The sequence below is a fragment of the Paenibacillus sp. GM2FR genome (assembly GCF_002803325.1).
GTDB classification, from domain to species: domain Bacteria; phylum Bacillota; class Bacilli; order Paenibacillales; family Paenibacillaceae; genus Paenibacillus_AQ; species Paenibacillus_AQ lautus.
Genome location: NZ_MKZM01000013.1, coordinates 1 through 54,824, shown reverse-complemented (window position 1 = coordinate 54,824; position 54,824 = coordinate 1). Strand labels below are relative to the sequence as shown.

The window sequence follows — 54,824 nt, the reverse complement described above, 5'->3', positions numbered from 1 at the left end:
ATAAAATTTTGGATACGAGTGTCATTATTGACGGGAGAATTGCAGATATTTGCAAAACCGGATTTATCGAAGGAACGATTGTCATTCCTGAGTTTGTTCTGGAGGAGCTTCAGCATATTGCGGATTCTTCCGACCTTCTTAAGCGAAATCGCGGCCGGCGCGGCCTTGATATTTTGAACAAAATCCAGAAAGAGCTGGACGTCAAGGTACTCATTTATGAAGGCGACTTTGAGGAAATATCCGAAGTCGACAGCAAGCTGGTGAAGTTGGCCAAAGTGCTTCAAGGCAAAGTAGTTACGAATGATTTTAACTTAAATAAGGTTTGTGAGCTGCAGGGTGTGTCGGTGTTGAACATTAATGATCTCGCCAACGCGGTGAAACCGGTGGTCCTGCCAGGGGAAGAAATTTTGGTGCAGATTATCAAGGACGGCAAGGAGCATGGTCAAGGCGTCGCTTATTTGGATGACGGCACGATGATCGTCGTGGAGGGCGGTCGCGAGTACATCGGCACGATGATGGAGGTGCTCGTTACCAGCGTACTGCAAACCTCGGCGGGCCGGATGATCTTCGCGAAACCAAAACTGTTGGAAAAAGCCCAGTAAAGGGGTATGATGGGGATATACATATCCGTTACTCGTCCGTTTGTGACGTGTTGGGTGAGACAGGAGTTTGGTGCTTGATGAGTAACTTTGGCGCTGTCATTGTAGCGGCGGGAAAAGGAACGAGGATGGGCACCCGGGAGAGCAAGCAGTACCTGGCTCTGAACGGAAAGCCCATTATCGTTCATACGCTTGAAGCATTCAGCCGGATACCATGGCTGCAGGAAATTGTGCTTGTGACGGGGATGGAGGATGTCCCTCGCTGCGAATCCTGGATTCAGGAATACGGTTTGGTCAAGGTGTCCGCTGTAATCCCGGGGGGAAGCGAGAGGCAGCAGTCCGTATACCAAGGCATCAAGCAAATTTCTTCAGAGTGGGTAATGATACATGACGGCGTAAGGCCGTTTGTAACGCAAGAGGAAATTGAAGCCTGCCGCGATGCGGCAATCCGTGAGGGCGCCTCGGTACTTGGGGTTCCCGTGAAGGATACGATTAAACAGGTGAACGGTGAGGGGTTGATTACAGGAACCCCGGACCGTCAAAGTCTGTGGGCCGTCCAGACCCCACAGGCTTTTCGTCTTTCCGATCTGCTGTCTGCACATGAGGCTGCAGCGAAGGATGGGTTTACAGGCACTGACGATGCCATGCTGATGGAGCGAGCAGGACATCCGGTAACCGTGGTGGAGGGGAAATACAGCAATATTAAGATCACCACACCGGAGGATCTGGAATATGCAGCTTTTTTACAGAATCGTAAGGGAGAGGACATGGGATGATTCGAGTAGGACAGGGGTTTGACGTACATCAGCTCGTAGAAGGAAGGCCGTGCATTATCGGAGGCGTTACGATTCCTTATGACAAGGGGCTTCTCGGGCACTCCGACGCTGACGTGCTGCTGCACGCCGTAACGGACGCGATCCTGGGGGCGCTTGGGCTTGGCGACATTGGTCGTCACTTTCCCGATAACGATCCTGCCTTTAAAGACGCCGACAGCCTGAAGCTTTTGGAACAGGTATGGGTCATGGCGAAGGAACGCGGGTATACACTTGGAAATATCGATTCTACGATAATTGCACAGAAGCCGAAGATGGCACCCTATATTCCGCAAATGGCGGAAGTGATCGCCAAAGCGCTGGATGCCGAGGTGGAGCAGGTTAACGTGAAGGCGACCACAACCGAGCAGCTCGGGTTTACCGGTAGGGGCGAAGGAATCGCCGCGCAATCGGTTGTCTGCCTCGTAAAAGGTATGCTATCATCTTGAAGTATGTGTTCAATAAGGGAGTTTTTTGAGCTGGGAATTTTGAAAGAATAGGGAAGCGGAGGGGTTACAATGACCGGAGAAGTCCGCGTGCGCTATGCACCGAGTCCAACGGGACATTTACATATCGGCAATGCCAGAACGGCATTATTCAATTATTTATTCGCCCGCAAGAACAACGGGAAATTCATTATCCGCATCGAGGATACGGATGTAAAACGCAACGTAGAAGGCGGAGAGCAAAGCCAGCTGAAATACTTGAAATGGCTGGGCATGGACTGGGATGAGAGCGTGGATGTCGGAGGCGAGTACGGACCCTATCGCCAGACCGAGCGTCTTGATATTTATAAAGAATATTGGCAGGATCTCTTGGATCGAGGGCTTGCTTACCGCTGCTACTGCACGGAGGAAGAGCTGGAGCAGGAGAGGGAAGAGCAGATGGCTCGCGGCGAAACGCCGCGCTATTCCGGAAAGCACCGGGATTTGACGGAAGAGCAGCGGCAAGCGCTTGAGGCTGAAGGCCGTGTGGCGAGCATCCGCTTCCGCGTTCCGGAAGATCGTATCTACACGTTCGATGACATGGTGAAGGGCACGATTTCGTTTAACAGCAAAGAGACGGGCGACTTCGTCATCGTCAAAAAAGACGGCATTCCTACCTACAATTTCGCGGTAGCATTAGACGATCATCTGATGAAGATCAGCCATGTGCTCCGTGGGGAGGACCATATCTCCAATACGCCGCGTCAGTTGATGATCTATGAAGCTTTTGGCTGGGAGCCGCCTCAGTTTGGACATATGACCTTGATCGTGGGCGAGGATCACAAGAAGCTGAGCAAGCGTAATGAATCGATCATCCAGTTCATTGAGCAGTATGACCAGCTTGGCTATTTGCCTGAAGCGCTGTTCAACTTCATCTCGCTGCTTGGCTGGTCTCCCGAAGGGGAAGAGGAAGTCTTCTCCCAAGAGCAGCTGATCTCGATCTTTGATGAGCATCGTCTATCCAAGAGCCCAGCGGTATTCGATACGAACAAGCTGGCTCATCTCAACAACACGTACATCAAGAATGCGGATCCGGATCGGATTGCGGATCTAGCCATTCCGCACTTGCAGAAAGCCAGCCGCTTGCCGTCCGAGCTTACGGCCGAGCAAGAGGAATGGGCGCGCGCGCTCGTCGCGCTCTATCAGGAGCAGATGACCGCTGTTTCGGATATCGTGGATCTGTCGGAAGTGTTCTTCCGTACGCATCTGGAGCTGGACGCTGAAGGGATTGAAGTGATGGGCGGCGAGCAGGTGCCAGCCGTATTGTCGGCATTCCTTGCGAAGATCGAGCAGAGTGATGAGTTTAACGCTCCGAAGATTGCGGCGCTGATCAAGGAAGTCCAGAAAGAGACCGGATTTAAGGGCAAACAGCTCTTTATGCCGATCCGCGTAGCCTTGACGGGACAAACCCATGGCCGCGACCTGAACCAGACGATCTGGCTGCTGGGCAGGGATCGCGTGCTTGACCGTTTGCGCTCTCAGATCAAAGGCGCATAATTCGGGCGGCTTCCCCGATAAACGTTCCTTGTCAGCCCGTATATGATCAGTTATAATTACACCAAACTATAAGTGAAATATTCTTTGATCTAGGTTAGGTAGCAACAACTCATACGGAGAAGCAGCGGAGAGGACGGAATTGTGCTGTAGAAGCGAAGCGTTCGCCTTTGTCTTCCGATTTCCACCTATGTGATATCGTTAAAGAAATCGGAAGGCAACAGCGATCGGAAGCACAATCCGTCAGCGCAGCGTTCTATAGAGCGTTGTTTCCCTCACCTAGATCTACAAATATAAAACGTATTAAAAGCTACGATCAGGAGAAGTACGCGTAAAACAGGCACGTTCCAGAGAGGACAATCGGCAGAAGACAAGGACCACTTGAATTTGCCGGCTGAGAGTTGTCCCGTCGCCTGCAGCGGAAATGCACCTGTGAGCTGCATGGTTGAAGCGAACACAATCGTTAGATCATGCCGGTCGTCTGCCGTTAATGACATGAAGAGAATCGGTAGAATCCGTCCCTGACGAAGGGAGGAAGCTTGTGCCGGTTCTAAGCAGAGTGGAACCGCGGTCTAGCGCCTCTGCAGCGATAAGCTGCAGGGGCGTTTTTTATTTACAGGAATAACGATGGATAGCAAGTTGCATGCGCGATTGGAAGAGGGGAAAGAGGGAGCGTTCATGTTTAAACAAATGAAATCGGATATTCGGACAGTGTTCGAGAATGACCCGGCTGCCCGGGGACTTTTTGAAGTGGTATTCACCTACTCGGGGCTTCACGCACTGTGGGCGCACCGGGTAGCTCATGCATTATTTAAGCGGCGATGGTATACGCTGGCCCGGTTGATATCCCAGTTCAGCCGGTTTATGACAGGGATCGAGATTCATCCGGGAGCCCGTATCGGGCATCGGCTGTTCATTGACCATGGGATGGGGGTTGTCATTGGAGAGACCTGTGAGATTGGGGATGACGTGGTGATCTACCAGGGGGTTACCCTCGGTGGAACCGGTAAGGAAAAAGGCAAGCGGCACCCAACCATCGGTAACAACGTGGTCATCGGATCGGGGGCGAAAGTGCTAGGTTCCTTTACGATTGGGGATAACTGTAACATTGGTTCCAATGCAGTCGTATTAAGGCCTGTTCCCCAAAACAGCACCGTTGTCGGCAATCCGGGGAAAATTGTGAAACAGAACGGGGAGCGGGTGCGCGACCGGCTGGATCACACGAATCTGCCCGATCCGATTGTGGATATGCTCCGTTCGATGCAGAAGGAGATCGATCAGCTCCGGGCGGAGCTTCATGAGAGCAAACGAAACCAGCCTCAAGGCATGGTACCCGAGGCTGCTGTGTCTTCGGTCAAAGAAGAGTAAGCGCGTAAGCCGTGAAGGAATAATAAGCGATGGAATGAAAGGATTGAGATGATACCCTATGGCACTGCAAATCTATAACACGCTAACCCGTATGAAAGAAACATTTGTTGCTCAGGAACCTGGGAAAGTAAAGATCTACGTGTGCGGTCCTACCGTGTACGATTATATCCATATCGGGAATGCTCGGCCGATGATCTTTTTCGACGTGGTTCGAGCTTACTTTGAGAATCAGGGTAATGATGTGAATTACGTGGTGAACTTTACGGATGTGGATGACAAAATGATCCGGAAAGCCGAGCAAACCGGGACTACCGTTCCGGAGGTTGCGGATAAGTTTATTAACGCCTATTACGAGGATCTGGACGGTCTCGGCATACCAAGAGCGACATTAAATCCGCGGGTAACGGACAATATGGAGAGCATTATCGAATTCATCCAGGAACTCATTGACCGCGACTTTGCTTATGAGAACGGGGGAGATGTATTCTACCGGACCCGCAAATTTGACGATTACGGCAAGCTGTCCCAGCAAAATCTCGATGAGCTGCAATTCGGTATCCGGATTGAGGTGGATAAGCGGAAAGAAAACCCGGAGGACTTCGTTCTATGGAAAGCCGCGAAGCCCGGAGAGATCTATTGGAGCAGTCCTTGGGGCGACGGCCGCCCGGGCTGGCATATTGAGTGCTCTGCCATGGCCCGTCGTTATCTCGGGGATACGCTGGATATCCATGGCGGCGGCCAGGATCTGCAGTTCCCGCACCATGAATGCGAGGTTGCGCAGTCCGAGGCGTTGACGGGCAAACCGCTGGCGAACTATTGGATGCACAATGGATATATCCGCATCAATAACGAGAAAATGTCGAAATCGTTAGGAAACGGTGTATTGGTTAAGGAACTTCGTGAACAATATACGAAAGAAGCGATCCGCTATTTCATGTTGTCCACCCACTACCGCAACCCGCTCAATTATAGCGATGATGTGATGGAGCAGGCGCAGAACAGCGTGGACCGCCTCGCGAATGCGGCGGCTAATGTCGAGCATCGATTGAGTACTGCGATCGGCTCGAAGGACGATAACGTAAGCCAGGAAGTTGCGGATAAAATATCGGCCGTGCTTGTCGAATTTCACCAAAAAATGCAGGATGATTTCAACACGCCGGACGCCATCACCGCCATGTTCCAATGGGCCAGCGAGGCGAATCAGCTGCTGAAGGAGGCTTCGATTCCTGCGGCGGACCTGTATGAAGTGCTGCGCGCTTTCAACGATATGAACGGCGTGCTGCGCATCGTAAATACAGGCACGGATGAATTGCTGGATGAGGAGATTGAAGCTCTGATTGCCGAACGTATCGAAGCCCGGAAGAATAAAAACTGGGCCCGAGCGGATGAAATCCGCGACAAGCTGGCGGACGAAGGCATCGTGCTTGAGGATACGGCGCAAGGTATGCGCTGGCGGCGTAAATGAGCGGGCCTGAGCATCATGATCCCGCAGTAGGCTGGTTCGATTTTCCGCCGTCAAAGCCCGCCCGGTTAATCCCGCCGATCGTGCTTGCCTATATCGGGGATGCCATTTATGAGGTGGCGGTGCGGCAGTTTTTGATATCAAGAGCGAATCTCCGCCCTCATCACTTGCACCGGACGGCAACAGGATTTGTGTCGGCGAAGGCACAGAGTCGGATATTGGCTTTTTTGGATCCGGAGCTGACGGAAGAAGAGCGTGATGTTGTTCGTCAGGGACGCAATGCTAAATCAGGCAGCATCCCCAAAAATGCAGACGTTCTCGAATATCGGCATGCAACGGCATTTGAGACGCTTGTTGGGTATTTATATTATACGGGGGAGCAGGACCGTCTCCGTGAGCTCATCGGGAAGAGCATCGAGTTTATTGAGGGGTCTGTTAAATAGACCGTAGGACAATATGGCATCAACATTGAAACGATACAGCCGGTGTTTCTTCAGGGGACGCCGGCTGATATGCAGGAGGAGACCTACATGTTGCAAGAAGAGGAAGTAGTGGCTGGTAAGCACTCCGTAACGGAAGCGCTCAAATCAGGACGTACGATCAACAAAATATGGATTGCCGAAAATGCGCAAAAGCATCTGACCCTGCCGATCATCGCGGAAGCGAAGAAATTGGGCATTGTCATTCAGCATGTGGACAAACGCAAGCTGGATCAGATGGTTCCGGGGGTTCAGCATCAAGGCGTGGTTGCCCAAGCGGCACCCTATGCTTATGTGGAAGTGGAAGATTTGCTGAAGGTCGCGGAGGAAAAGGGCGAACCGCCTTTCCTACTGCTTCTTGATGAGATCGAGGATCCGCACAATCTGGGTTCGATTCTCCGAACGGCAGACTGCACGGGTGCTCATGGCGTCATACTGCCTAAGCGCAGATCGGCACAAGTTACGGCAACGGTGTCCAAAACATCAGCCGGCGCAGTAGAGTATGTGCCCGTAGCCAGAGTGACCAATCTGGGCCAAACCATCGATCAGCTGAAGGAAATGGGCGTGTGGGTTGTCGGCACCGTCGTTGACGCGGTACAGGAATTGTATGACACCGAGGTTTTTGACGGACCGGTCGCTATCGTTATCGGTAATGAGAATAAAGGGATGGGGCGTCTGATCCGTGAGAAATGCGATGTGCTTGTGAAACTGCCGATGGCCGGAAAAATCAACTCGCTTAATGCTTCGGTTGCCGCAGGTGTCGTCATGTACGAAGTGCTTCGCCGTCGCCGCATTCAAGGTTAGCAATGATGGCCGATTGGCGGGATGTGCTGCTGGTCGACGGTTATAATATGATCGGCGGCTGGCCATTTCTTGCGAAGCTCGCCAATAGCAGCATGCATGAAGCGCGAGACATGCTGCTTGAGAAATTAGCGGATTACCAGGCGTATTCAGGCCTCAGAGTCGTGGTGATTTTTGACGCATACCGGGTTCCTGGATTGGGGAAATCCTACACGCAAGGCAAGGTTCAGGTGTTTTTTACGAAGGAGAAGGAAACGGCCGATGAGTGCATTGAACGGTTAGTCGGAGAGTTCAGCCACCGCCGGCGAAAAATTTATGTGGCGACCAGCGATTTAATTGAGCAGCACGTGATTTTTGCTCGGGGAGCACTCCGGCTGTCCGCCCGGGAATTGCTGAACGAAGTGGAGCAGAGCGAGCGCGAAGTGAAGCAGAAAATAACGAAAGAGCAGACCAAGAGCAGGAATACACTTGACGGGAAGCTGCCGCCGGATGTGAGACAGATGTTCGAGCGCTGGCGAAGGGAATAGTGCTGTTTTACACAATAGGGACGAAAGGTCGGCTCATTTGGAGAATGAAACGGTATATGAATCTACGAAAAAGTTTACATTAAATGTTATTATCAGTCTATTTTAGGTAGAACGTGGTTGACGGTCTAGTAGACATCATATATACTTGTCATATATTTCAAGCGAGTGACGGGCTACCGTGCGTTCCGGGCCGGAGGGATTCTATTGAGTGTGGACCTCAAGGAAGTCATGTTGTCAGGGTATGATGTGATAAGCGATGAAGACATTGTCGAGGCGGTCCGCGAGGGTGATAGCGGGGCGCTGGAGTATTTGATCAATAAATACCGGAATTTTGTACGTGCTAAAGCCCGCTCTTATTTTCTGATTGGTGCTGACCGGGAAGATATTGTCCAGGAAGGCATGATCGGGCTGTACAAGGCAATTCGTGATTTTAAAGGGGATAAGCTGTCCTCGTTCAAGGCCTTTGCCGAGCTCTGCATTACCAGACAGATTATTACGGCAATTAAGACCGCTACGAGACAGAAGCATATTCCGCTCAATTCGTATGTCTCATTGGACAAGCCGATTTATGATGAGGATTCGGACCGTACGCTGCTGGATGTCATTTGCGGTACTGCGGTAAGCGATCCAGAGGAACTGATCATTAATCAAGAGGAATTTGTCGGCCTGGAAGACAAGATGTCAGAAATCTTAAGCGATCTGGAACGAAAAGTCCTGATGCTCTATTTGGACGGTCGATCCTATCAAGAGATTGCGGTAGATTTAAGGCGTCATGTAAAATCGATTGACAATGCACTCCAACGGGTAAAGCGAAAGCTTGAACGTTATCTGGAAGTCAGGGATAATTAATAGCAAGCGTCGGATAAGAAGCAGAAGGCTCAATCAGAGCCTTTTTTTAATTGCCTGATCGTTTTTAAATCAGGATGGCCGGCGAAGGATCCGCATATCCTTTGTCGTTATTATCATTTGTTGGCAGATAGGATAGGACGATACTCAAAGATGTCCATTTTCGCAAAACGCAAAATGTGTAATATTTGGTGTTTCATCTGTTGGAAGATTGAACATACTGGATATAGACTAAATGCTATGCAGGATGGACAAAGACTGTGAAACGCCACAGTTTTTTACAGCGAGTTGTTTACAATATTCCGGGGACTCATTCCCTGGTTTAGCTGGCAATGGCATTTATTGCAGCCCGCAATCAGAGAGAAAAAGGCTTGAAATGGCGCTATCCTTGTGATAAAGTGTTTTAGGTAGGCCTAAATTCGCGTGTTTTATGAATGGATCGTTGTTACAGCTTTTGGAACAACGGTTTTATTCATCTCGCAGAAATAACCGGGTTTCGATGAGAACAAGGTTGTTTCTACTAGGATCAATATCGATTCTTCTGACAAAGAAGGACGTCTTCGGGAGGTGCACATCATGCGGGTAATTATCACTTTGGCTTGTACAAGCTGCAAACAAAGAAACTACACAACCACCAAAAACAAGCGAAATCACCCCGACCGCATGGAGATGAAGAAATTTTGCAAGTTCTGTAACGAGCAAACTCCTCATCGCGAAACCAGATAGTTTTCTTTTGGAGGTGTAGTCGGCGTGAAACGTGGTTTCAAGTCTCTGTTTTCCTTTTTCTCTGAAAGCTGGGCGGAACTTAAAAAAGTTCGCTGGCCTAATCGTAAAGAACTGACGAACTATACTTTAATTGTTCTCGGCACCATTGTGTTTGTCACGATTTATTTTTGGGTTGTAGACATCGGTATTTCCGCTGTGATCGAAGCGATAATTTAGAAGGGTCCCAGGTGGCTTGATATGGAAAAAAGATGGTACGTAGTTCATACCTACTCTGGGTATGAGAATAAAGTCAAAGCCAATTTGGAAAAACGTGTCGAGTCCATGGGCATGGAGGACAAAATATTCCGCGTTCTTGTTCCGATGGAAGAAGAAATCGTAAACAAAGACGGCAAGAAAAAAACCGTCATGCGTAAAGTTTACCCGGGATATGTCTTGGTCGAAATGATTCAGACCGATGATTCTTGGTATGTTGTCCGCAATACACCAGGAGTGACCGGTTTTGTTGGTTCGACAGGGTCCGGTTCTAAACCGACGCCTTTGCTTCCAGAAGAAGTAGAACAGATTCTGAAGCATATGGGCATGGAAGAGCCGAAACCGAAGATCGAATTCGACATCAAGGAATCCGTTCGTATCAAGGTTGGTCCTTTTGCGAATTTTGTGGGCTCCGTGGAAGAGATTTTGGCTGAAAAGAGCAAGTTGAAAGTTCACGTCAACATGTTTGGACGGGAAACCCCGCTGGAGTTGGATTATACTCAAGTGGAGAAGATCTAATTCTTCAGGTTTCTTGTGGGAGGGCGTATCAAAGCGTCCGCTACCACTATTGATGCAAGGAGGTGTCAACCATGGCTAAGAAAGTTATCAAGATTGTGAAACTGCAAATTCCTGCAGGTAAAGCGAATCCGGCTCCTCCAGTAGGTCCTGCATTGGGTCAAGCGGGTGTCAACATCATGGCATTCTGTAAAGAGTTCAACGCACGTACTGCTGATCAAGCTGGTCTGATCATTCCGGTTGAAATTTCGGTGTTTGAAGATCGTTCCTTTACATTCATCACTAAAACTCCACCGGCTGCTGTTCTGCTTCGTGTGGCTGCTAAGATCGAAAAAGGATCCGGCGAGCCTAACAAGAAGAAAGTTGCTACCGTTAAGCGTGACGCTGTTCGTCAAATCGCTGAAACAAAAATGCCTGACCTGAACGCTGCATCTGTTGAAGCTGCAATGAAGATGGTAGAAGGTACTGCCCGTAGTATGGGTATCACAATCGAAGACTAATTGTCTTTCGATTGAAACCGGACTAGGTTCGGATTATGTGGGAGGAATTTCCGCTAACACCACAAAGGAGGAAAACAAACATGGCTAAACACGGTAAGAAATACGTTGAAGCTGCGAAGCTGATTGACAGCGAAGCAACTTATGAGCCTTTGGAAGCTGTAGAGCTTGTGAAGAAGGCTGCAACTGCCAAATTTGACGAAACTGTTGAAGCGGCTGTACGTTTGGGTGTAGACCCACGTAAACAAGACCAGGCTGTTCGTGGTGTTGTTGTCTTGCCTCACGGCACAGGTAAAACACAACGCGTTCTGGTATTTGCAAAAGGTGAAAAAGCGAAAGAGGCAGAAGCTGCTGGCGCTGATTTTGTTGGCGATCAAGACATGATCAACAAAATTCAACAAGGCTGGTTCGAGTTCGATGTCTGCGTAGCTACACCTGATATGATGAGTGAAGTCGGTAAACTTGGCCGTCTGCTCGGTGGTAAAGGCCTGATGCCTAACCCTAAAGCTGGTACGGTTACATTCGATGTTGCTAAGGCTGTTCAAGAAATCAAAGCCGGTAAAATCGAGTACCGTCTGGACAAAGCAGGTCAAATTCACGCGCCAATCGGCAAAGTGTCTTTCGATGCAGCTCAACTGAATGAGAACCTTAAAGCTCTCATCGATGCATTGAATCGTGCGAAACCAGCTGCTGCTAAAGGTGTATACCTGAAAGGTATCGCGGTTTCCTCGACAATGGGACCAAGCGCTCGCGTGAACACAACCGTTTACAGATAATATTACCATTGACTTTGGTCAATGAGGTTTGATATTATGTAACAGTTGTGAGTCTTCGAGACTGACCCTTAAAGTTGAATATGCTTACCGTAGACAGTAGGTGCCCTAAGCAGGCTTAATTTCCTACCGAGGTGTTATGATAGAACGTCAACAATTTGTCCGGTTACACCGGCCAAATGATGATTCATCAGGCCTTCGTGATTCTACGGAGGCTTTTTTAGTGCCCGTAGGAAGAGTGGAGAGCTTGGTGCTCTTACGCTACTAATACAACCAGGAGGTGTAATCATTGGCAAACGCAAAAGTGATTCAAGCGAAACAAGAAGCGGTTGATGTCGTTGCTGCTAAGCTGCGCGAAAGCGTATCGACAGTAGTTGCTGACTATCGCGGACTGAACGTTGCGCAAGTAACTGAACTTCGTAAACAGCTTCGTGAAGCTGGCGTCGAGTTCCAAGTACTGAAAAACACGCTGCTTCGCCGTGCAACTGCGGCAGCAGAGCTGACTGATCTGGACGAAGTCTTGACTGGTCCAACAGCTGTTGCATTTGGTACCAATGACGCTGTCGCTCCAGCAAAAATCCTCAACGATTTTGCTAAGAAAAACGACGCGTTGAAATTGAAAGGCGGCGTAGTAGAAGGCCGTGTAATCGGAGAGAGCGAAATTAAAGCTCTGGCAGAACTTCCGTCCCGCGAAGGTCTCCTCTCCATGCTCCTCAGCGTGCTTCAAGCTCCAGTGCGCAACTTCGCGCTTGCAGTTAAGGCTGTTGCTGAGAAGGAAGAACAAGGCGCATAAGCTTTGTCTTGCTAAAGCTGTGTAACAACAACTATAAAATCTTAATAATAAATGGAGGTTCAACCCAATGAGCAAAGAGCAAATCTTGGAAGCAATTAAAGGTATGTCCGTTCTGGAACTGAACGATCTCGTAAAAGCAATCGAAGAAGAATTTGGTGTAACTGCTGCAGCTCCAGTAGCTGTTGTAGGTGGCGCTGGTGCAGCTGAAGCTGCTGAGCAATCCGAATTTGACGTAATCCTGACTAGCGCAGGCGCGTCCAAAATCAACGTAATCAAAGTGGTTCGCGAAATCACAGGTCTTGGCTTGAAAGAAGCAAAAGAACTGGTTGACAACGCTCCAAAACCATTGAAAGAAAAAGTAGCTAAAGAAGAAGCAGAAGCTGTTAAAGCTAAATTGGAAGAAGCAGGCGCATCCGTAGAAGTTAAGTAATTAGCTTCTTGAGATTCACGCAGCAAGAAACAAACCCCTTGAATATTTGTTCAAGGGGTTTGTTATTGTGGCGGGGAGATCACGGGGTACTGATTCACCGCAAGAAAGGTTATACTGGGGATAAGAGCGCCTAAGAGCGAAATAGCTCAGGCGGGCAGACTTTGATTCAAGACGGAGGAAATGATGCCGAATCAACATTATTACTCGAATCAGCCGGAAATGGCTCATGACCGTAAGGAGTTAAAGACGGAGCTTCGGGGGCAGACTTTCAACTTTATCAGTGACGCGGGCGTATTCTCTAAGAGCGGCGTGGATTATGGCAGCAAGGTATTAATAGAGGCTATGAACTTTAACCAGCATGCCGAAGTGTTGGATGTAGGCTGCGGATATGGTCCGATCGGTTTGTCGGCGGCAAGAATGGCTGCGCAAGGCCATGTGACGATGATCGACATCAATAGCCGTGCTGTCGAATTAGCCAAGGAGAATGCAAAACGTAACGGTATATCCAATGTGACCATCTTGGAGAGCGATTTGTTTGCTGCGGTGCAGGGTCAGCAATTTGACGTGGTTCTAACCAATCCGCCGATTCGTGCCGGGAAAGAGACGGTACATGCCATATTCGAAGAATCGTGGAAGCATTTGCGCGAGGATGGGCAGCTGTGGGTTGTGATTCAGAAGAAGCAAGGCGCGCCTTCAGCGAAAGCGAAACTGGAGAGTTTATTTCATCAGGTAGAGGAAGTAACGAAGGATAAAGGATACCGGATATTTAAAGCGACTAAATCTTCTTAAAATAGTTCGACTAGGCTGTTGACTTGGGTATGCTGGTATGGTATTATTATAAAATGTCAGTATTAGGATGGTCTCTTTGTCTTTAGTTGACTGAAATGTCAAGACTTAATGTGTGGAAAGATGCATAAAGTCGATCATATTGACGTATAATATGTACATTTTGGGCAAATCTACAGGATATGAGATGATTATCATAACCATGGATAAGCTGCTCTTTTTTCGAAAAGGTATTCGATAAGGGCTTTTCTCTATTTATGGGAGTGTACTCTGTATGTTCCATTATAGTGTTACAAACAGAGGTTCGCAATGAAATTTTTAAAGTGAGTAGACATGAGGGGTGAGTTTAAGTTGGCAGGACATCTTGTTCAATATGGTCGACGCACTCGGCGAAGTTATGCTCGTATTAACGAGGTACTCGAAGTTCCGAACCTGATTGAAATCCAACAAAAATCTTATGAATGGTTTTTGGAGGAAGGGCTCCGCGAAATGTTCCAGGACATCTCGCCGATCCAGGATTTCACAGGTAATTTGGTACTAGAGTTCATTGACTACAGCCTTGGAGAACCGAAATACACCGTCGATGACGCGAAAGAACGCGACGTTACTTATGCGGCGCCGCTCCGCGTGAAAGTCCGGCTCATTAACAAGGAGACCGGAGAGGTCAAGGAGCAGGAAGTGTTCATGGGAGACTTCCCGTTAATGACGGAAACCGGAACATTCATTATCAATGGTGCCGAACGGGTTATTGTCAGCCAGTTGGTTCGCTCTCCCAGCGTCTATTTCAGCACAAAAGTGGATAAAAACGGTAAGACGACGTACACTGCAACAGTTATCCCTAACCGCGGCGCTTGGCTGGAACTGGAGATGGACGCGAAGGACATTATCTATGTCCGGATCGACCGCACCCGTAAAATCCCTGTAACGGTACTTTTACGTGCACTTGGTTTTGGTACAGATGCCGAGATTCTGGATCTTCTGGGCAATGATGAATATATTCAAAACACGCTGGATAAAGACAACACCGACTCTACGGAAAAAGCGCTCATCGAAATCTATGAACGCCTTCGTCCGGGCGAGCCGCCAACACTGGAGAATGCGAAGAGCCTTCTCGTTGCCCGTTTCTTCGATCCGAAGCGTTATGATTTGGCTAACGTTGGTCGCTACAAGATCAACAAGAAGCTTCATATTAAGAACCGTCTCTTTAATCAACGTTTGGCAGAGAGTTTGATAGACACCGATACGGGTGAGATCATTGCGGAAGCTGGTCAAACCGTAGATCGCCGTCTTTTGGACGAGATCATGCCTTACCTTGAGAAGAGCGTAGGCTTTAAGAATTATCATGTTACCGGCGGCGTAATGGACAGCGAGGATATCCCGCTGCAAACGATCGATGTATTCTCTCCAATCGAGGATGCAAAAGTCGTGAAGGTCATCGCGAACGCAAACATTGATAAATCCGTGAAGCATATTACGCAGGCAGATATCATTTCTTCCATCAGCTACTTCATCAACTTGCTGCATGGAATCGGCAACACGGATGATATCGACCACCTGGGTAACCGTCGTCTGCGCTCCGTAGGCGAATTGCTTCAAAATCAGTTCCGTATCGGTTTGTCCCGGATGGAACGTGTCGTTCGTGAAAGAATGTCGATTCAGGATGCTAATGTGATTACGCCGCAGGCTCTCATCAACATACGTCCGGTTATCGCATCGATTAAAGAGTTCTTCGGCAGCTCCCAGCTGTCCCAGTTCATGGATCAGACGAACCCGCTTGCGGAACTGACGCATAAACGTCGTCTGTCTGCTCTCGGACCCGGCGGTTTGACGCGTGAGCGTGCGGGCTTTGAAGTGCGGGACGTTCACCACAGTCACTATGGCCGTATGTGTCCGATCGAGACGCCGGAGGGACCGAACATCGGTCTGATCAACTCCTTGTCGACGTTTGCGCGCATCAACGAATATGGCTTCATTGAAGCTCCGTATCGTTGGGTGGATCCGAAGACCGGTAAAGTAACGGACCAAATCGATTACCTGACTGCAGATGAAGAGGATAACTATATCGTTGCCCAGGCGAACGCCGAACTCAACGAAGACGGAACCTTCGCTGACGAAATGGTTATCGTCCGTTATAACAAGCAATCCGATAACATCCTTCCTATGCCGAGCGACCGTGTAGACTACATGGATGTATCGCCTAAGCAGGTCGTGTCGGTAGCGACGGCGCTCATTCCGTTCCTTGAGAACGATGACTCCAACCGCGCGCTGATGGGATCCAACATGCAGCGGCAGGCTGTTCCGCTTCTTATTCCTAAAGCTCCGCTGGTCGGAACCGGAATGGAACACAAGTCTGCAAAAGACTCCGGTGTATGTATTGTGTCCAAATATGACGGGATTATCGAACGTTCATCCGCTAATGAAATCTGGGTTCGCCGTGTGGAAAATGTCGACGGACAAGAAGTCAAAGGCGATCTTATTAAACATAAATTACACAAATTTATGCGTTCGAACCAAGGAACATGCATCAACCAACGTCCAATCGTTAAACGCGGCGATGTAATCAAAAAAGGTGACATCCTCGCAGACGGTCCATCCACAGAGATGGGTGAATTGGCACTGGGCCGCAACGTCGTTGTTGCGTTCATGACTTGGGAAGGTTACAACTACGAGGATGCGATTCTTCTCTCCGAGAAACTGGTCAAAGAGGACGTGTACACTTCGATTCATATCGAGGAGTACGAATCCGAGGCTCGTGACACGAAGCTTGGACCGGAAGAAATTACGCGTGATATTCCTAACGTAGGGGAAGAAGCGTTGAAGAACCTTGACGAGCGCGGAATCATCCGCATCGGTGCCGAAATCAGCGCCGGAGACATCCTCGTGGGTAAGGTAACACCTAAGGGTGTAACCGAACTGACGGCAGAAGAGCGTCTCCTGCATGCGATCTTCGGTGAGAAGGCTCGCGAAGTACGCGATACCTCGCTGCGCGTTCCTCACGGTAGTGACGGGATCATCGTAGATGTTAAGGTGTTTACACGTGAGAACGGCGACGAATTGCCGCCGGGCGTTAACCAACTGGTTCGCGTTTACATCGCACAGAAACGTAAAATCTCCGAAGGTGACAAAATGGCCGGACGTCACGGTAACAAAGGTGTCGTTGCCCGTATTTTGCCTGAAGAAGATATGCCGTTCCTGCCAGATGGCACGCCGGTTCAAGTTGTGTTGAACCCTCTAGGGGTTCCGTCACGGATGAACATCGGTCAGGTGCTCGAGGTTCACTTGGGTATGGCTGCGCTCCAACTCGGCATTCACGTGGCTTCACCGGTATTTGACGGTGCAAGCGAGTATGACGTGTTTGATACGATGGAAGAAGCAGGCATGCAGCGCAATGGTAAGACCGTATTGTACGACGGACGGACGGGTGAACGTTTTGAACGTGAAGTTACCGTCGGCGTCATGCACATGATCAAGCTCGCGCACATGGTTGATGATAAAATTCACGCCCGTTCTACGGGACCATACTCACTCGTTACGCAGCAGCCGCTGGGTGGTAAAGCTCAGTTCGGCGGACAGCGCTTCGGTGAGATGGAAGTGTGGGCACTTGAAGCTTACGGTGCTGCCTATACGCTGCAAGAAATTCTTACCGTCAAGTCGGATGACGTGGTCGGCCGGGTGAAAACCTACGAATCCATCGTCAAGGGCGAGAACGTTCCGGAACCGGGTGTTCCTGAATCGTTCAAGGTATTGATTAAAGAGCTTCAGTCTCTCGGTATGGACGTCAAAATCCTGAGCGAGAATGAAGAGGAAATCGAGATGAAAGAACTCGACGACGAAGACGATGCTCAAGGTGATAAACTGAGCCTTAACTTGGAAGGCACTGAAGTCGGAGTGGAATAACGGTCAATCATTCACCCCCGTCGGCTTATAAGTCGGCGGTGGTGTTATGGTCGTATAGCACATAAATAGGACTAGGTTGAGGAGGGTTGCTCCTTGTTGGACGTTAACAATTTTGAGTACATGAAAATCGGTCTTGCTTCACCGGAAAAAATTCGCTCTTGGTCTCGCGGAGAGGTGAAGAAGCCGGAAACGATTAACTACCGTACATTGAAGCCGGAGAAAGAAGGCCTGTTCTGTGAGCGGATTTTCGGTCCGCAGAAGGACTGGGAATGTCATTGCGGTAAGTATAAGCGTGTCCGTTATAAAGGAGTAGTCTGCGATCGCTGTGGCGTTGAAGTAACACGCGCTAAAGTCCGTCGTGAACGGATGGGCCATATCGAGCTTGCGGCTCCTGTATCGCATATTTGGTATTTCAAAGGCATTCCAAGCCGTATGGGTCTGGCTCTGGATATGTCCCCAAGATCTCTGGAAGAGATCATTTACTTCGCATCTTATGTTGTAACCGATCCAGGAGATACACCGCTGGAGAAGAAGCAGCTGTTGTCCGAGAAGGAATATCGCAGCTATCGTGAGAAGTACGGCTACGGATTCCAGGCCGGCATGGGTGCTGAAGCGGTTAAGAAGCTTCTTCAAGACATCGATGTTGACAAGGAGCTTGAGTTCCTTAAGGAAGAACTGCGCACTGCACAGGGTCAGCGCCGCAACCGGGCCATCAAACGCCTGGAAGTGATTGAGGCGTTCCGTAACTCCGGCAACAATCCGGAGTGGATGATCATGGATGTGCTGCCGGTCATTCCGCCGGAGCTTCGCCCGATGGTTCAACTTGATGGTGGACGCTTTGCGACCTCCGACTTGAACGATCTGTACCGTCGTGTTATTAACCGGAACAACCGTCTGAAAAGACTGCTGGATCTCGGCGCGCCGGATATTATCGTACAGAACGAGAAGCGCATGCTGCAGGAAGCTGTCGATGCATTGATCGATAACGGCCGTCGCGGTCGTCCGGTCACAGGCCCAGGTAACCGTCCGCTTAAATCCCTCAGCCACATGCTGAAAGGTAAACAAGGACGTTTCCGTCAGAACTTGCTCGGTAAACGGGTTGACTATTCCGGTCGTTCCGTTATCGTTGTAGGTCCTTACCTGAAAATGTACCAGTGCGGTCTGCCTAAGAAAATGGCGCTTGAGCTCTTCAAGCCGTTCGTTATGAAAGAACTGGTCAACAAAGGCCTGGCTCATAATATCAAGAGTGCGAAACGCAAAGTAGAACGTGTAAGTCCAGAAGTATGGGATGTGCTCGAAGAGGTCATTAAAGAGCATCCGGTTCTTCTGAACCGTGCACCGACGCTTCACAGACTCGGTATTCAAGCATTTGAACCGATTCTGGTTGAGGGCCATGCGATCCGTCTCCATCCGCTCGTATGTACAGCATATAACGCTGACTTTGACGGTGACCAAATGGCGGTTCACGTTCCTTTGTCCGCTGAAGCTCAAGCTGAAGCGCGTCTGTTGATGCTGGCATCGGGTAACATTCTGAACCCGAAAGACGGCAAGCCGGTTGTTACGCCGTCTCAGGATATGGTACTGGGTTCCTTCTATCTGACGATGGATAACAAGGAAGAGAAAGGTACCGGCATGATTCTGGGCAGCGTGAACGAAGCGGTTTCCGCTTATCAGCGTGAAGCAGCCGGTCTGCATGCACGCGTAGCGATTCCGGTTAAAGCCCTGGGCAAGACCAGCTTTACGGAAAAACAGCAGGATGCGATTTTGGTTACGACGATCGGCCGGATTATCTTTAACGAGATTTTCCCTGCCAGCTTCCCTTACATCAATGAAGCGACTCGTACGAACTTGCTGCAAGGCACGCCTGAGAAGTATTTCGTATACGAGAAGGGCGCAGATATTCAAAAAGTGATTCAGGAACTGCCAATCAGCGGTGCTGTTGGTAAGGAATATCTGGGTTCCATCATTGCACGCTGCTTCGAAACGTACCATACCACGGAAACCTCTGTGATTTTGGATAAAATCAAGCAGCTCGGTTTCACCTACTCTACTCGTGCAGGCGTAACCGTTGCGGTATCCGACGTTATCGTACCTGACGAGAAGAATGAAATTCTGAAAGAGTCCGACGAGAAGGTTAAAGTGGTAACGAACCAATATCGCCGCGGCTTGATTACGAATGAAGAACGTTATGACCGTGTTATCGATATCTGGTCCAAGACCAAGGACGATATTACGGATGTACTCATGAAATCGATGGACCGCTTTAACTCCATCATGCTCATGGTTGATTCGAAAGCACGGGGTAACAAATCGCAGATCACTCAGCTCGGCGGTATGCGGGGTCTGATGGCGAACCCGTCGGGACGTATCATCGAACTCCCAATCAAATCGAACTTCCGTGAAGGACTGACGGTACTCGAGTACTTCCTGTCCACGCACGGTGCGCGTAAAGGACTTGCCGATACAGCGCTTCGTACCGCTGACTCCGGTTACTTGACTCGTCGACTTGTTGACGTAGCCCAGGATGTTATCGTTCGCGAAGATGAGTGCAGCACGGATAAAGGCTTTACGGTTAGCCGTATTCAGGACGGTAAAGAAGTTATCGAGGATCTCTATGACCGTATTGAGGGACGTTATGCATTTGAAACCGTCCGCCATCCGGAAACGAAAGAGATCATCGTAAATCGTAACGAATTGATTGACTCCGACAAAGCTGAAGAAATCGTAGCAGCTGGCGTTGAGAAGCTTCAAATCCGTTCCATCTTGAGCTGTCGTGCACGTTATGGCGTCTGCAAAAAATGTTACGGTCGTAACCTGGCTACTGGTAAGCATGTTGAGATTGGTGAAGCGGTTGGTATTATCGCGGCTCAATCCATCGGCGAACCGGGAACACAGCTCACGATGCGTACGTTCCACACAGGCGGCGTTGCCGGTGATGATATTACGCAAGGTCTTCCGCGTATCCAGGAGCTCTTTGAAGCCCGTAATCCTAAAGGTCAAGCGACCATTAGTGAGATCGACGGCGTGGTTAAAGAGATCCGCGAAACGAAAGACCGTCGTGAAATCGAAATACAAGGTGAAGCTGAGACTAAGGTTTACGCGGTTACCTATGGCTCTCGTCTGCGCGTAAGCGAAGGCAAGCAAATTGAAGCCGGGGATGAACTGACCGATGGTTCCATTGATCCGAAGGAAATGCTTCGCATCAAAGGTATCCGTGGCGTGCAGAACTACATCCTACAGGAAGTACAACGCGTATACCGTAACCAAGGCGTAGAAATTAACGATAAACACGTTGAAGTTATGATCAGACAGATGCTGCGTAAATTCCGTATCGTTGATGCGGGAGATACGAACCTGCTGCCAGGCTCCTTCGTGGATATGCATGAATACGAAGCAGCAAATAAAGATGCTATTCTCTCCGGGAAAGAACCTGCGGTTGCCAAACCGGTTCTCCTCGGGATTACAAAAGCATCTCTCGAAACCGATTCGTTCTTGTCAGCAGCCTCCTTCCAGGAGACGACTCGCGTGTTGACTGACGCTGCCATTAAAGGTAAAGTCGATCAGCTGCTTGGTCTGAAAGAGAATGTTATCATCGGTAAACTGATCCCTGCAGGTACCGGTATGAACCGTTATCGCAGCGTGAAGTTCACGGGACAAAACGATGTGAATGACGAAAGTCAGGAACTCGAAACAGCTTCTATAGATTAAGAGACAGTCAGGTGATGGGGAATTTCCGTATCTTAAGATGCGGAAGCTCTCCGTCCCAAAGTTTCTTTTTTCCTCATTTAATAGCTTGACATCGATTAGGGCAGATGCTAATATAGCAAAGGTGCGTGAATAGTTTCTTTGTTCCCTGTTCTTTTGGAGGAATGACTTATGTCTAATGATAAAGGATTACAGGATGCACACATCAAGATTGGCACCAAACAAACGATGAAGGCCGTTGAATCCGGTTTGGCTGCAGAGGTTTATGTGGCCGAAGATTGCGACCAACGTTTGATTTCAAAAGTCGTATCCGAGTGTGATAAGAATGGCGTGCATATCAACTATGTACCCACGATGATAGAGCTTGGAGAAGCATGCGGTATTGAAGTTGGTGCAGCTATGGTAGCTGTCTTGAAATCATGATTTGAGAAATCGTTTTTGTTGGAGAAGACGTTACTTCTCTCGGCAAAAACTTTTCATTTGTTCTTTTATGAACCGCCTGGGTCTGTGGACTTAAACGGGGTTTGTAATCGAATGATAAATACGGGAAGGGGGTGGCTAGCATGCCAACAATTAACCAACTGGTTCGCAAGGGCCGTCAAGCCAAAGTTTACAAATCGAAATCTCCAGCTCTTCAAAAAGGTTTTAACGCTTTGAAACGTGAGGAGACCGACTTGAGCGCTCCGCAAAAACGCGGTGTATGCACTCGTGTAGGTACAATGACGCCAAAAAAACCGAACTCCGCACTTCGTAAATATGCTCGTGTTCGCTTGACGAACCGCATTGAGGTGACGGCTTACATTCCGGGTATCGGACATAACTTGCAAGAGCACAGTGTTGTATTGGTTCGCGGTGGACGGGTAAAAGACCTTCCGGGTGTACGTTACCATATCGTTCGCGGCGCACTTGATACCGCTGGTGTAAACAACCGGATGCAAGCTCGTTCCAAATACGGCACGAAGCGTCCTAAAGCAAAAAGCTAATTGATGCTCATGTTTTCGTAACATGACTCATGACTGAAGAAAGGGGGATATCCATGCCACGCAAAGGTCCAGTAACTAAAAGAGACGTGCTGCCAGATCCAGTGTATAACAGCAAGCTGGTAACTCGTCTGATCAACCGCATCATGTTGGATGGTAAAAGAGGTGTTGCTCAAAGCATCCTTTACAATTCATTCAACATCATCAAGGAACGTACTGGTAATGATCCGATGGAAGTGTTTGAAGCAGCTATCAAGAACATCATGCCAGTATTGGAAGTAAAAGCTCGTCGTGTCGGCGGTGCTAACTACCAGGTTCCGATCGAAGTTAAACCAGAGAGACGTACATCCCTTGGATTACGTTGGCTCGTAAACTACTCCCGCAACCGCGGCGAGAAAACCATGGAAGAGCGTTTGGCGGCTGAGATCATCGATGCTTCCAACAACACAGGCGCTTCCGTTAAGAAACGCGAAGATACACACAAAATGGCTGAAGCGAACAAAGCGTTTGCTCACTACCGTTGGTAGGATCCAGCAACTAATTAATACTTCTAATTTTGAAGGGAGACTATTCGCATGGCGACAAGAGAGTTCTCCTTGAAAAATACACGTAATATCGGGATCATGGCGCATATTGACGCTGGTAAAACGACCACTACAGAGCGGATTTTGTTCTATACAGGCCGTACGCACAAAATCGGGGAAGTTCACGAGGGTGCAGCTACAATGGACTGGATGGAGCAGGAGCAGGAGCGCGGTATCACGATTACATCCGCTGCGACTACCGCTTCTTGGAAGGGTCATCGCGTTAATATTATCGACACCCCGGGGCACGTTGACTTCACAGTAGAAGTTGAACGTTCCCTTCGTGTATTGGATGGGGCAGTAGGTGTATTCAGTGCGAAAGAGGGCGTTGAACCTCAGTCGGAGACGGTTTGGAGACAAGCAGACCGTTATGGAGTTCCGCGGATCGCATACGTAAACAAAATGGATATTATCGGTGCCGACTACTTGAACGTAGTTAAAGATATGAGAGAGCGTCTGCAAGCGAATGCGGTAGCGATTCAGCTTCCGATCGGTGCAGAGAATGATTTCATTGGCATCATCGATATTATCGAGGAAAAAGCTTATATGTATAAGGATGACCTCGGTCAAAATATCGAAGAAACCGAAATTCCAGCAGAATTCAAGGATCAAGTGGAAGAGCTTCGCAACGAGTTGGTTGAGAAGGTAGCAGAACTTGACGAAGACTTGACAATGAAATATCTTGAAGGTGAAGAAATCACCATCGCTGAGTTGAAAGCTGCTCTGCGTAAAGGTGTTGTCGAAGTTAAGATCTTCCCGGTTATCTGTGGATCTTCTTACCGTAACAAAGGTGTTCAGTTGATGCTTGATGCCGTAATCGATTATTTGCCGGCTCCAACTGACGTTCCAGACATCAAGGGTACCCTTGAAGACGGAACTGAAGCTATTCGGCATTCTTCCGATGAAGAGCCGTTCTCGGCTTTGGCATTCAAAATCGCTACGGACCCTTATGTTGGTAAGCTGACATTCTTCCGCGTATATTCCGGTGTACTGCAATCCGGCTCTTACGTACTGAATGCAACTAAAGGCAAGCGTGAGCGCATTGGTCGTATCCTTCAAATGCATGCGAACAGCCGTCAAGAAATTTCCGAAGTGTTCGCCGGAGATATCGCAGCTGCCGTAGGTTTGAAAGATACGGGTACAGGTGATACACTATGTGATGAGAAAAACCCGGTTATCTTGGAGTCCATGAACTTCCCTGATCCGGTTATCGAAATCGCAGTTGAGCCTAAAACAAAAGCTGACCAAGATAAAATGGGTGTGGCTCTCGGTAAGTTGACTGAAGAGGATCCAACTCTTCGTGCGCATACTGATGAAGAAACAGGCCAAACGATCCTGGCAGGTATGGGTGAGCTTCACTTGGACATCATCATCGACCGTATGCGTCGTGAGTTCAAGGTAGAAACTAACGTGGGTAAACCACAGGTAGCTTACCGCGAAACATTCCGTACACCAGCTCGCGTTGAAGGTAAATTCGTTCGTCAGTCCGGTGGTCGTGGACAATACGGTCACGTATGGGTTGAGTTCGAACCTCTGGAACCAGGTAGCGGTAACCAATTCGACAGCAAAGTTGTCGGTGGTTCGGTACCAAGAGAATACATTGGTCCTGCACAGCAAGGTATTGAAGAGCAAATGAAGAACGGTGTACTCGCCGGCTTCCCGCTTGTTGACGTTAAAGCAACGATCGTCGACGGTTCGTACCATGATGTTGACTCCAATGAAATGGCGTTTAAAATCGCCGGTTCCATGGCTTTGAAAGCAGCTAAAGACAAGTGTAAGCCTGTCCTGCTTGAGCCAATCATGAAAGTTGAAGTTACCGTGCCTGAGGAATACATGGGCGACGTAATGGGTATGCTGAACTCCCGCCGTGGACGTATCGAAGGTATGGACTCCCGTGGTGGTACTCAAATTATCCGTGCGAAAGTGCCTCTTTCCGAAATGTTCGGTTACTCCACTACCCTTCGCTCCGGTACACAAGGACGCGGTGTGTTCTCCATGGAACTCTCCCATTACGAAGAAGTTCCTAAGAATATCTCCGATGAAATTGTGTCCAAGATCAAAGGCGGAGAGTAATAACGTTTTACCTGCTGGATAGGAGGCGGGACCAACATCCCGTTAACTCCGCTTCCGGCCTAACATATATATCCCCTTAAGGAGGAATTGTTCAAATGGCAAAGGCTAAATACGAACGTACGAAACCCCATGTTAACATCGGTACTATCGGTCACGTTGACCATGGTAAAACAACTTTGACAGCTGCAATCACATCTGTATTGTCCAAAACTTACGGTGGTGCTGCAATGTCTTTCGACCAAATCGACAAAGCTCCAGAAGAGCGCGAGCGCGGTATCACAATTTCGACTTCCCACGTTGAATACGAAACTGATACTCGTCACTATGCACACGTTGACTGCCCAGGTCACGCTGACTATGTTAAAAACATGATCACTGGTGCTGCTCAAATGGACGGAGCGATCCTGGTTGTATCCGCAGCTGACGGCCCAATGCCGCAAACTCGCGAGCACATCCTGTTGTCCCGCCAAGTAGGCGTTCCTTACATCGTTGTATTCTTGAACAAATGCGACATGGTTGAAGACGAAGAGCTCTTGGAATTGGTTGAGATGGAAGTTCGCGACCTGCTGAGCGAGTATGACTTCCCAGGCGACGACACTCCGATCACTCGTGGTTCCGCTCGTGAAGCTCTGCAAAACCCAGAAGGCGAATGGGCACAAAAAATCGTTGAAATGTTCAAAACAATCGACGAGTACATCCCATTGCCTGAGCGCGACACTGACAAGCCTTTCTTGATGCCTGTCGAGGACGTATTCTCCATCACTGGTCGTGGTACCGTTGCTACAGGTCGTGTAGAGCGTGGTACGATCAAAGTTGGTGACGAGATCGAAATCGTTGGTATCGCTGAAGAAACTAAGAAATCCGTTGTTACGGGCGTTGAGATGTTCCGTAAATTGCTGGATTCCGCACAAGCTGGTGACAACATCGGTGCATTGCTTCGTGGTGTTGAGCGTACTCAAATCGAGCGCGGTCAAGTACTTGCTAAGCCTGCTTCCGTTAAACCACACACAGAGTTCACAGCTCAAGTATACGTACTGAGCAAAGAAGAAGGCGGACGTCATAAGCCTTTCTTCACTGGCTACCGTCCACAGTTCTACTTCCGTACTACGGATGTAACTGGTGTGATCAACTTGCCAGAGGGTTCTGAAATGGTTATGCCTGGTGATAACATCACTGTAACGGTTAACCTGATCAACCCAATCGCGATTGAAGAAGGAACTAAATTCTCCATTCGTGAAGGCGGCCGTACCGTAGGTGCTGGTTCCGTTGCTACCATCATTAAATAATTAAGGCTTACGAATAGCCTTGAATATAGCAACAGTGTATTGTAACGAGCAACAATGTGATGTCCTGATAAAAGAGTCTGGTCCTTTGGATCAGGCTCTTTTTCTATTGGACTCAGCCCAAATTACCTGTTTACAATCTCTGGTGGATGTCAGTACTTAGATTCGGGACAATCTATTATATAGAAGAAAGATCCCGGTACAATATGATATGCGAAAACGATGGAATCTATTAACCAAGTCCTGCAACTTCCGGTTAAAGATGCAAATACATATTAATTATGAATTAGTGCTTGCAATACGCCTATCTTTTATATATAATAGTGAATGTTGTTCTGCGACGTTGCGATGATGCGAGAGGTTACCGACACACCCGGCCCCTTTGCCATGAGGCAGGTGGTTGGAAAATTTTCGCGGAGTATGTCCGATACCAAATTGGGCGATAGAAGGAGGGAATAAAATGGCAAAGCAAAAAATTCGTATTCGCTTGAAAGCATACGACCACAGAGTTCTTGATCAATCCGCTGAGAAAATTGTTGAGACAGCAAAACGTTCGGGTGCTGGTGTATCCGGTCCGATCCCGCTTCCAACTGAGAAACAAGTAATTACCATTCTCCGTGCGGTACACAAGTATAAGGATTCTCGGGAACAGTTCGAAATGCGTACACATAAACGCTTGATCGACATCGTGAACCCGACTCCACAAACTGTGGATGCCTTGATGCGCTTGGACCTGCCGTCCGGTGTAGATATCGAAATCAAACTGTAAGCATTGCATAACGAATTAGAGAAGAGAAAAGAGGTGTCAACATGAAAGGTATCTTAGGTAGAAAGCTCGGAATGACTCAAGTGTTTACCCCTGAGGGTGTTGTAATTCCTGTAACGGTTATCGAAGCAGGTCCTTGTGTTGTTCTTCAAAAGAAAGATCTGGAAAACGACGGATACGAAGCGATTCAAGTCGGTTTCTCTGATAAGAAAGAGAACAGATCTAACAAACCAGAAGCAGGCCATGCGAAAAAAGCAAACACTGCGCCTAAGCGCTACGTTCGCGAAATTCGCGGTGTTGACCTCGCGAGTGTCGAGGTTGGACAAGAGCTGAAGGCTGATGTCTTCGCAGAAGGCGAATTTGTTGACGTAACGGGTATTTCCAAGGGTAAAGGTTTCCAAGGTGTAATCAAACGTTGGGGCCAAAGCCGCGGACCAATGTCTCACGGTTCCCGTTATCACCGTAGACCAGGTTCCATGGGTTCCATCCAGGCAAACCGTGTTCCTAAAGGAAAACGCCTGCCAGGTCACATGGGCAATGAGACAGTTACGATTCAAAAGCTCGAGGTTGTTAAAGTCGATGCAGAGCGTAACGTAATCCTTGTAAAAGGCTCCATTCCTGGACCTAAAAAAGGTTTTGTTCAAATCAAAGAAACGGTGAAGAAATAATCGCCTAAAGAAAGGAGGAACAAACAATGCCTAAAGTAGCACTTTATAATGTCAGCGGTAGCCAAGTTGGCGAAGTAGAATTGAATGAAGCTGTATTCGGCATCGAGCCGAACGCACACGTACTGCACAGCGCAGTATTGCTGCAGCGCGCTTCCCTTCGTCGCGGTACCCACAAAGTAAAGGGACGTTCTGAAGTACGCGGCGGCGGACGTAAGCCTTGGAAACAAAAAGGTACTGGCCGTGCTCGTCAAGGTTCGATCCGTTCTCCACAATGGAAAGGCGGCGGCGTGGTATTTGGACCGACTCCGCGCAGCTACACATTTAAACTTCCTAAGAAAGTCCGTCGTTTGGCTATCAAATCCGCTTTGTCTTCCAAAGTGATTGACAACGCAATTATCGTATTGGATCAATTGACGCTGAATACGCCGAAAACGAAAGAGTTTGCTAACATTCTTAGCAACCTGAAAGTAGGCCGTAAAGCTCTGATCGTTGCTCCAAGCTATGATGATAATGTAGCCCTTTCCGCACGTAATATTCCTGGTGTGAAATTCGTAGCGGCTGACGGCATTAATGTTCTTGACGTACTGTCGTACGATCAACTGATCATTACGAAGGAAGCAGTTCAGAAGGTAGAGGAGGTGCTCGCGTAATGAAAGACCCACGCGATATAATCAAGCGCCCGGTGATCACGGAACGTACGGCTGACTACATGGCAGAGCTGAAATATGCTTTTGAAGTGGATATCCGTGCTAACAAGACCGAGATCAAGCAAGCTGTCGAAGCTATTTTTAAAGTTAAAGTATCGAACGTGAATACGATGCGTGTCCCTGCTAAACCAAAGCGTTATGGCCGTTATTCCGGTTACACAACCGAATGGAAAAAGGCAATCGTGACTTTGGCTCCAGACAGCAAACCGCTCGAGTTCTTTGAATCGGTTGAATAAGAATTTTTTAAGTAAGGAGGGAAAATTCAGTGCCTATTAAAAAGTATAAACCGACATCCCCGGCTCGACGCAACATGTCCGTGTCGACTTTCGAAGAAATCACCACGAATCAGCCGGAGAAATCGTTGCTGGCTCCGCTGAGCAAAACAGCTGGCCGTAACAACCAAGGTAAAATTACGGTTCGTCACCATGGCGGCGGACACAAGCGTAAATACCGTATCATCGACTTCAAACGGAATAAAGACGGCATTCCAGGTCGCGTTGCTACAATCGAATACGACCCGAACCGTACTTCCAACATCGCTCTGATTCACTATGTAGATGGTGAAAAGCGTTATATCATCGCTCCTAAAGGTCTGAAAGTTGGAGACCAAGTAGTATCTGGAGTAGGTGCTGACATCAAGATCGGTAACGCACTTCCACTGGAAAACATTCCGGTAGGTACCGTTATCCACAACATTGAATTGAAACCAGGTAAAGGCGGACAATTGGTTCGTGCTGCTGGTACAGAAGCTCAACTTCTCGGTAAAGAAGATAAGTACGTAACTGTTCGTCTTTCTTCCGGTGAAGTTCGCCGCATCCTGAAAGTTTGCCGTGCAACCATCGGTTCTGTGGGTAACCAAGACCATGAGTTGATCAAAATCGGTAAAGCTGGTCGTAGCCGCTGGCTTGGACAACGCCCTGAAGTACGTGGTGTGGTAATGAACCCTAACGATCACCCTCACGGTGGTGGTGAAGGCCGCGCTCCAATCGGACGTAAATCGCCTATGTCTCCATGGGGTAAACCAACCCTTGGTTACAAAACACGTAAAAAAGGTAAAGCTTCTGACAAATATATCGTTCGCCGCCGCACGAAGTAATGCGCGATTAAGTGCATAACTTCGTGACAGGCTCGAAGGTAACGAGACAATTTGGTGAAGGGAGGATTTCAATATGAGCCGTAGTTTGAAAAAAGGACCTTTTATTGACGGATATCTGCTCAAAAAAGTGGAGGACATGAACAGCGCAAGCAAAAAGGCTGTGATCAAAACCTGGTCCCGCCGCTCCACTATTTTCCCGCAATTTATCGGTCACACGTTCGGAGTATACGATGGCCGTAAGCATGTACCTGTATATGTAACAGAGGACATGGTAGGACACAAGTTGGGTGAGTTTGCTCCAACTCGTACTTACAAAGGTCATGAAGATGATAAGAAAACAAGAAGATAATTAATGAAGCTCTTTGTTTGAGAGGAGGTTAAACATATGGAAGCAAAAGCACATGCTAGATCGATTCGTATTGCTCCTCGTAAAGCTCAACTCGTTGTTGACTTGATCCGCGGTAAGCAAGTCGGCGAAGCGATCGCAATTCTTCGTCACACTCCGAAAGCTGCATCTCCGGTTGTTGAGAAGCTTTTGAACTCGGCTATCGCAAACGCTGAGCATAACTACTCTTTGGATGTAACTAAATTGGTTGTGACGCAAGCTTATGTCAACCAGGGACCGACTATGAAACGTTTCCGCCCGCGTGCGATGGGACGTGCAAGCCGGATCAATAAACGCACCAGCCACATTACTTTGGTGGTAGCTGAAAAATAAGGAGGGAAAACGTGTGGGCCAAAAGGTAAATCCAGTAGGACTCCGTATCGGTATTATCCGTGATTGGGAATCCAAATGGTATGCAGGCAAAGACTTCGGTGATCTTTTGCTGGAAGACGTGAAAATCCGTGAATACCTGAAAAATAAATTGAAAGACTCCGCTGTATCCCGTATCGAAATCGAGAGAGCGGCTAATCGTGTGAACGTGACGATCCACACTGCGAAGCCAGGTATGGTTATCGGTAAAGGTGGTTCCGAAGTAGAAGTACTGCGCGGACAAGTGACTAAAATTGCCGGCGGTAAAAAAGTTCACATCAACATTTCTGAAATCAAAAACCCTGAACTGGACGCTATTCTTGTTGCTGAAAGCATTGCACAACAGTTGGAACGTCGTGTATCTTTCCGTCGTGCACTGAAACAAGCGATTCAAAGAACTATGCGCTCTGGAGCAAAAGGGATTAAAACATCGGTCAGCGGACGTCTTGGCGGAGCCGAGATTGCTCGTACGGAAGGCTACAGTGAAGGAACTGTTCCACTTCATACGCTTCGTGCAGACATCGACTATGGTACAGCAGAAGCGCATACGACTTACGGCCGTATCGGCGTGAAAGTATGGATCTATCGTGGAGAGGTTCTTCCTACGGCTAAGAAACAAGCTGCTCAGGAAGGAGGCAACTAATCATGTTGGTACCAAAACGTGTAAAACACCGCAAACAACAGCGCGGCCATATGAGAGGTCAAGCTAAAGGCGGTACTGAACTGAACTTCGGCGAATTCGGTCTGCAAGCTACAGAACCAGGCTGGATCACGAACCGTCAGATCGAAGCTGCTCGTATCGCGATGACTCGTTACATCCGTCGTGGCGGTAAAGTATGGATCAAGATTTTCCCAGATAAGCCGATTACTCAAAAGCCTCTCGAAGTGCGGATGGGTAGTGGTAAAGGTAACGTTGAGAAATGGGTTGCCGTTGTAAAACCAGGCAAGATCATGTTTGAACTTGGAGGCGTGTCCGAGGAAATCGCCCGCGAAGCGATGCGTCTCGCCGCTCACAAGCTGCCTGTTAAAACGAAGTTTGTGAAACGTGAAGAAGTGGGTGGTGAAGCAAATGAAAGCTAATGAACTGCGCAACTTAACCACTGCAGAAATCGAGCAAAAAATCGCCGGATTTAAAGAGGAACTCTTTAACCTCCGTTTTCAATTGGCCACAGGCCAGCTTGACAACCCGACTCGGATCCGTGACGTTCGCAAAGAAATAGCTCGTGCTAAAACCGTTATCCGTGAAAGAGAACTTGGGATTAGTTAATGAAACAGAAACGTCGTGTTCTGTATTCAGGAAGGAGGCTAACAAATGAGCGAAGAACGCAATGCTCGTAAAGTGCAAATTGGTAAAGTTGTCAGCGATAAAATGGATAAAACCATTGTTGTAGCTGTTGAAACTTATAAGAAGCATGACTTGTATCACAAACGCATTAAATACACGAAAAAATTTAAAGCGCATGATGAGAACAATCAAGCTCAAATCGGAGATACCGTTAAAATCATGGAAACTCGCCCTCTCTCCAAAGACAAGCGCTGGAGATTGGTAGAAGTGGTTGAAAAAGCGGTTATCATCTAAGATATGATCAGTTTTTGATGGAAGGAGGAAATTTAAATGATTCAACCATTTACACGTTTAGCTGTTGCTGACAACTCCGGTGCGAAGGAACTGATGTGTATCCGCGTATTAGGTGGTACTGGTCGTCGTACAGCTCAAATCGGTGATTTGATCGTATGTTCCGTCAAACAAGCAACACCAGGCGGCGTTGTCAAAAAGGGTGATGTAGTAAGAGCGGTAGTCGTTCGTACGAAACGTTCTGTACGTCGTAAAGACGGATCTTACATCTCATTTGACGAGAATGCAGCTGTTGTTGTTAAAGACGACAGAAGCCCACGCGGAACTCGTATTTTCGGACCAGTTGCTCGCGAACTTCGCGAAAGAGACTACATGAAAATCGTTTCCTTGGCTCCGGAAGTAATCTAATAACACCCCAAAAAGTGACGTAACTTTTCGGGAACCCGATAAATAGTTGAACTGGCTAGTCATAGGAGGTGTAACGAATGCCTAAAGTGAAAAAAGTTCTGGAATCCCATAGCAACAAACTGCACGTGAAAAAAGATGATACAGTTATCGTCATCAGCGGTAAAGACAAAGGCAAAAAAGGCCGTGTCATCGCAGCGTACCCTCGTGAAAATCGTGTTTTGGTTGAAGGTGTGAACATGATCAAGAAGCACCAGAAGCCAAACCAAATGAACCCACAAGGCGGTATCATCGAGAAGGAAGCTCCGATCCATGTATCGAACGTTATGCACGTTGATCCGAAGAGCGGAAAAGTAACCCGTATCGGTTACAAAGTACTGGACAACGGCAAAAAAGTTCGCGTAGCAAAAAGATCCGGAGAAGTTATCGATAAATAAGACGGTTTAGAAAGGAGGTCCTTGAATCATGGCAGCAAGAATGAAAGAACGTTTTTTGAACGAAGTAACTCCTGCTCTGATGCAGAAGTTTAGCTATAAGACAGTAATGCAAGTACCAAAAATCGAGAAGGTTGTCATCAACATGGGTGTAGGTGACGCTGTAGCTAACTCAAAGGTGCTTGATTCCGCTGTGAACGACATGCAGCTGATTGCTGGTCAAAAACCGGTTATCACCCGTGCGAAGAAATCCATCGCGGGATTCAAACTGCGTGAGAACATGCCAATCGGTGTGAAGGTAACATTGCGCGGTGAGCGTATGTACTACTTCCTCGACAAGCTGTTCAACGTTACACTTCCACGTGTACGTGACTTTCAAGGCGTGTCCACCAAAGCATTTGACGGACGCGGTAACTATACGCTCGGTCTGAAAGAGCAACTCATTTTCCCTGAAATTGAGTATGACAAAGTGGATAAAGTTCGCGGTATGGATATCGTTATCGTAACGACTGCTAAAACCGACGAAGAATCCCGTGAACTGCTTGCTCAGCTGGGCATGCCTTTCGCGAAATAAGACGGTTGTCCTTTTCTCCGAAACTATTTAGGAGGTGTCAGGCTAAGTGGCAAAAACTTCGATGAAAGTTAAACAACAACGTACACCGAAATACAAAGTACGGGCATATACCCGTTGTGAACGTTGTGGTCGCCCACATTCGGTACTGCAGAAGTTTAAAATTTGCAGAATTTGTTTCCGTGAATTAGCTTATAAAGGCCAGATTCCTGGCGTGAAAAAAGCAAGCTGGTAAGAAGTTTATAAACGGGAAGGAGGTTTATCCTACATGACTATGTCCGATCCAATTGCAGATATGCTAACTCGTATTCGTAACGCGAACACGGTTCGCCACGAAACAGTAGAAATGCCTGCTTCGACGATTAAAAAACAAATCGCTGACATTTTGAAGCGTGAAGGCTTCATCCGTGATGCAGAGTTTGTGGAAGACAATAAACAAGGGATCATTCGTGTATTCCTGAAATATGGTTCCAACAACGAACGTGTAATCACAGGTCTGAAAAGAATCAGCAAACCAGGTCTTCGCGTTTACACGAAGAGCAACGAAGTACCTCGCGTACTTGGTGGTTTGGGTATTGCGATCATCTCCACGTCTAAGGGAGTTATGACCGACAAAGAAGCTCGTCAATCCAAAGCTGGCGGAGAAGTTCTCTGCTACGTATGGTAATCAACGTCACAAGATAGGAGGTGTAATGAATGTCCCGTATTGGTCGTAAACCAATTGCTATTCCAAACGGTGTGGAAGTCACACTGGATAACACTGTAATCACTGTTAAAGGACCTAAAGGTACCTTGACTCGTGAACTGCATAAAGACATGCAAATTACAGTAGAAAACAACGAGATCAATGTTGTTCGTCCTTCCGACAACAAAACACATCGCTCTCTTCACGGCACGACCCGCAGCGTTGTCTCGAATATGGTCAACGGTGTAACTGAAGGATTCTCGAAAAACCTTGAGTTGGTAGGTGTCGGATACCGTGCAAGCAAATCCGGAGATAAAATCGTTCTGAACGTGGGTTACTCCCACCCAGTTGAAATTACACCGGAGCCAGGTATTGAGTTCGACGTACCGGCAAACACGAAAATCACGGTTCGCGGTATCGATAAAGAGCGCGTAGGTGCATACGCTGCTAAGATTCGTTCCGTACGTGAGCCTGAGCCATACAAAGGTAAAGGGATTAAATACGAAGGTGAACGCATTATCCGTAAGGAAGGTAAAGCTGGTAAGAAGAAATAAGTTAGTTAACCGGGGATTCACTTGGTGGATAACTTACTTCTTCTCCCATACTTACCCGATGCGTCTAAAAGTGAAGCTCTTAAGGCAAAACTGAAGGGAGGAAATGGAAGCATGATCACGAAACAAGACAAGAACAAAGCTCGTCTGAAAAGACACCTGCGTGTCCGTAAGAAAATCCAAGGCACAGCAGAACGTCCACGTCTGAACGTGTTCCGTTCTTCGAAACACATCTATGCTCAATTGATCGACGACGTGGCTGGCGTGACTTTGGCATCAGCTTCTACGCTGGATAAAGAACTGGCTAACGACATCAAGAACGGCGGAAGCGTTGAATCCGCTCGTAAAGTCGGCGAACTCGTTGCAAAACGTGCTGCAGACAAAGGTTACAAAGTGATCGTATTCGATCGTGGTGGCTACTTGTATCATGGACGTATTCAAGCACTTGCAGAGGCAGCTCGCGAGGCAGGCCTTGAATTCTAAGATATTTTCAAAAGGAGGTAAACGACTTGCGTGTAGATCCTAACACTTTAGAACTGACTGAAAGAGTAGTAAACATTAACCGCGTTGCTAAAGTTGTAAAAGGCGGACGTCGCTTTAGCTTTAGCGCACTGGTAGTTGTCGGTGATGGCAAAGGTTGGGTAGGAGCAGGTATCGGTAAAGCAGGCGAAGTACCGGATGCAATCCGCAAAGGTATTGAAGATGCTAAGAAAAACCTGATTCACATTCCACTTGTTGGAACAACTATTCCTCACCTCGTAACAGGTCACTTCGGAGCAGGCCGAGTATTGTTGAAGCCGGCATCTGAAGGTACTGGAGTTATCGCTGGCGGACCGGTTCGTGCAGTACTTGAACTGGCTGGCGTAGGCGACATTTTGACAAAATCTCTAGGTTCTTCGAACTCCATGAACATGGTCAATGCGACTTTGGAAGGGTTGTCCCGCCTGAAGCGTGTTGAAGATGTTGCCAAGCTTCGCGGCAAATCCGTCGAAGAGCTGTTGGGTTAAGGAGGGAATCTCATGGCTAAACTTGAAATCACCCTCGTACGCAGCGTGATTGGTCGTCCAGAGGATCAGCGTGCAACCGTGAAAACACTCGGACTTCGCAAAATCAACCATTCCGTGGTTCAAAGCGACAATGCTGCAATTCGCGGAATGATCAAGAAAGTAAATCACCTGGTTTCTGTTAAAGAAATCGAAGGTTAATCCCGGGCAGTTTATTCCCGGACATATTAAGGAGGTGCAACGAACGATGAAGTTACATGAGCTGAGCCCAGCACCTGGATCCCGCAAAGAACGCAAGCGCGTTGGACGCGGTACTAGTAGCGGTACGGGTAAAACGTCGGGTCGCGGTCACAAAGGACAAAACTCTCGTTCCGGCGGTGGTGTACGTCCAGGCTTCGAAGGTGGACAGAACCCATTGTATCGTCGTCTTCCGAAGCGCGGTTTCGTAAACCCAACTCGGAAAGAGTACGCGATTGTGAACATCGAAGAACTTAACAGCTTTGCAGCAGGTACTGAAGTGACTCCAGAAGTTTTGGTTGAGAGCGGTATTGTTAACAATACAAAGAGCGGAATCAAAATTCTTGGCAACGGTGAAGTTACCGTTTCTTTGACTGTAAAAGCTAATAAGTTTTCTCAATCTGCGGTAGAGAAGATCGAGGCTGCCGGCGGTAAAACCGAGGTGATCTAATGTTTAAGACCCTGAAAAATATATGGCGTGTGGATGACCTTCGCAAGCGTATCTTGTTCACCTTATTCGTTCTGATCATCTTCCGTATTGGATCATTTGTTCCGGTTCCCGGTGTTAACAAAGATGTTTTTACCCAGACGAATCAGGCAGGCAATGAGTTGTTCGGTCTTCTTAACACGTTCTCGGGGGGCGCACTATCGCAGTTTTCGATCTTCGCCCTTTCGATATTTCCATATATTACTTCGTCCATTATCGTGCAGTTGCTGTCGATGGACGTCATTCCAAAGTTTGCGGAATGGAACAAACAAGGGGAACACGGGAAGAAGCAGTTGGCTCAAATTACTCGTTATGGTACGGTAATATTGGGTTTGATTCAGGCGTTCGGTATGTCCGTCGGGTTTAACCGCCTGTATGGTGCCGAAATGGTTCCTGGAGCAACCTTTATCGACTTTGTTGTTATCGCGATCGTGCTTACTGCAGGTACATCATTCTTGATGTGGCTCGGTGAACAGATTACGGAACGCGGAATCGGTAACGGTATTTCGATCATTATCTTTGCTGGTATCGCTGCTGGTATTCCAATGCACATTCGGACAACGATTGAATCGAACTTCATTCAGGATGGTCAAGTGTTTATGAACATTCTGAAGGGTGTTATCATCCTTCTGATTTTGATTTTGATCATTACCGGTGTTGTATTCATTCAGCAAGGTATCCGTAAGATTCCGGTTCAATACGCGAAGCGTGTTGTAGGAAACAAAATGTACGGCGGACAGAACACACACATTCCACTCAAGATTAACGGAGCAGGCGTTATTCCGGTAATCTTTGCGATGTCATTGCTGCAATTCCCGGTTATCCTCGCCAGCTTCTGGGCACACATGAATTGGGCAAAGTGGATTACGGCGAACCTGGCTTATGACAGCCCGCTTGGAATGGTACTGTATGTACTCATGATCATTGGTTTCACGTTCTTCTACACCTTCGTGCAGATGAACCCGAACCAAATGGCTGATAATATGAAGAAGAACGGCGGCTATGTACCGGGCATTCGTCCTGGTAAAGCTACCGAGAAGTATCTGACTCGGGTTATGACCCGTTTGACCATGACAGGAGCATTGTTCCTGGCCGTGATCTCCGTGCTTCCGGTGTTCTTTGGATCACTTGCAGGTCTTCCTCGTACAGTTCAGATTGGTGGTACGTCCCTCTTGATCGTGGTCGGTGTTGCACTGGATACGATGAAGCAGATCGAAAGCCAACTGATCAAACGTCACTACAAAGGTTTTATCAATAAATAGGCGATAGGTTCCGGCGAGTGGTCTGTATCGCTTCCCGGCGCCTATTGTGTTGTTCTTGCTAGTCAATCAAGGGGAGGGAGTGACGTAAGGTGAACATCTTATTCATGGGTCCTCCTGGGGCAGGAAAAGGGACGCAAGCAGAAAACATCGTGAATGAATTCGGTATTCCTCATATTTCAACAGGCGATGCATTTCGTCTGGCGATCAAACAAGGAACTCCCATCGGGATTAAAGCGAAGGAATTCATGGATCAGGGGCTGCTGGTACCGGATGACGTAACGATTGGTATTGTGGAGGAGCGTTTGCAGCAGTCCGATTGCGAAAAAGGTTTTTTATTGGACGGTTTTCCAAGAACCCTTTCGCAAGCGGAAGCGCTGGATGAGATTCTCGCCCGCTTGAATACTGGTCTCGATCACGTCATCAACCTGAAAGTTGATCGGGAAAAGCTTCTGGCTCGCCTTACCGGCCGCCGGATTTGCAAAAACTGTGGTTCGACTTATCATGTGATCTTTAATCCTCCTAAACAGGAAGGCATTTGTGATAAATGCGGCGGCGAATTGTACCAGCGCTCCGATGATAACGAAGAGAGCGTCGGCATTCGTTTAGACGAATATATCAACAAAACAGCACCACTCCTCACGTTTTATGAGAACAAAGGTCTTTTGCGTCAAATCGATGGTGATCAGGAAATCGACGTGGTTTCATCACAAATTGCGTCTATACTGAGAGGTTAAGTATAATGATCATTTGTAAATCCGAAACGGAACTGAGCTTGATGAGAGAGGCAGGAAGGATCGTGGCGGAATGCCACAAACTCCTTGCCGCTCATGTAGAACCGGGCATTACGACCGGGGAGCTTGACCTTATGGCCGACAAGTTCATTCGAAGCCAAGGCGCTGTGCCATCTTTTAAAGGCTACAACGGATTTCCTTCCAGCATTTGCGCATCAGTCAACGAAGAATTGGTGCATGGATTTCCAGGCAAACGCAAATTAATCGAGGGCGATATCGTTACGTTTGATATCGGTGCACAGTACCAGGGTTACCATGGTGACTCGGCATGGACCTACGCTGTAGGAGAAATTTCCGAAGAAGCCCAGCGTCTGCTGGACGTAACGGAAGGATCGCTCTATGCTGGACTTGCGCTAATCAAACCCGATGTCCGCTTGTTTACAATCTCTCATGCCATACAGCGTCACATCGAGGATGCAGGGTTCTCTGTCGTCCGGGAATACGTTGGTCATGGTGTGGGTACCGATCTGCATGAGGATCCGCAAATTCCGAACTATGGCATCCCAGACCGCGGACCAAGACTCAAACCGGGCATGGTGCTCGCGATCGAGCCGATGGTCAATGCGGGTAAACGGAATGTCAAGACGCTGGAAGACAACTGGACGGTTGTAACGGTAGACGGCTCACTATGTGCTCACTTCGAGCATACGGTAGCAGTCACGCCGGATGGCATGGAAATTTTGACGAAGCTGCCGGAATAGGGTGATAACATGAATAATGAAGTCATGCTTCAACCCGGTCAGATTGTTAAGATACTGAAAGGTAGAGATGCCGGACAGTATGCCGTTATCGTTTCGATTGAGGACAGCAGGTTCGTGTTGATTGCGGATGGGGACAAACGCAAGTTTGACGGGGCCAAGAAGAAGAATGTTCTTCATCTTGAACCTCAATCCTACATTAGCAGTGAAGTGGTAAACAGTTTGCAAGAAAGCGGTCGGGTTACAAACGGTAAACTGCGTTTCGCACTGGACCGGTTTGTATCCGATAAATCCAAGGCAGATCAGAAAGGAGACTAACTGTGGCTAAAGAAGATGTCATTGAAGTCGAAGGAACGGTCATTGAGCCGTTGCCGAATGCTACCTTTAAAGTCGAGCTGGAGAATGGTCATCAGATTCTCGCTCATGTTTCCGGAAAGCTGCGGATGCACTTTATCCGTATCCTTACAGGAGACAAAGTGGTTGTTCAACTCTCGCCGTATGATTTAACCAAAGGTCGTATCACGTACCGTAAATAGATTCAAGGTTCCCCTGGGGAATCAAGGAAAGCTGCGAAGCGGTTTTACTGACGTAAAACTCAGCAGCGGTAACAAACTACTTTAGTTTCGAAGCTGGTTTTACAATGTAAAACTTGGAGGAGGTAATTAGCATGAAGGTAAGACCTTCTGTAAAGCCTATTTGCGAAAAATGCAAAGTCATTCGCCGCAAAGGGAACGTAATGGTTATCTGTGAAAATCCGAAACACAAACAAAAACAAGGTTAAAGAAGGGGGTGTAGCGTAAAATGGCTCGTATAGCTGGTGTGGATTTGCCACGTGACAAACGCGTTGAGATCGCCTTGACTTACATTTTCGGAATCGGTAAAACGACTTCCCAGAAAGTACTGAAAGAAACTGGAATCAATGCAGACACTCGTGTCCGTGATTTGACAGAAGATGAAGTCAGCAAATTGCGCGAAACGATCGATGGTATGGTTAAGGTAGAAGGTGACCTGCGTCGTGAAATTTCCTTAAATATTAAACGTCTCACGGAGATCGGCTGCTACCGCGGTATTCGTCACCGTCGTGGATTGCCTGTTCGTGGTCAACGTACTAAAACGAATGCTCGTACACGTAAAGGTCCTCGTCGTACCGTAGCGAACAAGAAGAAATAAGAAAGGGGGATAATAGACAATGGCTAAACCAAAAAAAGTCGTACGTACTAAACGTCGTGACCGCAAAAATATTGAAAGTGGCGTGGCTCATATCCGCTCCACATTCAACAATACAATCGTAACGATTACGGATCCTCACGGAAACGCGATTTCTTGGGCAAGCTCCGGCGGCCTTGGATTTAAAGGTTCCCGTAAGTCGACCCCGTTCGCTGCGCAAATGGCTGCTGAAACAGCTGCCAAAGCGGCTATGGAACACGGTATGAAAGCGGTGGAAGTAATGGTTAAAGGTCCTGGTGCTGGTCGTGAAGCAGCAATTCGTTCTCTGCAAGCAGCAGGTCTCGAAGTAAACCTGATCAAAGACGTTACACCAATTCCACATAACGGATGCCGCCCACCAAAACGTCGTCGCGTATAATGAAGTCATCCTGTTAATGTGGTATAAATCCGTTGCAATCTGCTAATAATGGTTGTTTAGGCATACTACTACATGGATTACTGGATAAGATGACAGTTTCATATAGGAGCGACGTTTGAAGGAGGGGTACTTGCGTGATTGAAATCGAAAAGCCGAAAATTGAGACCGTTGATGTCAATGAAGATGGAACCTATGGGAAATTCGTAGTTGAGCCTCTGGAGAGAGGGTATGGCACGACGCTGGGGAACTCGCTTCGCCGCATCTTGTTATCCTCACTACCGGGAGCTGCAGTCACATCGATTCAAATCGATGGCGTACTGCATGAATTTTCCACGATTCCGGGTGTCATGGAAGACGTGACCGAGGTCATCCTGAACCTGAAAGCTTTGTCTCTGAAAATTCATTCCGATGAAGAGAAAGTGTTCGAGATTGATGCGGAGGGTGAAGGGGTTGTTACTGCTGGTGACATCCGTGCGGATAGTGATGTGGAGATTCTGAACCCAGATCTTCATATTGCAACGCTCGGCCCTGGTGCAAGACTTCATATGCGTATTTTTGCCAGTCGCGGTCGTGGCTATGTCCAGGCGGATCGGAACAAACGCGATGACCAGCCTATCGGCGTCATTCCCGTCGATTCGATCTATACTCCGATTAGCCGTGTTAACTACGGTGTGGAAAATACGCGTGTTGGTCAAGTAACCAACTACGATAAACTGACGCTTGAAATTTGGACGGATGGCAGCATCCGCCCGGAAGAAGCTGTTAGTCTCGGCGCGAAAATCTTGACTGAGCATCTGTTCCTCTTCGTAGGTCTGACCGACGAAGCGAAGGATGCGGAGATCATGGTTGAGAAAGAAGAAGACAAGAAAGAAAAAGTGCTTGAAATGACGATCGAAGAGCTGGATCTTTCCGTTCGTTCCTACAACTGCTTGAAACGTGCCGGCATTAATACGGTACAAGAGCTGACCACGAAAACCGAAGAGGATATGATGAAAGTCCGGAACCTCGGACGCAAATCCTTGGAGGAAGTTCAAGAGAAGCTTGAAGAGTTGGGCCTGGGACTTCGTACGGAAGAATAGCATAGATTCGGCTTAGCTTAGCAAAGGAGGGAAAAAACACATGGCATACCAAAAGTTGGGCCGCGATTCCAGTGCGCGTAAAGCGTTGTTCCGTGACCTGGTAACCGACCTTTTCTTATATGAGCGCATTCAAACGACTGAAGCCAAAGCGAAAGAAGTTCGTTCGATCGCTGAGAAGTTGATCACAAAAGCAAAAAAAGGTGATCTTCACGCTCGTCGTCAAGTAGCTGCATTCGTGCGTCGTGAAACAGTAGACGGTGAACAAGATGCAATCCAAAAATTGTTCTCCGAAATCGCTCCTCGTTACTCCGAGCGTCCAGGCGGATACACTCGTATCCTGAAACTGGGTCCTCGTCGTGGTGACGCAGCTCCAATGGTTTACTTGGAACTGGTAGATCGCGCGTAAATTAGCTTTGTTCCATTGAAGTGACTGTAGTTATGTATGCCCGGCTCCGTAGATGTTTATTCTTGGAGCCATGAACGGGAAGTGGTGCGAGATATAGTCGATCATTTGGTTCGACTCGTCTCGACTACTCCATGGGCAACAATAACGGGGACCTTCTAGTCATGTGGCTGACTCGAAGGGTTCGGCTTAACATGATGAAAAGGAGCTCCTATGGGGCTCTTTTTTGATAGATATAGAATTTATAGGTTGTCAGCGAAGCTGATGCAATTCTATATCCCAAGAAAACCTACCTTCTAATCGCGGTCGCTCATCCTTGAGAAAAGCCGCGATTGATGTTTTCTTATAATGTGTACAGGCTTTCGTTGTTGCGGCGTATTTCGATGAAAGCACTCAGGAGGTCAGCAATGCGTAATCTTCTGATGAAGGTCAGTTACGACGGTACCGATTATAACGGCTTTCAGACCCAGCCCGGTGGTCACACGATTCAGGATTATTTGGAGGAAGCGATCCGCCGTTTGTCTGGTGAACAGCTTAAGATTACGGCTTCTGGCCGGACAGATGCCGGGGTGCATGCTCGTGCCCAGGTATTCAACTTCTACACAGCTTCTCCAATTCCCGTAGAGCGTTGGTGTATGGCATTAAACACTTGGCTGCCGGAAGATATCGTGGTTTCGGATGCGATGGAGGTACCTATGGAATTCCATTCCCGCCATGCAGCGAAACGGAAAACCTATCGTTTTACCATCAATGCAAACCAATATCCGGATCTATTTAACCGGCGGTACCAGATCCACCATCATGGGAAACTGGATATCGCAGCGATGGAGCAGGGACTTTCTCATCTGATCGGAACGCATGACTATACAACGTTTGCGTCACGGAAGTCGACGAAGCCGTCCCATGTTCGTACTATTTTTGATGCTTGGATCGAGAAGGATACGTCCATGTGCCGTCCGGGCACGAGAGATCAAGGAGTCATTCATACGTATGTATCCGGGAATGGGTTTCTGCAGCATATGGTTCGGATTATTATGGGAACGTTGATTGAGGTAGGGGAAGGTAAGCGCCATCCGGATGACATGTTGGTCATACTGGAAGCCAAAAACCGGGCAGCAGCCGGTCCAACAGCTATGGGCAAGGGCCTGATGTTATGGGAAGTGGAGTATGATATCGCCGAGAAGGGTTAACCTCAATGACCGTCGATATTTAGACCACGGACCAGGCGATCACAAAAAGAAGAAGAAATCGCTTCTGGACGTGATGGGTGACTTGTTTGAATAACACGCATGGTGTAAGGTGGAAAACCAAAAAACACTTGCGGAAGTGGGCGTAATCCTGTATTATATAAGTTGTGTTTTCTTAACGGCTCTCCCACAGCCCCGGTTAAGAAAATACCGAATGCAAGACTGCAACACCATGACAATGCTTTAAACATGATCGAAGATAAATAATGAAAATTAATGATGATTTTCGGACGAATACAAGGAGGAACTATACATGCGTACCACCTATATGGCGAAGCCAAATGAAGTTGAGCGCAAATGGTACATCGTTGATGCCGAAGGCAAGACGCTTGGCCGTTTGGCAAGTGAAGTTGCGGCTCTGATCCGCGGCAAACATAAGCCTCAATTCACTCCACATGTTGACACAGGGGATTTCGTGGTTGTTATCAACTCCGAGAAAATCCACCTCACTGGCAAAAAGATGGAGAACAAGAAATACTATCGTCACTCCCTGCATCCAGGTGGATTGAAAGTAACTGCAGCTCAAGACCTGATTGCTAAATACCCAGAGCGCGTAATCGAAAGCGCGGTTCACGGAATGCTTCCTAAAACTCGCATGGGCGAGAAAATGAAGCTGAGACTGAAAGCATATGCAGGCACAGCACATCCACATGAAGCACAAAAACCAGAAGTTTATGAACTTCGCGGTTAATTAAAAAGGAGGACAGTTTCATGGCACAAGTACAATACTATGGGACAGGTCGTCGTAAACACTCGGTAGCACGTGTACGCCTCGTACCGGGTGAAGGACGCATTGTCATCAATAAACGTGATATTAATGAATATTTCGGTTTGGAAACACTCAAACTGATCGTTAAACAACCTTTGAATCTGACAGAAACACTGGGCAAATATGACGTGCTTGTCATCGCTCATGGTGGCGGCATCTCCGGTCAAGCTGGAGCAATTCGTCACGGTATCTCCCGTGCTCTTCTGAAAGCAGATCCAGAATTCCGTCCTTCTCTGAAAAGAGCTGGATTCCTGACTCGCGACCCTCGTATGAAAGAACGTAAAAAATACGGTCTTAAAGCAGCTCGTCGCGCTCCTCAGTTCTCCAAGCGTTAATATTTCCGATTTACCAAGCCCTTGGCCATTATGGTCAAGGGCTTTTTTACGTTATCAGAAAGTAGTTTGTCCACAAAGATATGCACATCATTGACAACACACTTGGAATTCGTTCGCCAAATGTGGGTAGGTTGTTCACATGATGTGCACAACCTGCGGATAGAAGGATATGCATATGGATGTTCTTACATCGTTAACCACTTGACTTGATATGTAAATAGAGATATATTATTTATTGCGAATTAATTAAGTACTTAAATAATTAATATTTAATCATTAATTAAATAAGTAATTTTCGGAGCAAGGAAGGGGGGATATAGTTGGATCGCAATGAAGAGATTTTTAAGGTGTCGTCGATGTTCCGGGCACTGATGAAGAACATTTCTCAGGAATGGAACAAGTCGAGCGCCGGGAAATACAATTTAAGCTTTCCTCAATTTCAGGTACTGTATGTATTAAAGCTGCGCGGGCCTCTGAAGGTATCGGAGCTTGCTGAAGTCTTGTCACTGACACCGCCGGCTATAACCGGACTGACGGATAAATTGGTTGCAGAAGGATATCTGCAGAAAGAACGCGCTGAGGATGACCGCAGAGTTGTCAACATCACGCTCTTGGAACCGGGTCTTGAGATCATTAAGAAAGTGAAGAAGGATCAGAAGGAAATGATTCAAGGTTTTTTTAACTTCCTCTCTGAGGAAGACATTCAGCATTTGAGAAGAATCTTCTCCTTGATGCTGTCAAACATAGATAAAGACAATCACAATGGGTAGAGGTGGAGCATGGAGCATTTAACGCTTAAACGTAAAATTTCAATTATGATAGCGATCATGGCTGCGATGTTCTTCGCAGCCATTAACCAGACGATAACAAGCACCGCAATGCCGCGGATTATCGCCATTCTCGATGGTATGGATTATTATACATGGACCATCAACATTTATTTGTTAACATCAACGATCGCAACGATATTGGTGGGTAAGCTGTCCGACATGTTCGGACGTAAGCCGTTTATTTTGATCGGTATATTATTTTTCATGTTAGGGGCGTTCCTAACAGGCACATCCACAGACGTGTACCAATTCATTATTTACCGTGGTATTCAAGGTATAGGTGCCGGTATTATCCAGTCAACCGCTTTTATGTCGGTCGGGGACTTATTCCCTCCTCGGGAACGTGGTAAATGGATGGGGCTGATGACCGCGGTATTCGGTTTTTCCAGTGTCCTTGGTCCTACCCTAGGCGGGTATCTGGTCGATAACATCGAATGGCGTTGGTTGTTCTGGATCTTCCTGCCGCTGGGTGTAGTGGCCTTTATCATGATCTGGACGCTGTTTCCGAAGGTTGAACGCAAACCTGGACAGTCCATTGACTATCTGGGCTCTCTGTTCCTTACAACGTCTATCGTTCCTTTACTGCTGGCCTTTTCTTGGGCAGGTACGGAATATCCTTGGGGATCGCCGGAGATTATTGGACTCATCGCAGCTTCGGTTGTATCGGCTCTTATCTTTATCTTGGTAGAGATGAAAGCGAAGGAACCTGTATTGCCACTTAGTTTGTTTAAAAATAGTGTCGTTACGGTTTCTAATCTGATTGGATTTTTTATGAACTTTGGTTTGATGGGTGCCATGATTTATATTTCCTTCTATGTTCAAGGTGTACTTGGTATCTCACCAACCTATGCGGGTTATGTAACTATACCCATGTCGATTTTCATGATGGGTACAAGTGCCGTAGCAGGTCAACTCATTGCGAAGAGTGGTAAGTACAAACGGTACGCACTTCTTGGAGTTCCAATTATGATGGTCGGTATGGGAATTATGGTGTTCATGGACAACATCTGGCTTACTGTGGTTAGTACCATTATTTTCGGTATCGGTCTTGGCTTGGGTATGCCGGTATTCTCACTGGCTACGCAGAATGCGGTACCCCACAATGAGCTCGGTGTAGCAACGGCTTCATCCCAATTGTTCCGTAATCTTGGGGGGACGATCGGGATCGCGGTCATGGGTACGGTTATGTCGAACAACCTGACAAAGAATCTGAAGGAAGCTCTTCAGTCAGCTAATGCACCGGATTTTAGCTCTGTGGATCCACAGCTGGCTCAGCAGATGCTCTCCTTCGCCAATCCGCAGACACTGATGAATAAACCGCTGATTGAGCAGACGCAGGCAAGTCTTCCTGCGGAGGTACAGCCATTATTCGTACAAATGATCGATAGTATCCGCGATGCACTTGGAAATACATTGTCGATGGTGTTCCTCACAGGGACGTTAGTTCTCGTAGTCGCACTGCTGCTCGTATTCTTCCTAAAAGAAATTCCACTGCGGACCTCGAATCAGGGATCGGCTCCCAAACCCGAGGATTCGGAAGGGAAAAGTGCCAGTGCTGGTACTAGAACTAAAGAGGTATCGGTGGCAACAACAGACTAAGATTGGTATTTGTCAAAATGTTTGGAAATTGAAGAGAAGGAAGGCCCTTTCTGCTTGTGCAGGAAGGGCTTTTTCGTTTTTATTGGTATCGATTTGATGGTTGACATTTATTAGGAATGTTTTATACTGTATTTAATTCATATTATTTCAGTAGGATTATCGGGAATAATTACGGGGGAGGCATCCAATCATGAATTTGCTGGAGAAAGAGGATTTGATCCGAGTGCAAGCAGAAGAGCTTGAGCATGCATCGGCAGAGGAAGTCATCGCATTTGCGATCAAGACATTTCCCAATATAACGTTTGCTTGCAGTTTTGGAGCAGAAGATGTGGTATTGGTGGATATGATTCAAAAGATTAGCCCGTCGACGGATATTTTTTATCTGGATACCGATTTTCATTTCAAGGAGACATACGAGACGCGGGATCGTATGGCCGAACGTTATGGCCTGGAATTCGTGCGGGTCTCTCCGCTCATTACGCCGGAAGAGCAAGCGGCTCAGCATGGTGAAGCATTATGGAGCGTCAACCCGACGGAGTGCTGTAACATCCGAAAGGTAGAACCATTGACTCGGATTTTGTCTCAATATGAGGCTTGGATTACAGGGATACGAAGAGATCAAGCGCCTACCCGAGCTAATTCGAAGAAGATTGAGTACGATACCAAGTTCGGGTTGGTGAAGTTCAATCCGATCGCAGGCTGGACTAGCGAGGATGTGTGGAACTACATCCGAGCTAACGAGATCATCTACAACCCGCTGCATGATCAGAATTATCCAAGCATTGGCTGCGAACATTGCACACGACAGGTCATGCCAGGCGAAGATCCACGTGCTGGACGTTGGTCAGGTCATGAGAAGACGGAGTGCGGACTTCATAAATAAACCAATCATGAACGACTTAGGATCGTATAGTTACAGCATAAGAAGGAGGAATTATTCATGACAGCCATACTCCCTCATGGCGGTACGCTGGTACAGCGGGTAGCCCAAGGAGCAGAGCGTGAAGATTTATTGAGACAGGTCGAGACTCTTTATAAAGTCCCTGTAAACGCCTGGACCATATCGGACCTGGATCTGATCGGGGTCGGGGCATTTTCACCATTGCAAGGATTTCTGAACGAGCAGGATTACAAGTCTGTGGTTTCCTCTATGCGTTTATCGGACGGTACGGTGTGGAGCATACCGGTCACACTGGCTGTTGATGAGCAGACAGCGGCTAAACTTGTCGTCGGCGAGAAGGCGGCACTTGTAGGCGAAGAAGATGGGGTCGTCTATGGCGTTATCGATGTAGAGAGCGTCTACCAGGTGGATCAGCAAGTCGAGGCTGTTCAAGTATTTAAGACCGATGATCCGGAGCATCCAGGCGTGAAGAAGCTTTTTGAACGTCCTTCGACCTATGTAGGCGGGCCGATCCAAGTCTTGAATCGTCCACAGCCTGAACGGTTTGGCGAATTTTATTTTGATCCGGCAGAGACCCGCGAACAGTTCAAAGCCAAGGGCTGGAATACGGTTGTCGGCTTTCAGACCCGAAATCCGGTTCACCGTGCACATGAATACATTCAGAAGAGTGCAATGGAGATTGTAGACGCATTATTCCTCAATCCGCTTGTAGGAGAGACCAAATCGGATGACGTTCCTGCCAATGTGCGAATGAAGAGCTATCTGACCTTGCTGGAGAACTACTATCCCGCGGATCGCACCTTCCTGGGCGTATTTCCGGCTGCTATGCGTTATGCGGGACCTAGGGAAGCTGTATTTCATGCCATGGTTCGGAAAAACTATGGATGCACCCATTTTATCGTTGGCCGGGATCACGCAGGAGTCGGTGACTATTACGGTACGTATGAGGCGCAGGAAATTTTCAGGAATTTCACTGCAGAAGAGTTGGGTATTACCCCGCTGTTCTTCGAGCACAGCTTCTTCTGCACCACTTGCGGAAACATGGCCTCAAGCAAAACATGTCCGCACCCTAAGGAAAATCATCTGACCTTGTCGGGAACGAAAGTCCGTGGCTTGCTTCGCGAAGGGCAGTGCCCACCGCCGGAATTTACGCGTCCGGAAGTCGCGCAAGTGCTGATCGAAGGCATGAAAGAGCAGATTACGGTATAACAAAGGCATAAATAGCCACCTTGTCCCATATGATGGAGTAGAACAACTCATGGGACGAGGTGGTTTTGTTATGTCCAGGCGGAGAACGGACAAGGTTACGGTGTGGATATCGTTGAAGAGAATCAAGCAAACCATGATTGGAGCTGTGCTGCTGGCACTGCTCATTATCGTTGTAACATACGAAATCCCATCTGCCAAAACGTCGAATACCTGGAGTTTGCCGCTTGCCGGCAAAGTCATCGCCCTTGATGCAGGACATGGCGGACCAGATGGCGGGGCGGTAAGCCGACAAGGTGTCATAGAGAAGGATGTAAACCTGGCGATCACCTTGTATTTACGGGATTATTTGCAGCAGGCAGGCGCGCTCGTCATTATGACAAGAGAAGGAGATTACGATCTGGCTGCAGAAAGCACAAAGGGCTATTCCAAGCGTAAAACGGAAGACCTCAAACAACGCGTGCGGATGATCGAGGACAGTAAAGCAGATCTGTTTATCAGCATGCATCTGAACAGCATTCCGTCCAATCGATGGAGAGGGGCGCAGACCTTTTTCCCTCCGAATAACGGGGAAAGTAAAAAACTCGCCGAATGGATTCAGGCTGAAATCAGACATAACCTGGAGAATACGCAGCGTCTGGCCAAAACGGATGATAAGGTATTTTTGCTCCAGGCCCTGCGCATGCCATCTGCACTGGTGGAGGTCGGTTTCTTGTCCCATCCAGAGGAATCCGAATTGCTCCGTGATGAGAAATATCAGAGAAAGGTCGCAGCTTCCGTGTATAATGGCATTCTGCGTTATACCTCCGGAGAGTCCACCAACGAGTCGTCACAAGCTGCAGAGTAATGGTATAATGGACATGAAATCGAAACACTGTCTATTCCATTACATAGAGCAGAGGTGCTTATATGCTGACTAGAGAAACGGTACAGGAGATACTCCAGCCTTTACGCGATCCCGAAACCGGGAAGAGCCTGATGGAGCTCCAGCGTATTCGAGATATTGTTGTAAAGGAACGCACGGTCCGATTATCCGTGACTTACAGTAGTGAAGATGTACGCGCTTCCCTGGAAGCGCAGATCAGAGAAATTCTTGAAGCTATGGGGGCGGAGGATATACATATCCGCATGCGCCCTCTAGACAACGCTGTTAGCGGAGCAACCCGGGAGGAAGATAACGATCGTGAGAAGCTAACCAAAGGGCATGCTGCCGGCATGGAGCAGAATACGCTCCTTAGCGAGCAGTCCGGCGTTCATTTCATTGCGATTGCAAGCGGCAAAGGCGGCGTTGGCAAATCCACCGTTACGGTGAATTTAGCTGCAGCTTTGGCTCGCCAAGGCAAGAAGGTCGGTTTGATTGACGCGGATATTTACGGCTTCAGCGTACCGGACATGATGGGCATTGAAGAGGGGCCGTCCGTAACCGAAGAGGGCGTCATCCATCCGGTTGAGCGTTTTGGTGTCAAGGTGATGTCCATGGGTTTCTTCATCCGGGAGAATAGTCCGGTGATTTGGCGCGGACCGATGCTTGGCAAAATGCTGCGTCAATTTTTCGCGGATGTCGCTTGGGGGGATCTGGATTACATGCTGCTGGACCTGCCGCCAGGCACAGGGGACGTAGCGCTTGACGTGCATCAGATGATTCCGCAGAGCAAAGAGATCATTGTAACCACCCCGCATGCTACCGCGGCTTTTGTTGCCGCCAGAGCGGGCGCGATGGCCTTGCAGACCGATCACGAAATCTTGGGTGTCGTGGAGAATATGTCCTATTATGTCTGTTCCCATGGCGGGGAGAAGGATTATGTATTTGGTCGTGGAGGCGGCGGAAAGCTTGCCGAGACGCTTCATACCGAGCTGCTTGCGCAGCTTCCGTTAGGCGCGCCGGACAACCACCCATCAGAGCCTGATTTCTCCCCATCGGTGTATAAGGCAGGTACCGAGAGCGCAGGGATCTACGATGAGATAGCCGCAAGAATTGCCGCTAAGCTGGAGGAATCCGTTTAGACAAGTTCCATATTATGAAACAAGCTCCCTAGGTAGGGAGCTTGTTTTCGTTTATGGGGATGTGTTGCTTAGCTGCCGCCTCCGCCGCCTCCGCCTTCTCCGCTTTCTTCACCTTCACCGCCACCTTCACCACCGCCGCCTTGCTCTTCTTGTCCCTGTCCTTCGCCTTGTTTTTTCTTCTCCACTTTAGGCTGAAGTTCGTCTTTCACAACCGTTTTGAGCAGTTCCAGCACCTCCATGCGGAACAGCGGGTTCTGCATAGCTTCCTGCATGACGGTCATGGACTGTTTGCGATAATCCGGGGTATTGGTCAATTCAAGAAACGATTTCATCACATCCGGAGACTTTAACATATCCTGAATCGCTTTTTGATACGTCGGGTCCTTGATGAGCTGCATATGCAGCTGCTTGCTTTCGGAATTGATGGCTTTCGCAAAATCACCGGCGAATTGCGGATCGGTCATAATCTTCTCAATTTCCTTCTTATATTCCTCCGACACCAGTGTATCCTTAACCGCCATCCGGATTTGATCCCCTGACTGGGCGGACATCATCCGCATTCCCATCGAGCCGCCGCTGCCGGAGGAACCGCCGGATCCGCCGCCAAGCGCTTCCTCTACCGCCTTTTTACCTTCATCGGTTTTGAGAATGTCGACCACCATGGACTTGATCTCTTTATATCCGAGCTGCGGGGACGAGCTTTGTTCTGCACCACAAGCGGTAAGCACCACGGCAGCAACGAAGACGATAATACATAAACGAAATAACGGCCACTTCATTACCGTTGTCCTCCTTTTTCAAGATCATTGAATTTATAAGTTTTCAGCGGAGCTGAACAAATTCGATAATCGCAAGAAAAACATCCTCTGCATGCGGTCAGTCCTCTGTAAAAGTACGCCGATAGATGTTTTTCTTACGCTTCTTCGCATAGTATGTGATGGATTTGCAGAAATATGTCGGATTCAGAATGGTTTTTTATTGTGAACGTTGGTAAAATAATGATCTGTGGGGGTGGAAGTTAGTTGAGCTTACGAAAGTGGTCTAAATTGTTTTTGAAAACGCTGCTCGTTGGGGCAGTGGCGGCATTAATTGTAGGTCTGATCCTGCAGTTGTTTAACGGCGCGATCGAATTCACGGGAATGGCCGATTTATTGATATACCCGCTGATTTTGTTGGGCTCTGGGGCACTGGTGAGCGTATACTCCCAGATGGGCTTTTTTGCGTACCTGACTTTAAATTATATGGGGATAGGCATTTTCCGCAGGAAAACCTGGCAATACATTCAGATTGTGTTGGCTGTTCTAGCATTGCTGGAGCTGATGTTCTTCCGTACCTTTGTCGGCGGATCCACTAGCTTGCAGCAAGATTTGATTTTGGGTATTTCCATTTTGATTATTGCCGTTGTCGTGGCTTATCTTAAAGTGAAGAGTACAAATGCTAATGCATGGATTCCAACCCTTTTCTTTATGATGGCGATTTCCATTGTGGAGATTATCGGTGTACTGCAAATTGGAGTCAGCAACGCCACGATTTTTATGGTGGTACCATTGCTGATCTGTAATGCATACCAAATTCTGACGCTTCATAAAGTAACACAGGACGAAAAAAAGAGCTAACACCTTAGCTCTTTTTTTGTTAAGCATTATTCAATTACAGGAGGACTTCCTCGAGAGTTTATAGTCCGCCTGCATCCTCGATGCTCTTCTGCAATGAAGCGTGATCGCGAACCTCGGTGCCTTGGGTGCTGCCCTGTTGAAGCAGATCGGTTACCGTAACGAACTCGTAGCCTTTATTACGAAGTTCCTTGATGATAAGTGGGAGTGCTTCATGGGTTTGTTTCACGGAGTCACTGGCGTGCATCAGCACGATGTCTCCCGGGTGCGCTTTGGAGACTACGCGGTCCACAATTTTCTCGACGCCGATATTCTTCCAGTCCCTGGAATCGGTATCCCACTGGATCACCGTGTAGTTAAGGCTTTGGGCTATACCGAGCACTCTTTTGTCAAAATCTCCGTTAGGCATCCGTATTAATTTGGGTTCTTGTCCGGTCATTGCGGTTAAAATAGTATGTGCCGAAGAAATCTGCTTGCGTATTTCCTCATCGGTGAGCGTGCTGTAATTATCGTGCTTGAAGCCGTGGCTCCCGATTTCATATCCGCTTTCCTTAATGGCATTCACGATATCGGGATGCGTTTTGCTCCATGGCGCAGACAGGAAGAAGGTTGCTTTTTGAACTCCATTGTCCTTTAAGGCCTGTAAAATAGGCTCTGCGCGTTTTTCGCCCCAGCTGATGTCAAACGTTAACGCGATCTGTTTCTTGTCCGTAGACACGCTGTAAATCGCTGACGGGTTGTTCTCGGAGAAGACCGAGATGTTGTCACTCTCCACATAAATAACGCCGATTGCAAAGATCGCTGCGGCAAGAACGAAGAAAAACCGCTTAATCTTTCTGCCGTTGAATACATAAAAAGAATTCATAATACGTACGCCCCTCTCCCTTCAGTGTGCAATAGCTTGTTTACTTTCAACATATGCTCGTACTTGCCAGTTATACCAATTTAGGAGGTTCTCGAATGTTACGTTTTAGCAATTTTCTCAGAGATTTAGGATCCATCCGGAAGGCATTGCTCCTGGCAGCGGTCATATTTATAGCCGGAATCGTGGCGGGAGCGAGTTCAGAGGGGTTCGAACAATTCCTTCTAGGTCAGCTTCAAGGATTAGGGGAGATTAGCCAGCAGCTGGGTTCCTCCGAGCATCCGGAATGGAGCTTCTTTGTCTTTATCTTTCTTAACAACAGCATTAAGAGTGTGTTGGTCATGTTCTCAGGCCTGCTGCTTGGCGTGATACCGTTCTTCTTCCTGGTCATCAATGGTATGGTGATTGGTTTCTTACTGAAAGTCGTGGGGGAGAGCGGAGAGAGTCTGTTTGATCTGATTGTGAAAGGACTGCTGCCTCATGGGATCATCGAGATACCGGTCATAGTGATCGCTTGCGGATATGGTCTTGCTTTTGGCGGGCTGGTGTTAAGAAGCGTAACGGCGACAGGCGAGCGCAGAAGCGGGATAGGCGCGGAGTGGCGCGGCTTTTGGCGTAAGCTGGGGACTGCCTCCTTATGGGTTGTCTTGCTGCTGCTCGTTGCCGCAATGATCGAAAGTACAATTACGTTGTGGCTGATGTCATAATTTCCCCTGAAATTGTGCATACCTAATAAAGCAGCTTAGCAGAGTAAAGAGAGAGCTGCGTGGACAGGGCGTTCATCATCATGCGCAGACAGCATACATTCGGTTTAGAGATCCCGCCAACACGGTTAATCACCATTACATAGGCAAGAGAAGCTTTAATCCGATGGAGTGACGTTACATGTTCGCTTAACTATACAAGGAGGTCCTATCATGCTGGGAATGCTATTCAATGAAAAAGAGTGCAAAGAGCTTGATTATGTACTGCGAAAAGAACTGGATGAGATGCTGCTGGATTTGAGCGACCAACGATTGGACCAAAACATCAGGCAGGCTATAGCTAACCGATATAAAACGGTGTTCCGCATGTATGCCCGGTTTGCCCCGCAGAAAGAACTCTCCAAATATGCGCGTAACGGGAAGTTTCCGCAAATCAAACATTAATTCTGCGAAAAAGTGTTGACTAACCGGCTGAGTATATGGTAAATTAATTTTCGCTTCCTTTTCGAAGGTGATGCCGCCAACCGGCGGCCATCAAACTTCAAAACAAACTTCAAAAAACTTTTTTAAAAAAAGTACTTGCAAAGTTGATAGGAAGTATGATATATTATAAAAGTCGCCGCTGAGATGCGGATGACGAAAGAGAAACACAGATTGATCTTTGAAAACTGAACAACGAGTGAGTAAAACGAACCACTTCGGTGGGACGTTGAAATAGAGAATTGAACAAATTCTCGTCAGTTAAGAAATGAGCAAGTCAAACTTTATTGGAGAGTTTGATCCTGGCTCAGGACGAACGCTGGCGGCGTGCCTAATACATGCAAGTC

The 54,824-nt window shown here is 47.9% G+C and carries 72 protein-coding genes, 1 rRNA gene and 1 other annotated feature (1 of these 74 running past the window's edge); of the genes, 69 read left to right on the top strand and 4 right to left on the bottom strand.

What is annotated here, in order from left to right; all coding sequences use genetic code 11:
• From PAEVO_RS32620 to gltX, 4 genes are all read left to right on the top strand, one after another.
• A protein-coding gene (locus PAEVO_RS32620; protein WP_100541563.1) for a PIN/TRAM domain-containing protein crosses the window boundary here: on the top strand, window positions 1–602 show its 3' portion. The gene continues 487 nt to the left of window position 1, outside the view; the window shows 602 of its 1,089 coding nt (coding positions 488–1,089); the start codon falls outside the window, past its left edge; its stop codon occupies window positions 600–602.
• A 77-nt stretch (window positions 603–679) separates the two neighbouring features.
• Window positions 680–1,375 carry a 2-C-methyl-D-erythritol 4-phosphate cytidylyltransferase gene (ispD, locus tag PAEVO_RS32615; RefSeq protein ID WP_100541562.1) on the top strand — a complete coding sequence of 232 codons (696 nt, stop codon included), beginning with the start codon at window positions 680–682 and terminating at the stop codon, window positions 1,373–1,375.
• The gene (gene ispF / locus PAEVO_RS32610) at window positions 1,372–1,860 is read left to right on the top strand and encodes a 2-C-methyl-D-erythritol 2,4-cyclodiphosphate synthase (RefSeq protein ID WP_100541561.1); all 489 of its coding nucleotides are present in this window, start codon (window positions 1,372–1,374) and stop codon (window positions 1,858–1,860) included. The genes ispD and ispF overlap by 4 nt, the downstream gene beginning before the upstream one ends.
• A 69-nt stretch (window positions 1,861–1,929) precedes the next feature.
• Window positions 1,930–3,393, top strand: a complete 1,464-nt coding sequence (gltX, locus tag PAEVO_RS32605; protein WP_100541560.1) for a glutamate--tRNA ligase — start codon at window positions 1,930–1,932, stop codon at window positions 3,391–3,393.
• Between the two features lie 272 nt (window positions 3,394–3,665).
• On the opposite strand, the gene PAEVO_RS33600 is transcribed toward gltX, so the two are convergent.
• Complete coding sequence (locus PAEVO_RS33600) at window positions 3,666–3,887, bottom strand: hypothetical protein (protein ID WP_133120365.1); 222 nt, start codon at window positions 3,885–3,887, stop codon at window positions 3,666–3,668.
• 181 nt (window positions 3,888–4,068) lie between these two features.
• On the opposite strand from PAEVO_RS33600, the gene cysE reads away from it, so the two are divergent.
• The 53 genes from cysE to truA all read left to right on the top strand — a co-directional run bounded on the left by cysE (window position 4,069) and on the right by truA (window position 43,117).
• Window positions 4,069–4,758, top strand: coding sequence for a serine O-acetyltransferase (cysE, locus tag PAEVO_RS32600; RefSeq protein ID WP_100541559.1), 690 nt, complete (start codon window positions 4,069–4,071; stop codon window positions 4,756–4,758).
• 58 nt (window positions 4,759–4,816) lie between these two features.
• Window positions 4,817–6,223 (top strand): cysteine--tRNA ligase, encoded by a 1,407-nt coding sequence (gene cysS / locus PAEVO_RS32595; RefSeq protein ID WP_100541558.1) that lies wholly within the window; start codon window positions 4,817–4,819, stop codon window positions 6,221–6,223.
• Window positions 6,220–6,663: a Mini-ribonuclease 3 gene (locus tag PAEVO_RS32590; RefSeq protein WP_100541557.1), complete on the top strand. Its 444-nt coding sequence runs from the start codon at window positions 6,220–6,222 to the stop codon at window positions 6,661–6,663. The genes cysS and PAEVO_RS32590 overlap by 4 nt, the downstream gene beginning before the upstream one ends.
• Before the next feature lie 87 nt (window positions 6,664–6,750).
• Window positions 6,751–7,503 (top strand): 23S rRNA (guanosine(2251)-2'-O)-methyltransferase RlmB, encoded by a 753-nt coding sequence (rlmB, locus tag PAEVO_RS32585; RefSeq protein ID WP_100541556.1) that lies wholly within the window; start codon window positions 6,751–6,753, stop codon window positions 7,501–7,503.
• Window positions 7,504–7,508: 5 nt separating this feature from the next.
• Entirely contained in the window at window positions 7,509–8,027 is a 519-nt protein-coding gene (locus PAEVO_RS32580) for an NYN domain-containing protein (RefSeq protein WP_100541555.1), read from the top strand.
• A 204-nt stretch (window positions 8,028–8,231) separates the two neighbouring features.
• On the top strand, window positions 8,232–8,876 hold the full coding sequence (sigH, locus tag PAEVO_RS32575; protein WP_006212942.1) for an RNA polymerase sporulation sigma factor SigH: 645 nt from the start codon (window positions 8,232–8,234) through the stop codon (window positions 8,874–8,876).
• Window positions 8,877–9,449: 573 nt separating this feature from the next.
• Entirely contained in the window at window positions 9,450–9,599 is a 150-nt protein-coding gene (gene rpmG / locus PAEVO_RS32570; protein ID WP_006212941.1) for a 50S ribosomal protein L33, read from the top strand.
• A 24-nt stretch (window positions 9,600–9,623) separates the two neighbouring features.
• Window positions 9,624–9,815, top strand: coding sequence for a preprotein translocase subunit SecE (secE, locus tag PAEVO_RS32565; protein WP_006212940.1), 192 nt, complete (start codon window positions 9,624–9,626; stop codon window positions 9,813–9,815).
• Between the two features lie 21 nt (window positions 9,816–9,836).
• The gene (gene nusG / locus PAEVO_RS32560; RefSeq protein WP_006212939.1) at window positions 9,837–10,370 is read left to right on the top strand and encodes a transcription termination/antitermination protein NusG; all 534 of its coding nucleotides are present in this window, start codon (window positions 9,837–9,839) and stop codon (window positions 10,368–10,370) included.
• Window positions 10,371–10,441: 71 nt separating this feature from the next.
• A complete protein-coding gene (rplK, locus tag PAEVO_RS32555) occupies window positions 10,442–10,867 on the top strand; it encodes a 50S ribosomal protein L11 (protein WP_076326233.1) in 426 nt (141 codons plus the stop codon).
• Between the two features lie 80 nt (window positions 10,868–10,947).
• Window positions 10,948–11,640: a 50S ribosomal protein L1 gene (rplA, locus tag PAEVO_RS32550; RefSeq protein WP_009591966.1), complete on the top strand. Its 693-nt coding sequence runs from the start codon at window positions 10,948–10,950 to the stop codon at window positions 11,638–11,640.
• 69 nt (window positions 11,641–11,709) lie between these two features.
• Window positions 11,710–11,868 (top strand) — a sequence feature (ribosomal protein L10 leader region).
• Between the two features lie 58 nt (window positions 11,869–11,926).
• The gene (gene rplJ / locus PAEVO_RS32545; protein ID WP_009591975.1) at window positions 11,927–12,430 is read left to right on the top strand and encodes a 50S ribosomal protein L10; all 504 of its coding nucleotides are present in this window, start codon (window positions 11,927–11,929) and stop codon (window positions 12,428–12,430) included.
• Window positions 12,431–12,497: 67 nt separating this feature from the next.
• Window positions 12,498–12,860 carry a 50S ribosomal protein L7/L12 gene (rplL, locus tag PAEVO_RS32540; protein WP_076326231.1) on the top strand — a complete coding sequence of 121 codons (363 nt, stop codon included), beginning with the start codon at window positions 12,498–12,500 and terminating at the stop codon, window positions 12,858–12,860.
• A 183-nt stretch (window positions 12,861–13,043) separates the two neighbouring features.
• A complete protein-coding gene (locus PAEVO_RS32535; protein ID WP_100541554.1) occupies window positions 13,044–13,649 on the top strand; it encodes a class I SAM-dependent methyltransferase in 606 nt (201 codons plus the stop codon).
• Between the two features lie 348 nt (window positions 13,650–13,997).
• Entirely contained in the window at window positions 13,998–17,543 is a 3,546-nt protein-coding gene (rpoB, locus tag PAEVO_RS32530) for a DNA-directed RNA polymerase subunit beta (RefSeq protein ID WP_100541553.1), read from the top strand.
• A 93-nt stretch (window positions 17,544–17,636) separates the two neighbouring features.
• On the top strand, window positions 17,637–21,251 hold the full coding sequence (rpoC, locus tag PAEVO_RS32525) for a DNA-directed RNA polymerase subunit beta' (RefSeq protein ID WP_100541552.1): 3,615 nt from the start codon (window positions 17,637–17,639) through the stop codon (window positions 21,249–21,251).
• A 168-nt stretch (window positions 21,252–21,419) separates the two neighbouring features.
• Entirely contained in the window at window positions 21,420–21,671 is a 252-nt protein-coding gene (locus PAEVO_RS32520) for a ribosomal L7Ae/L30e/S12e/Gadd45 family protein (RefSeq protein WP_006212931.1), read from the top strand.
• Between the two features lie 140 nt (window positions 21,672–21,811).
• Window positions 21,812–22,231: a 30S ribosomal protein S12 gene (gene rpsL / locus PAEVO_RS32515; protein WP_006212930.1), complete on the top strand. Its 420-nt coding sequence runs from the start codon at window positions 21,812–21,814 to the stop codon at window positions 22,229–22,231.
• Between the two features lie 53 nt (window positions 22,232–22,284).
• Window positions 22,285–22,755 carry a 30S ribosomal protein S7 gene (gene rpsG, locus PAEVO_RS32510; RefSeq protein WP_006212929.1) on the top strand — a complete coding sequence of 157 codons (471 nt, stop codon included), beginning with the start codon at window positions 22,285–22,287 and terminating at the stop codon, window positions 22,753–22,755.
• A gap of 48 nt (window positions 22,756–22,803) precedes the next feature.
• Window positions 22,804–24,885, top strand: a complete 2,082-nt coding sequence (fusA, locus tag PAEVO_RS32505; RefSeq protein ID WP_100541551.1) for an elongation factor G — start codon at window positions 22,804–22,806, stop codon at window positions 24,883–24,885.
• Window positions 24,886–24,980: 95 nt separating this feature from the next.
• Window positions 24,981–26,171 carry an elongation factor Tu gene (gene tuf, locus PAEVO_RS32500; RefSeq protein WP_100541550.1) on the top strand — a complete coding sequence of 397 codons (1,191 nt, stop codon included), beginning with the start codon at window positions 24,981–24,983 and terminating at the stop codon, window positions 26,169–26,171.
• A gap of 457 nt (window positions 26,172–26,628) precedes the next feature.
• The gene (gene rpsJ, locus PAEVO_RS32495; protein WP_009589214.1) at window positions 26,629–26,937 is read left to right on the top strand and encodes a 30S ribosomal protein S10; all 309 of its coding nucleotides are present in this window, start codon (window positions 26,629–26,631) and stop codon (window positions 26,935–26,937) included.
• Window positions 26,938–26,978: 41 nt separating this feature from the next.
• The gene (gene rplC, locus PAEVO_RS32490; RefSeq protein WP_009589211.1) at window positions 26,979–27,602 is read left to right on the top strand and encodes a 50S ribosomal protein L3; all 624 of its coding nucleotides are present in this window, start codon (window positions 26,979–26,981) and stop codon (window positions 27,600–27,602) included.
• Window positions 27,603–27,628: 26 nt separating this feature from the next.
• Entirely contained in the window at window positions 27,629–28,252 is a 624-nt protein-coding gene (rplD, locus tag PAEVO_RS32485; RefSeq protein ID WP_009589231.1) for a 50S ribosomal protein L4, read from the top strand.
• Window positions 28,252–28,545 (top strand): 50S ribosomal protein L23, encoded by a 294-nt coding sequence (gene rplW, locus PAEVO_RS32480; RefSeq protein WP_100541549.1) that lies wholly within the window; start codon window positions 28,252–28,254, stop codon window positions 28,543–28,545. The genes rplD and rplW overlap by 1 nt, the downstream gene beginning before the upstream one ends.
• A 29-nt stretch (window positions 28,546–28,574) precedes the next feature.
• Window positions 28,575–29,405 (top strand): 50S ribosomal protein L2, encoded by an 831-nt coding sequence (gene rplB, locus PAEVO_RS32475; protein WP_006212918.1) that lies wholly within the window; start codon window positions 28,575–28,577, stop codon window positions 29,403–29,405.
• 73 nt (window positions 29,406–29,478) lie between these two features.
• Entirely contained in the window at window positions 29,479–29,754 is a 276-nt protein-coding gene (gene rpsS / locus PAEVO_RS32470) for a 30S ribosomal protein S19 (protein WP_023964919.1), read from the top strand.
• Window positions 29,755–29,790: 36 nt separating this feature from the next.
• Window positions 29,791–30,123, top strand: coding sequence for a 50S ribosomal protein L22 (gene rplV / locus PAEVO_RS32465; RefSeq protein ID WP_015737624.1), 333 nt, complete (start codon window positions 29,791–29,793; stop codon window positions 30,121–30,123).
• 13 nt (window positions 30,124–30,136) lie between these two features.
• Window positions 30,137–30,802, top strand: a complete 666-nt coding sequence (rpsC, locus tag PAEVO_RS32460; protein ID WP_006212915.1) for a 30S ribosomal protein S3 — start codon at window positions 30,137–30,139, stop codon at window positions 30,800–30,802.
• A 2-nt stretch (window positions 30,803–30,804) separates the two neighbouring features.
• Window positions 30,805–31,239, top strand: coding sequence for a 50S ribosomal protein L16 (gene rplP, locus PAEVO_RS32455; protein WP_009589221.1), 435 nt, complete (start codon window positions 30,805–30,807; stop codon window positions 31,237–31,239).
• Window positions 31,229–31,426, top strand: coding sequence for a 50S ribosomal protein L29 (gene rpmC / locus PAEVO_RS32450; RefSeq protein WP_007132561.1), 198 nt, complete (start codon window positions 31,229–31,231; stop codon window positions 31,424–31,426). The genes rplP and rpmC overlap by 11 nt, the downstream gene beginning before the upstream one ends.
• 45 nt (window positions 31,427–31,471) lie before the next feature.
• The gene (rpsQ, locus tag PAEVO_RS32445; RefSeq protein WP_009589223.1) at window positions 31,472–31,738 is read left to right on the top strand and encodes a 30S ribosomal protein S17; all 267 of its coding nucleotides are present in this window, start codon (window positions 31,472–31,474) and stop codon (window positions 31,736–31,738) included.
• 36 nt (window positions 31,739–31,774) lie between these two features.
• Entirely contained in the window at window positions 31,775–32,143 is a 369-nt protein-coding gene (gene rplN / locus PAEVO_RS32440; protein ID WP_006212911.1) for a 50S ribosomal protein L14, read from the top strand.
• A 77-nt stretch (window positions 32,144–32,220) separates the two neighbouring features.
• A complete protein-coding gene (rplX, locus tag PAEVO_RS32435; protein ID WP_006212910.1) occupies window positions 32,221–32,577 on the top strand; it encodes a 50S ribosomal protein L24 in 357 nt (118 codons plus the stop codon).
• 28 nt (window positions 32,578–32,605) lie between these two features.
• Window positions 32,606–33,148 (top strand): 50S ribosomal protein L5, encoded by a 543-nt coding sequence (rplE, locus tag PAEVO_RS32430; protein ID WP_007132558.1) that lies wholly within the window; start codon window positions 32,606–32,608, stop codon window positions 33,146–33,148.
• Window positions 33,149–33,194: 46 nt separating this feature from the next.
• On the top strand, window positions 33,195–33,380 hold the full coding sequence (locus PAEVO_RS32425; protein ID WP_074961883.1) for a type Z 30S ribosomal protein S14: 186 nt from the start codon (window positions 33,195–33,197) through the stop codon (window positions 33,378–33,380).
• 33 nt (window positions 33,381–33,413) lie between these two features.
• The gene (gene rpsH, locus PAEVO_RS32420) at window positions 33,414–33,812 is read left to right on the top strand and encodes a 30S ribosomal protein S8 (protein WP_006212908.1); all 399 of its coding nucleotides are present in this window, start codon (window positions 33,414–33,416) and stop codon (window positions 33,810–33,812) included.
• 29 nt (window positions 33,813–33,841) lie between these two features.
• A complete protein-coding gene (rplF, locus tag PAEVO_RS32415) occupies window positions 33,842–34,384 on the top strand; it encodes a 50S ribosomal protein L6 (RefSeq protein WP_071221018.1) in 543 nt (180 codons plus the stop codon).
• A 111-nt stretch (window positions 34,385–34,495) separates the two neighbouring features.
• Window positions 34,496–34,864, top strand: coding sequence for a 50S ribosomal protein L18 (gene rplR / locus PAEVO_RS32410; RefSeq protein WP_071221017.1), 369 nt, complete (start codon window positions 34,496–34,498; stop codon window positions 34,862–34,864).
• A gap of 26 nt (window positions 34,865–34,890) precedes the next feature.
• Window positions 34,891–35,388 (top strand): 30S ribosomal protein S5, encoded by a 498-nt coding sequence (rpsE, locus tag PAEVO_RS32405; RefSeq protein WP_009589212.1) that lies wholly within the window; start codon window positions 34,891–34,893, stop codon window positions 35,386–35,388.
• Window positions 35,389–35,400: 12 nt separating this feature from the next.
• Window positions 35,401–35,586, top strand: coding sequence for a 50S ribosomal protein L30 (rpmD, locus tag PAEVO_RS32400; RefSeq protein WP_006212904.1), 186 nt, complete (start codon window positions 35,401–35,403; stop codon window positions 35,584–35,586).
• Window positions 35,587–35,632: 46 nt separating this feature from the next.
• Window positions 35,633–36,073: a 50S ribosomal protein L15 gene (rplO, locus tag PAEVO_RS32395; RefSeq protein ID WP_006212903.1), complete on the top strand. Its 441-nt coding sequence runs from the start codon at window positions 35,633–35,635 to the stop codon at window positions 36,071–36,073.
• Window positions 36,073–37,371, top strand: coding sequence for a preprotein translocase subunit SecY (gene secY / locus PAEVO_RS32390; protein WP_100541548.1), 1,299 nt, complete (start codon window positions 36,073–36,075; stop codon window positions 37,369–37,371). The genes rplO and secY overlap by 1 nt, the downstream gene beginning before the upstream one ends.
• A gap of 89 nt (window positions 37,372–37,460) precedes the next feature.
• Window positions 37,461–38,105 (top strand): adenylate kinase, encoded by a 645-nt coding sequence (locus PAEVO_RS32385; RefSeq protein ID WP_100541547.1) that lies wholly within the window; start codon window positions 37,461–37,463, stop codon window positions 38,103–38,105.
• Window positions 38,106–38,110: 5 nt separating this feature from the next.
• Entirely contained in the window at window positions 38,111–38,863 is a 753-nt protein-coding gene (gene map, locus PAEVO_RS32380) for a type I methionyl aminopeptidase (RefSeq protein ID WP_006212900.1), read from the top strand.
• A gap of 9 nt (window positions 38,864–38,872) precedes the next feature.
• Window positions 38,873–39,178 (top strand): KOW domain-containing RNA-binding protein, encoded by a 306-nt coding sequence (locus tag PAEVO_RS32375; RefSeq protein WP_100541546.1) that lies wholly within the window; start codon window positions 38,873–38,875, stop codon window positions 39,176–39,178.
• 2 nt (window positions 39,179–39,180) lie between these two features.
• Window positions 39,181–39,396, top strand: coding sequence for a translation initiation factor IF-1 (gene infA / locus PAEVO_RS32370; RefSeq protein ID WP_006212898.1), 216 nt, complete (start codon window positions 39,181–39,183; stop codon window positions 39,394–39,396).
• 131 nt (window positions 39,397–39,527) lie between these two features.
• Window positions 39,528–39,641: a 50S ribosomal protein L36 gene (gene rpmJ, locus PAEVO_RS32365; RefSeq protein ID WP_003333770.1), complete on the top strand. Its 114-nt coding sequence runs from the start codon at window positions 39,528–39,530 to the stop codon at window positions 39,639–39,641.
• 20 nt (window positions 39,642–39,661) lie between these two features.
• Window positions 39,662–40,030, top strand: coding sequence for a 30S ribosomal protein S13 (gene rpsM, locus PAEVO_RS32360; protein WP_006212897.1), 369 nt, complete (start codon window positions 39,662–39,664; stop codon window positions 40,028–40,030).
• Between the two features lie 19 nt (window positions 40,031–40,049).
• Window positions 40,050–40,445 carry a 30S ribosomal protein S11 gene (gene rpsK, locus PAEVO_RS32355; RefSeq protein ID WP_009589209.1) on the top strand — a complete coding sequence of 132 codons (396 nt, stop codon included), beginning with the start codon at window positions 40,050–40,052 and terminating at the stop codon, window positions 40,443–40,445.
• Window positions 40,446–40,579: 134 nt separating this feature from the next.
• The gene (locus PAEVO_RS32350) at window positions 40,580–41,524 is read left to right on the top strand and encodes a DNA-directed RNA polymerase subunit alpha (protein WP_071221012.1); all 945 of its coding nucleotides are present in this window, start codon (window positions 40,580–40,582) and stop codon (window positions 41,522–41,524) included.
• A gap of 40 nt (window positions 41,525–41,564) precedes the next feature.
• Window positions 41,565–41,930 (top strand): 50S ribosomal protein L17, encoded by a 366-nt coding sequence (gene rplQ, locus PAEVO_RS32345; RefSeq protein ID WP_071221011.1) that lies wholly within the window; start codon window positions 41,565–41,567, stop codon window positions 41,928–41,930.
• Window positions 41,931–42,334: 404 nt separating this feature from the next.
• Complete coding sequence (gene truA / locus PAEVO_RS32340; protein WP_100541545.1) at window positions 42,335–43,117, top strand: tRNA pseudouridine(38-40) synthase TruA; 783 nt, start codon at window positions 42,335–42,337, stop codon at window positions 43,115–43,117.
• 2 nt (window positions 43,118–43,119) lie between these two features.
• On the opposite strand, the gene PAEVO_RS34065 is transcribed toward truA, so the two are convergent.
• Entirely contained in the window at window positions 43,120–43,365 is a 246-nt protein-coding gene (locus PAEVO_RS34065; protein ID WP_165789789.1) for a hypothetical protein, read from the bottom strand.
• A gap of 62 nt (window positions 43,366–43,427) precedes the next feature.
• Between PAEVO_RS34065 and rplM the strand changes: the two genes are divergently transcribed.
• The 8 genes from rplM to PAEVO_RS32300 all read left to right on the top strand — a co-directional run bounded on the left by rplM (window position 43,428) and on the right by PAEVO_RS32300 (window position 50,818).
• Entirely contained in the window at window positions 43,428–43,865 is a 438-nt protein-coding gene (gene rplM, locus PAEVO_RS32335) for a 50S ribosomal protein L13 (protein WP_100541544.1), read from the top strand.
• Between the two features lie 20 nt (window positions 43,866–43,885).
• On the top strand, window positions 43,886–44,278 hold the full coding sequence (gene rpsI, locus PAEVO_RS32330) for a 30S ribosomal protein S9 (RefSeq protein WP_006212891.1): 393 nt from the start codon (window positions 43,886–43,888) through the stop codon (window positions 44,276–44,278).
• 320 nt (window positions 44,279–44,598) lie between these two features.
• On the top strand, window positions 44,599–45,048 hold the full coding sequence (locus PAEVO_RS32325) for a MarR family winged helix-turn-helix transcriptional regulator (RefSeq protein WP_100541543.1): 450 nt from the start codon (window positions 44,599–44,601) through the stop codon (window positions 45,046–45,048).
• A 9-nt stretch (window positions 45,049–45,057) separates the two neighbouring features.
• Entirely contained in the window at window positions 45,058–46,707 is a 1,650-nt protein-coding gene (locus tag PAEVO_RS32320) for an MDR family MFS transporter (RefSeq protein WP_100541542.1), read from the top strand.
• A gap of 190 nt (window positions 46,708–46,897) precedes the next feature.
• Window positions 46,898–47,590: a phosphoadenylyl-sulfate reductase gene (locus PAEVO_RS32315; protein ID WP_100541541.1), complete on the top strand. Its 693-nt coding sequence runs from the start codon at window positions 46,898–46,900 to the stop codon at window positions 47,588–47,590.
• Window positions 47,591–47,647: 57 nt separating this feature from the next.
• On the top strand, window positions 47,648–48,817 hold the full coding sequence (gene sat / locus PAEVO_RS32310) for a sulfate adenylyltransferase (protein WP_100541540.1): 1,170 nt from the start codon (window positions 47,648–47,650) through the stop codon (window positions 48,815–48,817).
• A 70-nt stretch (window positions 48,818–48,887) separates the two neighbouring features.
• Complete coding sequence (cwlD, locus tag PAEVO_RS32305; RefSeq protein WP_100541539.1) at window positions 48,888–49,661, top strand: N-acetylmuramoyl-L-alanine amidase CwlD; 774 nt, start codon at window positions 48,888–48,890, stop codon at window positions 49,659–49,661.
• Between the two features lie 62 nt (window positions 49,662–49,723).
• Window positions 49,724–50,818 (top strand): Mrp/NBP35 family ATP-binding protein, encoded by a 1,095-nt coding sequence (locus tag PAEVO_RS32300; RefSeq protein ID WP_100541538.1) that lies wholly within the window; start codon window positions 49,724–49,726, stop codon window positions 50,816–50,818.
• Between the two features lie 68 nt (window positions 50,819–50,886).
• Here the strand turns inward: PAEVO_RS32300 and gerD are convergent, their stop codons facing one another.
• Window positions 50,887–51,597: a spore germination lipoprotein GerD gene (gene gerD / locus PAEVO_RS32295; RefSeq protein ID WP_100541537.1), complete on the bottom strand. Its 711-nt coding sequence runs from the start codon at window positions 51,595–51,597 to the stop codon at window positions 50,887–50,889.
• Between the two features lie 243 nt (window positions 51,598–51,840).
• On the opposite strand from gerD, the gene PAEVO_RS32290 reads away from it, so the two are divergent.
• Window positions 51,841–52,434: a KinB-signaling pathway activation protein gene (locus PAEVO_RS32290; RefSeq protein WP_100541536.1), complete on the top strand. Its 594-nt coding sequence runs from the start codon at window positions 51,841–51,843 to the stop codon at window positions 52,432–52,434.
• Window positions 52,435–52,492: 58 nt separating this feature from the next.
• On the opposite strand, the gene pdaB is transcribed toward PAEVO_RS32290, so the two are convergent.
• A complete protein-coding gene (gene pdaB / locus PAEVO_RS32285; RefSeq protein ID WP_100541535.1) occupies window positions 52,493–53,296 on the bottom strand; it encodes a polysaccharide deacetylase family sporulation protein PdaB in 804 nt (267 codons plus the stop codon).
• Window positions 53,297–53,391: 95 nt separating this feature from the next.
• Between pdaB and PAEVO_RS32280 the strand changes: the two genes are divergently transcribed.
• The 3 genes from PAEVO_RS32280 to PAEVO_RS32270 all read left to right on the top strand — a co-directional run.
• On the top strand, window positions 53,392–54,000 hold the full coding sequence (locus tag PAEVO_RS32280; protein ID WP_100541534.1) for a stage II sporulation protein M: 609 nt from the start codon (window positions 53,392–53,394) through the stop codon (window positions 53,998–54,000).
• Window positions 54,001–54,210: 210 nt separating this feature from the next.
• Entirely contained in the window at window positions 54,211–54,441 is a 231-nt protein-coding gene (locus tag PAEVO_RS32275; protein ID WP_009592811.1) for a hypothetical protein, read from the top strand.
• 320 nt (window positions 54,442–54,761) lie between these two features.
• Window positions 54,762–54,824: ribosomal RNA gene (locus PAEVO_RS32270) — 16S ribosomal RNA — on the top strand; the annotation flags it as partial.

Excerpts from the sequence above, each read along its gene's own strand:
- ispD (WP_100541562.1), top strand. The coding sequence starts at position 680 with ATGAGTAACTTTGGCGCTGTCATTGTAGCGGCGGGAAAAGGAACGAGG.
- ispF (WP_100541561.1), top strand. The coding sequence starts at position 1,372 with ATGATTCGAGTAGGACAGGGGTTTGACGTACATCAGCTCGTAGAAGGA.
- gltX (WP_100541560.1), top strand. The coding sequence starts at position 1,930 with ATGACCGGAGAAGTCCGCGTGCGCTATGCACCGAGTCCAACGGGACAT.
- PAEVO_RS33600 (WP_133120365.1), bottom strand. The coding sequence starts at position 3,887 with ATGTCATTAACGGCAGACGACCGGCATGATCTAACGATTGTGTTCGCT.
- cysE (WP_100541559.1), top strand. The coding sequence starts at position 4,069 with ATGTTTAAACAAATGAAATCGGATATTCGGACAGTGTTCGAGAATGAC.
- cysS (WP_100541558.1), top strand. The coding sequence starts at position 4,817 with ATGGCACTGCAAATCTATAACACGCTAACCCGTATGAAAGAAACATTT.
- PAEVO_RS32590 (WP_100541557.1), top strand. The coding sequence starts at position 6,220 with ATGAGCGGGCCTGAGCATCATGATCCCGCAGTAGGCTGGTTCGATTTT.
- rlmB (WP_100541556.1), top strand. The coding sequence starts at position 6,751 with ATGTTGCAAGAAGAGGAAGTAGTGGCTGGTAAGCACTCCGTAACGGAA.
- PAEVO_RS32580 (WP_100541555.1), top strand. The coding sequence starts at position 7,509 with ATGGCCGATTGGCGGGATGTGCTGCTGGTCGACGGTTATAATATGATC.
- rpmG (WP_006212941.1), top strand. The coding sequence starts at position 9,450 with ATGCGGGTAATTATCACTTTGGCTTGTACAAGCTGCAAACAAAGAAAC.
- nusG (WP_006212939.1), top strand. The coding sequence starts at position 9,837 with ATGGAAAAAAGATGGTACGTAGTTCATACCTACTCTGGGTATGAGAAT.
- rplK (WP_076326233.1), top strand. The coding sequence starts at position 10,442 with ATGGCTAAGAAAGTTATCAAGATTGTGAAACTGCAAATTCCTGCAGGT.
- rplA (WP_009591966.1), top strand. The coding sequence starts at position 10,948 with ATGGCTAAACACGGTAAGAAATACGTTGAAGCTGCGAAGCTGATTGAC.
- rplL (WP_076326231.1), top strand. The coding sequence starts at position 12,498 with ATGAGCAAAGAGCAAATCTTGGAAGCAATTAAAGGTATGTCCGTTCTG.
- PAEVO_RS32535 (WP_100541554.1), top strand. The coding sequence starts at position 13,044 with ATGCCGAATCAACATTATTACTCGAATCAGCCGGAAATGGCTCATGAC.
- PAEVO_RS32520 (WP_006212931.1), top strand. The coding sequence starts at position 21,420 with ATGTCTAATGATAAAGGATTACAGGATGCACACATCAAGATTGGCACC.
- rpsL (WP_006212930.1), top strand. The coding sequence starts at position 21,812 with ATGCCAACAATTAACCAACTGGTTCGCAAGGGCCGTCAAGCCAAAGTT.
- rpsG (WP_006212929.1), top strand. The coding sequence starts at position 22,285 with ATGCCACGCAAAGGTCCAGTAACTAAAAGAGACGTGCTGCCAGATCCA.
- fusA (WP_100541551.1), top strand. The coding sequence starts at position 22,804 with ATGGCGACAAGAGAGTTCTCCTTGAAAAATACACGTAATATCGGGATC.
- tuf (WP_100541550.1), top strand. The coding sequence starts at position 24,981 with ATGGCAAAGGCTAAATACGAACGTACGAAACCCCATGTTAACATCGGT.
- rpsJ (WP_009589214.1), top strand. The coding sequence starts at position 26,629 with ATGGCAAAGCAAAAAATTCGTATTCGCTTGAAAGCATACGACCACAGA.
- rplC (WP_009589211.1), top strand. The coding sequence starts at position 26,979 with ATGAAAGGTATCTTAGGTAGAAAGCTCGGAATGACTCAAGTGTTTACC.
- rplD (WP_009589231.1), top strand. The coding sequence starts at position 27,629 with ATGCCTAAAGTAGCACTTTATAATGTCAGCGGTAGCCAAGTTGGCGAA.
- rplW (WP_100541549.1), top strand. The coding sequence starts at position 28,252 with ATGAAAGACCCACGCGATATAATCAAGCGCCCGGTGATCACGGAACGT.
- rpsS (WP_023964919.1), top strand. The coding sequence starts at position 29,479 with ATGAGCCGTAGTTTGAAAAAAGGACCTTTTATTGACGGATATCTGCTC.
- rplV (WP_015737624.1), top strand. The coding sequence starts at position 29,791 with ATGGAAGCAAAAGCACATGCTAGATCGATTCGTATTGCTCCTCGTAAA.
- rplP (WP_009589221.1), top strand. The coding sequence starts at position 30,805 with ATGTTGGTACCAAAACGTGTAAAACACCGCAAACAACAGCGCGGCCAT.
- rpmC (WP_007132561.1), top strand. The coding sequence starts at position 31,229 with ATGAAAGCTAATGAACTGCGCAACTTAACCACTGCAGAAATCGAGCAA.
- rpsQ (WP_009589223.1), top strand. The coding sequence starts at position 31,472 with ATGAGCGAAGAACGCAATGCTCGTAAAGTGCAAATTGGTAAAGTTGTC.
- rplN (WP_006212911.1), top strand. The coding sequence starts at position 31,775 with ATGATTCAACCATTTACACGTTTAGCTGTTGCTGACAACTCCGGTGCG.
- rplX (WP_006212910.1), top strand. The coding sequence starts at position 32,221 with ATGCCTAAAGTGAAAAAAGTTCTGGAATCCCATAGCAACAAACTGCAC.
- rplE (WP_007132558.1), top strand. The coding sequence starts at position 32,606 with ATGGCAGCAAGAATGAAAGAACGTTTTTTGAACGAAGTAACTCCTGCT.
- rpsH (WP_006212908.1), top strand. The coding sequence starts at position 33,414 with ATGACTATGTCCGATCCAATTGCAGATATGCTAACTCGTATTCGTAAC.
- rplF (WP_071221018.1), top strand. The coding sequence starts at position 33,842 with ATGTCCCGTATTGGTCGTAAACCAATTGCTATTCCAAACGGTGTGGAA.
- rplR (WP_071221017.1), top strand. The coding sequence starts at position 34,496 with ATGATCACGAAACAAGACAAGAACAAAGCTCGTCTGAAAAGACACCTG.
- rpmD (WP_006212904.1), top strand. The coding sequence starts at position 35,401 with ATGGCTAAACTTGAAATCACCCTCGTACGCAGCGTGATTGGTCGTCCA.
- rplO (WP_006212903.1), top strand. The coding sequence starts at position 35,633 with ATGAAGTTACATGAGCTGAGCCCAGCACCTGGATCCCGCAAAGAACGC.
- secY (WP_100541548.1), top strand. The coding sequence starts at position 36,073 with ATGTTTAAGACCCTGAAAAATATATGGCGTGTGGATGACCTTCGCAAG.
- map (WP_006212900.1), top strand. The coding sequence starts at position 38,111 with ATGATCATTTGTAAATCCGAAACGGAACTGAGCTTGATGAGAGAGGCA.
- PAEVO_RS32375 (WP_100541546.1), top strand. The coding sequence starts at position 38,873 with ATGAATAATGAAGTCATGCTTCAACCCGGTCAGATTGTTAAGATACTG.
- rpmJ (WP_003333770.1), top strand. The coding sequence starts at position 39,528 with ATGAAGGTAAGACCTTCTGTAAAGCCTATTTGCGAAAAATGCAAAGTC.
- rpsM (WP_006212897.1), top strand. The coding sequence starts at position 39,662 with ATGGCTCGTATAGCTGGTGTGGATTTGCCACGTGACAAACGCGTTGAG.
- rpsK (WP_009589209.1), top strand. The coding sequence starts at position 40,050 with ATGGCTAAACCAAAAAAAGTCGTACGTACTAAACGTCGTGACCGCAAA.
- rplQ (WP_071221011.1), top strand. The coding sequence starts at position 41,565 with ATGGCATACCAAAAGTTGGGCCGCGATTCCAGTGCGCGTAAAGCGTTG.
- truA (WP_100541545.1), top strand. The coding sequence starts at position 42,335 with ATGCGTAATCTTCTGATGAAGGTCAGTTACGACGGTACCGATTATAAC.
- PAEVO_RS34065 (WP_165789789.1), bottom strand. The coding sequence starts at position 43,365 with ATGTTTAAAGCATTGTCATGGTGTTGCAGTCTTGCATTCGGTATTTTC.
- rplM (WP_100541544.1), top strand. The coding sequence starts at position 43,428 with ATGCGTACCACCTATATGGCGAAGCCAAATGAAGTTGAGCGCAAATGG.
- rpsI (WP_006212891.1), top strand. The coding sequence starts at position 43,886 with ATGGCACAAGTACAATACTATGGGACAGGTCGTCGTAAACACTCGGTA.
- PAEVO_RS32320 (WP_100541542.1), top strand. The coding sequence starts at position 45,058 with ATGGAGCATTTAACGCTTAAACGTAAAATTTCAATTATGATAGCGATC.
- PAEVO_RS32315 (WP_100541541.1), top strand. The coding sequence starts at position 46,898 with ATGAATTTGCTGGAGAAAGAGGATTTGATCCGAGTGCAAGCAGAAGAG.
- sat (WP_100541540.1), top strand. The coding sequence starts at position 47,648 with ATGACAGCCATACTCCCTCATGGCGGTACGCTGGTACAGCGGGTAGCC.
- cwlD (WP_100541539.1), top strand. The coding sequence starts at position 48,888 with ATGTCCAGGCGGAGAACGGACAAGGTTACGGTGTGGATATCGTTGAAG.
- PAEVO_RS32300 (WP_100541538.1), top strand. The coding sequence starts at position 49,724 with ATGCTGACTAGAGAAACGGTACAGGAGATACTCCAGCCTTTACGCGAT.
- gerD (WP_100541537.1), bottom strand. The coding sequence starts at position 51,597 with ATGAAGTGGCCGTTATTTCGTTTATGTATTATCGTCTTCGTTGCTGCC.
- pdaB (WP_100541535.1), bottom strand. The coding sequence starts at position 53,296 with ATGAATTCTTTTTATGTATTCAACGGCAGAAAGATTAAGCGGTTTTTC.
- PAEVO_RS32280 (WP_100541534.1), top strand. The coding sequence starts at position 53,392 with ATGTTACGTTTTAGCAATTTTCTCAGAGATTTAGGATCCATCCGGAAG.
- PAEVO_RS32275 (WP_009592811.1), top strand. The coding sequence starts at position 54,211 with ATGCTGGGAATGCTATTCAATGAAAAAGAGTGCAAAGAGCTTGATTAT.